Here is a 57671-nt window from a genome sequence, read left to right as displayed (position 1 = left end):
CGCCTTCTCACCATACTGAATAGGAGCATCTTCATAAAATGCATTTATATAAGTTCCTCTTATGGTCTTATAATTTTCAGGATACTTTTCTTCAAAGTTACCTCTAACACCTAAGTAACCATTTGATACATTGAAAAGACTCTCATTCTTCAAAAGATCCTTTTCTTCTAAACTATTATCACTTATAATCCATTCATTCTCCATGTTTAATACTCTCTTTCTGTTTTAGTTGTTTTATTTATAAATGTACACTTATGCATCAAGTTTATTTCAAAGCATATATTTCGACCTATATAGAAATTTGAAAACAATATTAATATACAAATTGTACACTATTAACTGCATGTGTTATTTTACAGCACCAGCCATAACTCCCTTAATGATGTGTTTTTGAGATACCAAATAAAATATAACTACTGGTATTACTGTAAGAACAAGTCCCGCCATAGCTAAATTCCATTGAATTGTAAATTCTCCAAAGAAATAGAAGGTTGATAATGGAATTGTTCTAAGTTCTGGATCTCTTAATACTAATGATGGTAGCAAATAATCATTCCACAAACTAATTACATTCAAAATGGCCACGGTTACCGTAATTGGTTTTAAAGTTGGAAATACAATTCTCCAGAATAATTGAAACTTATTGCAGCCATCTATCATAGCAGCTTCTTCTAACGCAAGTGGAACACCTTTTATAAAACCATGATATAGAAAAACAGCTAAACTTGTTCCGAATCCAATATTCATAAAGATTAAACCATAAAAGGTATTTATCATTGAAAATTGAATTGAAGGAATTTCCCACTTACTCATGTATTGCATTAATGGAATCATAACTGATTGAAATGGTATAAGCATTGTAACTACAAAAACTAAAAGTATAATATTTGCAATCTTTGACTTGCTACGAACTAAAACCCATGCTGTCATAGATGATAAAGCTATTATTAATACCGTACTGATTACGGTTACTAGTAAAGAATTGAATAATGCATGTAGAAAATTCATTTTATCAATTGCTTGTAGATAATATGAAAAATCAAAAGTTTTAGGTAATCCAAGTGTATCAGTAAATATTTGATCTCTTCCTTTGAAGGAATTGACTATCATAATATATATAGGAAATAAAGTCATGATTGTTATAATAATTCCAAGTACAAGTATGATCTTAGATGCTCTAGATTTTGACTTCATCACATTTCAACCTCTTTCTTTTTAGTAATAGAAATCTGTATAACAGTAATCACCATTATAACTAAGAAAAACATTATAGATTTAGCTTGTGCTTGAGCATACTTGTTGTAGCCAAAAGCTGTGGAAAATATATTCATACTGATAAGTTCAGTAGTTCCATAAGGTCCACCATTTGTTAAAGATAAATTTGTATCGTATTGCTTAAAGGAATTTGCTAAGGTAACAAATAAACTTATTGTGAAGGCTGGAGCTATTAAAGGAAGAACTACTTTCCTAAATTTATGCCATGGGCCTGCACCATCAATATCTGCTGCTTCTAAGACTTCATCAGATATGCTCTCAATTGACGCAATATATATTATCATCACATATCCAGCCATTTGCCATACTCCTACAACTACTAGAGCCCAAAAGGCTGCTGTAGGATTATCAAGCCAGTTGAAAAAAACTTTAGAGGTATGGGTCATTTGTCCTATACTTTCAAATAATTTTGTAAATACAAACTTCCATATGAAACCTAATATTAACCCTCCGATTAAGTTAGGCATAAAATATACAGCTCTAAAGAAATTTTTAAATTTAACCTTCGAGGTTACTAACATTGCTAATGCAAGTCCTACTATATTAACGAGGATAGTCATAGCAATAACATATTTAGTTGTTAGCCAAAATGATGCAGCGAATTTACCATCATCAAATGCTGCAACATAGTTTTTTATCCCTACAAAACTAGCACCAGTAAAAGCAAATCCATCCCAGTTAGTAAATGAATATATTATACCCATTATAAAAGGGATAACAACAACATTGGCAAATATGAATAATGACGGTAGAACAAATAATGCTGTGGTTATTTTGCCCTTAAACTTTCTATTCATTGTTTTCGCTCCATTTCGTATTATTATTTTATATAAAACCCTTTAATGAATTTATTTTCTTCTTTAAGTTTCCTCTCAAAATCCACAAGAGGAATAAAAACAAATTTTAATCAAATGTATATAACTCTCTTCACTATCAAATTATACATGCCCGAAAATCTTTAGCTTCCACGACTTTCGAGCAAGTACAATTTATCATATTGATTATATCTAAAAGCCTTTATACGATACTTTTAGGTTTATTTATATTATTTCTTTGCAGCATTTGTCCAAACTTTTTGTATTTCATCTAATAATTGATCAGAGTTTATTTGACCAGCATAGAATTTTTCCATTGCACTTGTACAATCTTTATCAACACCTGCAGGGAAAAGATTGAATGTCCATGGTATAGTTTTTCCTGCATCAGAGTATTTTGAAACTTCTTTAGATAGAACACTTAAATTACTTGTGTCAAAGCCAGTATAAGCAGGTATTACCTTAAACTTGTCTGTAACAATCTTTTGTCCATCTTTAGTAGTAAATAACCAATCTAGGAACTTAATTGCTCCATCTTGTTGTTCTTTTGTAGCTGCATTATTTACATGGAAGAAGTTTGTATTTCCTACAGCTAAAGAAGCATTTCCGTTAGCTGGCATTGGCATCATTCCATAATCGAAACTAACTTTGTATTGATCTATTATTGATTGAGACCAGTTACCTTGGTGTATAATTGCATATTTACCTTGTGAAAAACCAGCAACTTGATCATCATAACTATCTTTAGCAAGATTTGTGTATGGTTTTAATTTTTCTAAATCTTGTGCATATTTCTTAACTTCTGGAATATCCTTAAGGTTTAATTGTCCAGCTGATACCTTTGTTATAGAATCTTTGTAATTATTCATTGTTGCAAAAGGCCAGTTAAATGGATGCATAAATTGGAAATAAGTTTCCTTAGCAAATGCAAGTGGCTTTACAACACCCTTAACTTTTGAAATTTTTTCACAAGCAGCAGTTAAATCATCCATAGTCTTTATGCTTGCAGCATCAACGCCTGCATCTTTAAATATTTGCTTATTATATACTAGTCCAATACCTTCAACTGCTAATGGAAGTCCATATAACTTACCATCTTTTGTTGTATCATCAGCCTGTCCTTTAGCTATAATCTTTGCTGATGCAGCTGAATCCATTGGTGCCATATACTTGAAGAACTTTTCAAACTCGCTTCCACTTCCACAAGTAAATATTGTAGGTGCTTTTGCAGGGCTTGATGCAAACTGTGATTGTAAAGTAGTAACTAAATTATCTCCAGCAGATCCTAAAATCTTAACTTCAACATCCTTTTGAGATTCATTAAATTGTTTTGCTGCAGCTTCAAGTTCTGTTTGAATTTCAACCTTGTTTTGAATTAAAGTAACTTCTGCCTTGCCTGATTTTGAACCATTAGTTGCGGAATTAGATCCACATCCAACCATTGTTGATAAAGCAACCGCCATAACACAAATAACACTTAATAATTTTTTTGTTTTCATACTTTTTCCCCCTATTTTCTAATTAATTTCTATTGGTTAGAAGTTTAAAATTAGACATATTAATTAATAGTTGTTCATTAGATTTGTTTATAAACGTTTACAGTAAGTGCCATACAAAATAATATTCTTTAGACACAAAAGTCTACTTAAAATATTTTTATAAATTTACTGTGCAAATTTATACATATGACTACAAATATTATATGTTTGATAATCAAGGAATCCTTTACATGGTCAGCGCTGTCTCTTCCTTAATTTGTTAATTGCTATATTGACATTATATACAAGAAAAACTATAATTTTTTATACAATATTAATAAAATTTACACTTTATTAAGATTACTTTTGAGGTGATACAAAAAATGCAGAGCATATATAAAAAAATCGAATATACAATGGCAAAGAATAGATACGCCTCGTATATCCATCCACCTTATGAACTTGAATCAAAACTCGTACATAGTATTCAACAACTGGATACTGATACTGCAACTACTATCTTAAAGAAAATTAATTCCCTTGAAAGGGCTGAATTATCTAAACAACCACTTACTTCTCTTAAATACTCTATTATAGGATCCTGTACAATCTTCACCAGAGCTGTAATAGAAGCAGGATTGGATACTGAAACAGCCTTCATACTAAGTGATCATTATATTAATCTAATTGATGCTGCTTCTAATATTAATGCTTTACAGGAATTAGAATATATAATGTTAAATGATTTTATTAATGTTTCAAAAAGGTACAAGCAGTACTTTTACAATCCTCTTATAAATCGTGTGATTGAATACATTAAGAAGAATATTGAAAATCCCTTAACGCTTCAAGAAATTTCTTCTCTAGTAGATGTACATCCAAATTATCTTTCAGCAGCTTTTAAAAAAGAAGTTGGTAAAACCTTATCTGAATATATTAGTGAAGTTAAGATTTCAGCTATACAGCTTTACTTAAACAATACTAATCTAAGCATAACTGAAATAAGTCATATATTTAATTTTAGCCATATAACATATTTTTCTCGTTTCTTTAAAAAACATATGGGAGTAACGCCTAAAGATTATAGAAAACAAATATTGATTTCTAAGGTTAGCTTATAAATTTTAAACCTCATCCCCATATACTTATAAAAAAGTAAGGCTGCAGATATCTTGAATCTTCAGCCTTACTTTATTTGGGCCTTATTTAAAGTCTCTAATTGGTAAATATTGATGGTTGCTGTAATAACTTTAACTCTTTAAGCTTAATTATAGAGTTTTATTACGAAAACTTAGTTGAAGTCGAAACTCTAATATAGAGTACTTAAGGGGATGGTTATTATAAAAAGATTTGCTTGTCTGCTTTTAGTTGTGATGTCTAGTACAGTAGTACTTCTTGGTTGCAACAATAAAACTGAAACATCAAAGAAAGTTGACTTTAATAACACAAAACAACTTCAAACTAATAAATCCAATAGTTCTAATAATATATCTACAAATTCTAGTGTACAAGCATTATCAGAAAAAGAAGTTCAAGAATTAGCTGACAATAACAAAGTTCAACAAATGCTTAATCCTATTATTGCTGGCTTCATTCAAACTTTATATAACTGTACACCTACTACATTGGAACAATCTTTTGATAAATTGAGTACATATTCCGGTTTTGAAAATGGAACTGCCTTTGGAGATAGAACTGATAATTTTAAGAATTCCATGAAGCCTTATATAGAAAAACTTATAAGCTATCATATTGATAAATCTGAAATATGAATCTTCGTTACCCCAAAAGATAGTTCTAAAACTTATTATGGTAGTAATCAAACTATAATTGTAAACTATACTGAAAATGATATTAATAAAATTGATAAAGTAAAATTAACTCTTGCACATAATGTTAATGGTGATAAAACTTTTAAGATTACAGATATAGATATACAAACGCAATCAATTCAAAAGTAAAAAGGACTATGTGGTAAAATTAAGCGGTTAGTCATCATATGCTTTATGTATGATATAATCACACTAATACCAAACAACATAAATTCATGAAAACGCTAAAATTACATATCTAAATAAGCTATCTCATCCAATAATGATTGAGATAGCTTATTTTATTCCTCCTTTTAGTGATGCATATAATGCAGACTACAATAATAATATTGTAACTTTGACAAGTAACTTCTTTAGTGCATGTACTGATGGTATTATTACCTTAAAGCTTCATTTCCAAAGTGGAGAGGTACTTCAATATAACATTACTAAGAGCGGAACTACAGTGAAATCTAATTAATTTACAAGGGATTTGTAGATGCTAATAAAACTGCATCTGCAAATCCCTTTTTGACTTTAATATATACTTTAGTTAATACTATAAATGTAATGGAGATTTAAATCTTAATTACATCTGTAATGTTCGATATACTCACTTATTTTTATCTATGCCAAAATCCATCTATCTACAAAAGCTCTTTCAACAAACTCTTTTTTCTCTATATATTCCCTTAAGGTTTCTCTTAAATATCCATGATTATACTTTTCATTTCTATTATTGCTTAACGAGCTATAGCCTGTACCTCTTTGAAGATAATCACATGAAGCAACGGTATATAGCTTATCATCATCAAGTTTTTCTCCATTAATAAATATATTAATTATATTTCTACAGTTGTGTTCTATAATAGCATTAGATACATGCAGTCTTCCTACATATTTCCCCCTAAAACCTGGCCCCATACCATTTGCATAACAATAGTCCGTATCTAAAGAGTTTTGTAAAGCTTCCCGCAGATACTTTCCTTCTATCTCAAAATACGTTGGATTTAATGGTGACGGACATATTTCTAGAAGTTTCTTAAGTGTGACCTTTCCTTTTCTTATCCCTCCATTTATTACTCCACTGTTTATGAGACCTATGTCACACTTTAGTACATCCACTAAAGCATCAGCTAGTAAATTAGTAATTGGGTTTTCCTCAACTACATCATGCCAAAGGTCACGATCAAGTTCATAAAGAGGCTCACTTAATTTGTCTATTGCCTTTTCCTTATTTATCTTTAGAACTTTAATAATATCATCACATTCTTTGCAATCACTAATATTGATATTTCTACCTTCAATCATATCGACTTTAGTATTATTTACTTCTAGTTTTAATACACCTAAGTTTTCCCCATAACATCCGGACGTAAATATAATGGTACCATTCACAACTTCAGGTCTCTCCATCAATATGTGAAAATGGCCTCCTATTATAACATCAACCATATCAACTTTTTCTGCAATTTCTTTATCTTTCTTCATTCCTAGGTGTGAAAGCACTACACATAAATCATACTTACCATCATTAATAGCTATTTCTTCTTTTATTACTTCAACATGATTTTTAAGTTTATATCCACCTAATTCATTAAATGGCCCTATATCTGGAGATGTTCCAATTAATAATATTCTAAGTCCATTTTTATTTAATATGAAACTTCTTCTTACACCTTGTATAGAATTTAATTCTAGATCAAATAGATTGCTGCTTAAAAAAGGAATTTTAGAGTTAGAAGCCATATTTATTAGAGTTTCCACACCGTTAAAGGTTTCATTATTCCCTACAGCTATTGCATCATAACCTGCACTTTCTAATAGCTCTAAAGCAGCAAGTCCGTTTGTTCCTTGCAATTCCATTCGCTTAAAATCAGCGAAATCTCCAGCATCAAGTACTATTGTATTTTCATCTTTAAGTTCTTTAATCTTTGTTGATATCTTTGAAAAGTTCTCAAAATTGCTATGAATATCATTAGTATGTAATATATTTAATCTCATAAAACACTCCTCAATGCTGAATTTTTAATCATTACTCGCTATTTCATTATATTCATCATAATCATTCTCTAAACTTTTTTTATCTGCCTTTTTTTCTATAAATTTGAGCAGGTACATTGATATCGCACCGAATAGCATTAAAGCTGATACAATAATCCAAGCATACTGAAAATCAACAAAAGTAATTACACTTCCCATTACCAGCGGTCCTGTGGCAAAACCAGCGCCCATGAAAAGAAAAAACAATGAGTTTACTCTACCAAGATACTGTTTTGGTGTACGCTGTGCTATATAATTATTAGAATTTATGGTGATTAAAATCTCCCCAACAGTCATTATAATTATGGCTGCAACGAAAATCCCTATAAATCTATTAATAGCAAACATTCCAAATGCTATAAAGTACAAGACACCACCCACAAACATGCTTTTCAATGGATAGGTCTTTGTTGTTACAGATGTTAAAATTGGTGTAAGAACTATTACTGTAATTGCATTAATACTAAACAATGAAGAAAAAACACCTACTCCAGCTTTACCAAATACTTCTACAGTTTGTAAAGGGAGCAAGAAATTCCATTGAACATAGCAAAAATAATATACTACCATAATTAATGAAAATATAACTATTACTGGGTTCTTGCGAATGAATGAAAAGATAGAACCATTACTATCACATTTTGTATCTATAGTTTCATTTTTAGACAATGCTACATTAAGCTCAGTCTTTCCTCTAACAAAGAAGAAAACCATCATTGTAGATACTATTGTAGTAGCTGCATCTAATATAAACAGGAGGTTCAAGTAGTTATTACTAAACAGGATACCTCCTATCATAGGGCCTATAGCCAAACCTAAATTTGAACCTAGGTACATCAATGAATAAGCATTTTTCATTAATGCTTTTGGGGTAATGGATGGTACCATAGCATTAAATGCTGGTGTTGCCAGTGCATACAGGTTCGAAGCTATTACTATAAGCACAGCAACTGCAACTGTGGGTTTCATAAATCCACAAGTTAAGTAAAGTAACGACCCTAAAGATTGAAATATTACGATTATTCTCTTGCTACCAAATCTATCAACTAAACTACCGCCAACTACTAAAAATGGAGCTTGCGATAATATTGCTATTGTTGTAAAAAGTCCAGCTTCATACTTTGAGAATCCTATCTTTTGAGTTAAAATCAAGGTCATTAGTGGCACTATGAAGCTCCCCATTTTATTTATTACCGTTGAAATGAAAAGTACATATATATCCTTAGGTAGTCCTTTGTATACTGACATATGTCTCTTTATATCCAAGAAAAATGTCCTCCTTTTGTTGATCAAAATGTAATTTAATTATACACCATACTCAGCGTTTTTACACTTTTTGTTATTTTATAATAAAAAGTCATCCAGAGTATAAAATTAAAGCTAACTTGTAAGTATCTAGAAATTATATAAAATCTGTTCAATTTGAATACTACATCTGTGTAGAATAAAAATAGACTCATCTCTTCAAAGACAATCCTCAGCTTTGAAACTCTTGGATTACTATGAATAGGTGAGCCCTAATTAGCGTTTCTTTAAAGAAATCACTTATTAATTATTATTTAGTTGTTCTTTGCTGAATTGCGTTCTTTACTTCTTCTGGTGTCAATCCACTTGCATTAATAACTGGAACACTTGTTGAAGTATCACTAAATCCCATCATATCTGTGTTATAGTCTGATGTAACAATTGCATCGTAGCTATCACACTTAGAAACATTGCTCTTAAAATCTCCGCCTAAAACTTCTACTGAAAATCCTTGACCACTTAGATAGTCAGCAATCATAGATAAACCTTGTTCTACACCAATCTTTTTCATATAATCTCACCTCTTTTTTATTTTTCTTACTCATTTTCCCCTCTAAAAGATGTGAGTATACATATTTATTTTGGTAAAGTCTTCTTATTTCTCAATATTTGCTAATGCCTTTTTAATATACTCATAAAGTTCACCGCTCATTCCATTTCCTTTTGCTGCTTGTGGATTATCCATATAATAGCGCTCTGCTGAGTGTATGATTTCGGTGTCTCCTCCAGTGAAAAACTTAATTCCCTCTTGCCACTGCTTTGCAAGTTTAATTACCTTTAAATCATCAATTGGTGTACCATTCTTCATTTCAACTTGAAATGAAGATATAATATTAGTCCAATTATTTAAAAGCTCGTTAGTATTATTATTATTTAGCTTATCATATTGCTTCCTAAGCTTAAGCTGTTGTTCTTTAGTAAAATACTTCTTTTGGTTTCTAATTAATTGTATTGAATTTATAAATTGTTCTAATGAAGGTATCTTCCAAGAGTTAAATACCCCTAATAATTCATTAAGTTCATTTCTTAGTTTTTTTTAAGACTTATCTCTTCATCTAATTTTTTAAGTTGCATCTCTATGACATCAATTGGATTATACTTTGGATTTTCAATAAATTCTTTAATTTCGTCCAAAGAAAACTCTAATTGTTTAAGGGACATAATCTGCTGAAGCTTAATTATATCTCCTTCTGAATAAAGACGATGTCCTGCATCAGTACGAAAGCTAGGGCAAAGCAGTCCAATTTCATCATAATGATGAAGAGTTCTAATAGTAAGGCCAGTAAGTTTAGATAGTTCCCCTACCTTCCAATTTTTATCCTGCACCGTTATCACTTCTCTTTCTTTTGCACTTTAAATTGTGAACCTTAAAATATAGATTTACCAGTTCCATATAAAATCTAAATCTATAATTAAATTGTCATCAATTATTAACAGAAATATCAGCTAGTTTTATAAAATAGAACTGGAATATCTATTCCGCTTTATCAGATAAACTACTTCAATCCTTACACTCAAAATAAAGATTCGATGAATCTACGAATCTTTATTTTGATAGATTTAAATATGAAGTAGTTAATCTATATTAAATCAGAGTCTTTAACTCATCAGAGTTAAAACTATGTTTCTTCCCACAAACATTGCATACTATCTCCATACACTTATTTTGGTTAACTGCATCTATAATTTCTTTTTTATCTAACGAATGTAGCATTGGATAAAACATTTCCTTACAGCATCCACAAAAGAACTTAACTTCGTTAGTTTCCATAACTTCAACATCATCAAATATCAAAGAAGGAATTTTATTAAAGTTCTCATTTTTCTCTAATATAATAGATTGATTTTTCTTTATAATTTCTTTTATGTCATCAATAATTCCTTCTGAAGCCCCAGGAAGAAGCTGTACCATTATGCCTCTAGATAAAATAATTTCGTCATTTTCATTATATAATAAATTTACTGAGAAAAATGTATCAGTTTGCTCACTTTGATTAAAATAGTAGGAAAAATCATCAACAATATTTCCATAAGGCATATCAGTTATACCAGTAAATATGCTATTCATTCCTAAATCCTTAAGTACTTGAATACATCCTTTATCTCCTATCAATTCTTCAATAGGCATGTCTTCAATATTATGTAAATTTGCGTTTAATAATTGATCATTAATAAAGCCACGAACATTTCCAAAAGAATCACAATCAGCAAAAATTTTATAGTTTCTATTACTTGCATTAACTTTTATACTTATTCTCTGATTGCCTTTTAAAATTCCTGATATTAAAGCTGTAATTGTCAAAGTCTTTCCAAGTACAGTTTTTAACAGCTTACTAGTAATTCTATCGTTACAGACTTCTTTTATCATATTAGTATTGTCCATAAATAAAATTCTAACCTGTTTGTTATATGCTAATGTCTTTACGATATGTTCTGTCATCTCTAAATAAATCCTTTCTCAACTTATTCAGCCATTTCAATAGTTTTAAAACTCTCACTATTTTTTACCCTTACGTAAGGTTATAATAGCTGTTAAACAAACTATACAACCTAACGTAGGGTGAGGTGCAAGATTTTTTTGCAAAAAAATTTCTCTCAGCTAAATAACCGAGAGAATATAAAAATCTATATATTAATTTAAGTACTACGAATCCACTCATATTTTATGTCATTTAGATTTTCTTCATTGTCATTTCCTTTTTCTATTATTTTGAATCCATTATTTTCATAGAACTTTTGTGCTTTCTTATTGACTTCAAAGGTGAACAAAGTTAATCTGCCTTTGGATTTGTTTTTCGCAATATCAACAAACTTTTTACCTAGTCCTTTTCCTTGATAACCAATATGGATATATAATTGATTTATTTCATTTTCGTTAAAGGCTAATATGCCTATCACTCTGTTTGTATTAATATCAATTGCTATATATACATCATTATCTATATTCAATATATTGTTTAAGAAATTCAAATGATTTTCGAATGAATGTATTTCTTTTTGACCTATTGCTCTTTCTTTACTCTTCCTCCATATGTTAACTGTGTCTTCTGCGTATATTTCGCTGTATTCTATTATCTCAATATTTGCATTGTTCAATATTACTCCTCCATTTTAATTCCCACTATTTCTCTATCATGTGATAACAAAATCTCATATATATTGAAGTAGTTTATATGAAACAATATCTGGTTGTTACTTACCTAAAGTTCCACCCTTTTAGTCCACCTTTTACAGTATACTATACTTTCACTAATATAGCTAAAGATTGTAATCTCCAAGATAATCTACTTTGAATTCATCAATTGAATCATATATAACCACCTGCATGCCTAATTTGTCATACTCATGTCTATAAATTTCCATAGCTTCAGAGAATGTATTTGAGAATTCCTCTAAATTTTCAGCCTGAAAATCTTTCATCAGATTAATTAAGGCTGTTCCTCTACTAATATGCATTTCATTATAAAAATTATGACAGCTAACACCAGAGGAGAATGCCAAAAATATATCATTATGCTTTAATGCATATTGTATTTTGTTCCTCCAGTTTGACCAAATCTCTTCATATGTTCCTTTAAGACTATCTTTTGTAGGCACTGTCATATCAATGGTTTCTGCTTCTATGTCATCATATAACTCCCTAACTGCCTTAATAAGTATTTCTGTAGCTTGTTTAATTTCTTCTACTGATTTTGCAAATATTACATTATTGAAATATTTTTCAAAATCCCTAGGTACCCTTTCCATTGCTATTAGCTCTTCTAGCTGATGCTTAACACCAAGTTTAAAATAATTATGATTGAGATAGCACACAGTATTAGTCAAATTATTTATTACATCTCCAGATAACTTTCTCACAATGCCAATTTCATCTTCTAGCATCATTTGCCCATATGAAAGTATTGCGTTATCTAGATGTTTCTTTGTTTTTTTTAGCAAATCTGAATTCATTGGACCGTTTATAATATTTAATGCCTTTTCCCTTAATCTCATAAATCTTTCTACACATTCATTATTCCTCGAATAAACTATATCAACATCTATAGCGTGAGATACAAAGGTATTATCAAACTTTGCCATATCCTCGAGTTTTGCCCATGTGGATCCATAGAAATCATATCCTATATCATCTAATATGAAACACTTCGAAAATCCCCAGCCCCTATCATTATTTAGAACCACTAAAAGATCCAAATCTGATTTTTCATGAAAATCACCAGTAAAAAAGGATCCACAGATACCAATCAAATCAATATCATTTTCATATTCATTGCGAACCTTTTGTATTACTATATCTATCAACTCTTTATTCTTCTGTTTTAGTTTATTAATTGTTACTTCATTCATTCTTACACCTCTCATCAGCTTCATTTAATATTTCAACTTTAAATTCTAACCTCCAAATACTTATAACTATGTATAAATTTTAATATTTCTTCCAATGAGAATAAAAGAGAATAGTTTTTTCTATATCATTCTTTATAAAAAACTTACAAAACCTTTGAGATCCCTATGTTTAGATCATTCTATTTAATATACAGTAAAAAAGCTACTCCCCATTATGTGAGTAGTAGCTTAAAACTATCGTTCTTTTTTATATATAATTTTTTTAATACTGCTATCAGAAAGATAAAACTCTTCCGCCAAACTACTTATAGTCTGACCAGCCATATACCTTCTGCATATGTCAGCATTTCTGTTTTTTAAATAATTTCTATTATTAGATTTCTCCCCCCACTTTTTTCTGCTTTCAGGGCAGGATGGGATGTATATATATTCACCTTGGATATATTTTTGAATCTCCTTAATTAAATCCTCTGGCAAAACACTATCAACTCTTACATATTTCATATCGCTCAGCTCCTTAAATTTAGTTTTAAATTAAGGAAACAAAGCCTGTATATGCATGATTTTATTTTATAAAAGCGACTTCAATTTATCTCTGTGCAAAATGTCGCTAAAAGTCATACTAACAGACTTTGCACAGAGAATTTTGAGTAATTCTTTGTTCATTATATTATAATTCATGATAACACCTCACATTAAAATTAATTTGCTTTATTGAATAAGTAACAGATCATTTACTTCATCAAATAAGCGTCTTAATATTTACAATTATAACATATTTATTCAAATATATTCTAGTTTCTTTGATTTCTTAAGTTATCTTTTTATTTGAATTCTAATAAGATGTATCACTTATCCAAATGCTATCTCTTCACAACTGGGATATATATTTCAGTTATATACTCGTCAGGGTTATCTGTATCCCCAATTCCTTTTATATATTTTTGATATGGTTGCATTATGATTTCGTACCCTTTATTCTCTTTCCATACATATAGAGCCTTAATAGCATTGACTAACTCCTTATAGTTGCCTACATATCTTGTGTAAATACATAGACTTCCTTCCAATATTCTAGTATATTTGTTATCTCCATTCCATACTGGCACTCCAATTTCCATATCTACTACTCGGCTTTCATCATACTCTTTATCATGATATATAGTTATTGGACTTCCATAAACCTTAAGTTTGAATTGGTCTATAATTGGAATTAAATCATTAAATAATTGTCCTGTTTCAGATTCCTTTATGGCTCTTCTTACACTCACAATCCTCATTGACTCTGTATCAACTAACTTTATGTCAATGTCTTCGTTTATCGAAATAAGTTTTCCTCCATTTCTAATTACTTCAATATCATTGTTCATTTGCTTCAATAAACACTTTTGCCGTTCTATCTGAAACTCAATCTCTTTTTGTTTTTGACTTATACATTCCATCAGATATTCATCATTATTCTTTTTAAGAATATTTAAAATTTCAACCAAAGGAAATTGATATTCCTTAAGCTTGTTTATTAGTAATACTTGGTCCAATTGTTCTATAGTATAGTACCTATAATCATTATCTTTATTTAAAAATGCAGGTTTAAGCAAATCAATGCTATCATAATATCTAAGAGCTTTTGGAGAAACCTTGCATAGTTTAGAAAACTCTCCTATTGTCAACATTTCTTCAACAATCCTTTCACATATATAGTTTTGTTATTGTATTTTCTATACAAATTTAATCTATATATTCTTACAATTAAATAAACAAAAATCAGACTAGTTCTAAATTAACTATTTAAAGTATATTCCATACTTTAAATGGTTTTATAATACTCAGCTAAAGCTTTGAAAGACGCTTTAGGCTCCCATGGCATGCCTTCGTAGAACTTTTCCATTTGATCAATATAACTTTTAACGATTCCATAAGCAGCCATATCTAAATCATACAATGGATTTTCATTATAAGGATAGCTCTGGTTAATAAAAGTAAATACAAAAGCTCCATCTATTTTCTCATCAGTAAATATATCTAGAGACTCAGTAATATACCTTACTTGAACATTTTCATCTCTAATAAATTCACCTTTTAACTGTTTTGGTGTTTTTGTAGTATCTACAATTGCCCAACCATAACTTCCTTTATCTTCTGCTCCTCTATATGTACAGCAACCAAATTCAGTTATTATAACAGGCTTATTGTGCTTAAAGTACTTTTTCAAATTTTCTCTGTATCTGTTCTTATTCATGGCATCCCTGTAATAATCAATTCCTATATTATCAAATATACTCCAGTTTACATCTTCCCAAGGTCCTGAAGCATAGGTAATTTCTCCATGAAAATTATCTCTTATAGTTTTTACAGCTATATGTAAAAAATTGTTCAATCTTTTATTGAAAGGACCCTTTAATATTGTACTTTTTAGTAAAGTCCATGGCTTCATGAAAGTGTTTATGCGATCAAACGCAGTTTCTCCAAGAACAAGTCCCTTCATAAAGAAGGTAAGCTCACAACCAGTCACAAAGACTATATTATTATATTCATTCCTTAATTTTTCTGCTGCTTTAGCACATTCAATAAAATAGTCAATAGTCTCATTTTCATCTGCATCAACATTAGCTGGAGAAAACCACACTTCTAAACCTTCCATTAAGGCATATTCTGAAGCTAAAGTAAGTCTTTCAATATCCATCCCTGAAATTCTTATTGAATTACAATGCAAATCATTCTTTATAATTCTCATTTCTTTCTTAACCTGAGCCGGATTAAATATATCTCTAGATGACGGACCACTCTTGCCCCTAGTAAAAGTACCTACATCATAATTAATTCCTTTATACCTAAGACTTTTATGTGAAGAAATTATTTCGTTGCTTTTTTCTTGTTCAATTTCTGTATTATTCATATACAAACCTCACTTTAGGAATACTATCATTTTCAAGTAATATGTTTTAAATAATGATTACCAGCCATTCTAATTACCAGTAAGACTTTTTGATTTTTTAGAAATATTTGTGGCTAGACTTTAATATTTTCATAAACATAACCTAGAAATGTAGAACATTCTCTACTTATTATTTTTTTAACTCATGTATTTTAGTCATAAATATAAGTAGATAATAAACCTTCCAGTAAGGGGAGAGTCAAATAATTTATAATAAATTATAGTCACGGGTAAAGCACCTTTTTAAAATCAAGTGATTAACCATCCTTAATATCAACAATGCTCTTAAACATAGCCAGATTATAAGGTATTAACATTGTAAACACCTACAATAATAGTATAATATGTAATTAAGAAATTGTATTTTATTATGATATGGATGTACCACTTCGTAATAAAGCTTATTATTTTTAAATTCTGTCACCAGAAACCGTGAGAGTTTTAAAAATAGATTTTGGTTCAAAGTGGTACATCTATAATGCAGAGGAGTTTAAAGATGAGTATTAGAAGTACTGCTAAAGCAATCATTGTTAATAAAGACAAAGTGTTATTGAACAAATGTTTTGATGAGTATAATGGTGAATATTACTCCTTACCTGGTGGTGGGCAACATACTTATGAGACACTACATGAAGCAGTAATAAGAGAATGTCTTGAGGAGACTGGCTATTCTGTTATCCCAAAAAGATTTACAGCATTATGTGAAGAGATCTGTGAGAATCCTTTAACAAGAGAATTATATCCAGAATATATTCATAAGATGTATCACATCTTTCTATGTGAATTAGCTAATGATATTGTAAAAACTCCAACAGAAGTCGATGATATGCAGATATGCAGTGAATGGATTGAAATAGACCATTTATGTAAAATTCGTCTGTTACCTACTGTATTGAATAATAATATTGATATAATGATTAAAAATGAAACACCTCTGTTTTTAGGTGCAGAACGTATACAATATAATCATGGTTAATAACATCTACAAATTCAATTACAAAATGGTATTTAATAAGCAGGTAGCTCAATTTTGAACTACCTGCTTCATTATTTTCTATCCATATGGATGTACCACTTCGTAATAAAACATATTAATAAGCTATTTAACTATTAATGGTATTTTACTTGATAAATACATTTCATTTGGAACTGGTATATCTATAAATAAATCTAAAAATTCATAATTAATTATGATATTTTAAAGAAACTTAAGTACTATAAGTTTAATTCTAACCACGAATCATTTTCCTTAAAGCCAAATCTTTTGTACACTGGTCTACCTAACTTTGAAGCACCTAACCACAATTTCGCCACTCCAGCCATTTTAGCCTCTTCTACTAATTTATTTAGTAAAGTAGTTGCGATTCCTCCTCCTCGATAATTATCTTTAGTATATACATTTGTAACATAGCCTTTTTTACCGCTCTTGTTTGTATATGTAGGTGGAAAATCATAAAATACTACTGCCGCAGTAGCAATGATTTCATTATTATCTTCCACTACCCATTGAATTAAAGAACCATCATTAAATTTATTATGGAAAAAAATGCTTAATTCTTCATCAATATCTATAGTAGGTTCTATTCCTTCGTCCACTAATTGCTTCTTTCTCAACTCACTTAGTTGCTTTATTTCACTGATATTTGCTCTACGATATATCATTTTATCCTCCATGTATCATCTTAATTCAAAGCTATCTTCAAAATGCCACTGGCTTCTGAGCGTCAGATTTGAAAATATAAATTATCTAATTTAAGTAATCATCCATACTTATCATAAATTTTATAAGATATCAATAACTTCATTTAATGATTTTATAATATAGTCAGGCTGTATGCTGTAGTCCCATTTTAAATCATCTCTATTAATCCAGCAGCTTTTAATACCTACTCTATTTGCCCCAATAATGTCTGAGGACGAGTCCCCTATATGAAGAACTCTACTTGGGTCAACTGAGTAATGTTTAAGTACTTCTTTAAAAATTTTACTATTGGGTTCATTTTTATAGGACATTACTTTTTCAGATATGAATACTTCATCAAACTTATATTTTTCTAATATAGGCATTACCATCTCATAATCTGCATCTGTAACTAAACATATAGGTATAGAATCTGCTATTAAGGAAAAAAACCTTTCAACATCATCATAAGGTTCAGAATTGGTATGCTCATCCATAAATATTTTCACTGCCTCTTCTTCATCAAAGCAAATGTTCATTTCTTCAAATACAGATCTAAAGAAGGGCTTAAACATATTTTTTAAATTTACAAACTCACCATTAATTGATGCACTTTTATGAAATCCAGTAATGACATTTTTACTCACTGATTTTGCACATTCAAGTGCCAATTCTTCATTGAACTGTTCTTTTAAGATTCTTCTCCAAATAAAAAACTTTCGTGCTTGTATGTTCACCAATGTTTGAAACATATCGATTGATATTAAGTCAAATTTCATATATCATGTACTTGCAAGCTATGTGATGAGTTTAAAAATCTCACAAAGCTCACACCTTTCTTTTCTTAAAATATTTCTAGTAAACTTTTCATTGTTTAAAACTTAAGCCATAATAGTATAAATTCCTGATTTTCAAACAACATAATTCCACATTTTCGCAAAGACTCTTTTATATTACAGCTTTAAAGGCTTTTGTTCCACAGTCCATGGATATATATTTTCATGTCTATTGGTTATTTCTTTATCATCAGCTGTCAGTCCAATAATATCAAATCGTGAACCTTGAAATTTGTCCATATTAATAAACCATATTCTATAGCTGTTTGCATCAATAATTTTTGCTTCTGCTTCGATATTTCTTTGCTTTTCAATGATTTTAACTTTTTTTATCTCTGGATTTCCTATTATTCCAAAACACATTGGAGATATTAGTTTATTTATGCTAGGAAAATATGAATCAGTCAAACCAACTTTATCTGTCGTACGCTTGATATCTCCTTGAGCATTCCAATAAACAACTTTATATCCGAAGATATTCTTTTTTACAACAGAAGTAATTAATCCTTTTCCATCCTTTGTAATACAGAAGACTATACTTCCTTTACTAACTTTTTGTTCGTAAATTATGTTTACCGGTACTGATCCTGGTCTATTTACCGCTTGATTTATATCTCTTGAAGTGCCACGAAAGTTTACTATACAAAAAGCTACTATAAGAATAAATATAGTTATAAAGGATATTAAAATCACCTTTCTTTTCATTAAATCCTTCTCCATTTCTAACTTACTATGGTTCAAAAATGTGATTATTGTTTATGTAATAATATATTCTATGATTATATTCAGTTCAATTTTTTTACTATTTATCAATAAGTTTTACTGGATTTGTTGTAGAGCAAGGTAGGTTAACTAAGCACTTACCACAAACATCAGAAAGTTCAATTTCAGAATGAACTTCAGCATTGCTTAAACACATTTCATAGCACTTGTGCCTATTAAATGATTCAACCTTTAAAGCAGCATTCACACATCTAGCCACACATTTCTTACATACATTATTACGTTTATATAAACAATTTTCTCCTTCTTTTATATTAGACGGCTCTAACTCTAAATCAGTTACAAAACTCCCTACTCTTCCGCAACAACCTTTTTCAGTAATCAGCATATTGTTTAAGCCAAAAGTTCCAAGACCAGATATATAAGCTACATGCCTATGTGACCAATCACTTATTAACTTTGTGGTATCAAAATTGTGAGTTGCTGGTATTATATTTGATTTGTAACCCAGTTTTTCTAGTTCATTTTTAATGTATGAGTTTAAATCAAAAATTAATTTATTTGTCTCTATATATGCTCTTGCCCAAATCTTAGAACTAATTCTTCCTTCTATATTACTCTCAACAATGAAATCTTCAAAAGGAATGAAATACGATACTACAGTTTTTGCTCCTGGTAAAAAGTCTTGTGGCATAGCATGGCTTGGACTTACTATTTCCTTAAGCTTATAAAACCTTTTATCTGATGCGTCTGCATAGGAAATTAGTGGTTCTTTCCATCCACTTTCAATATCATTATCCTCTTGATACTTTTTTATAAACTCTCTTATAAGTTTTTCTAATTGATTTTTCATTTTACCTCCAAAGTATAATTTACTTTCTTATCTACATTAATTAAAAAAGCTATTTTAATATAATCTTTGGATATTTATAATTTACCTCTTCCAAAGATTGGTTGTATGCTTCTATGAACATAAAGCAATCTTCTAGGCAACTTAAGACTTTCTCTTTTCCCAAGGTTTGATCAATAAGCTTGACCATAGTAAATCCTGCTGTATATCCCTTTAAGCCATCATTAAATAGCTGTCCTATATCATTCAACTTTGCTATTTGTCCATCCAGAATTTTCTCAACATAATTGCTTACCTCAAATAAGATATTATCAATATTTCTTATATTATTATTCCAATTTGTACTTAGAATTCCGTCCTTATTATATGGACTTGGTAAATAGTAATAAGCTACTCCTTCAGACATTAATTCTCCAATAAAATCAAACAGAATTTGTTTTTTTACGTTGTTCTCCTTTTCCTTTCTTTTGTTTAGAAGCTTGTTTACTTCTATATGATGGAGTTCGTGGGCTATCAAGTTAATTAATCTTTCAACATTAATATAACCATCTCTGCTTAAATACTCATCACAAATATCTATAGCCATTTCATTTCCTAAGGTTATTCCAGTTCCTCTAACTCCGTATAAAAGATAAATTGTACAATCTTCACTTATCTTTTTTGGTAAATACATACTAGCTAAATTGATAGCTTTTTCTATAGCCTCATTAAAATCTATGTTACTAATATTCTTTGAAACAATATCTACATACTTCAATCCAAATTTCATACTTTTCAAGAATATATTGTTTTCAGGTATTATCTCTTTATTTAAGTTGATTTCTTTTAAAAGATGTGAAAGCAATTCTTCAGTAAATTCTAAGCCACCATAGTTTCTAAGGTGTTTTTTTAGAAAAATAATTCCAGGAGTTTCATAATATTCTTTAATCAATTCGGTTGAAGCGGTTTTATTTCTATTTATTTGTTTAAATATATTAAATGATTTCTCAACAGCTAGTTCATCAATTTTAATCATCACTATAACTCCATATTATAAATATAATTTTCTCGAACTTAAGTCTTGGTTAATTAAGCTACCTAAAACTAAATTACATACTTCAATTCGCTAAACCTTTATCTTTCTTTGCTTTAAAAGCCAGTTGAAAAGTTCTGGATTTTCATATGCTGTTGTACAAACTTCATGTCCTAACCCTTTATAAACTTTAAATACAACGTTAGAATTATGCTTTTTTAGATATTCTACAATCCTTCTTGATTCCTCAAAATCTACTATATTATCGTTATCTCCATGTGCAACCCATATAGGAATATTCTTTAACCTAAGTGCCTTTTGTGGGGATATTGCACCTCCGCTTATAGGTACTATAGCAGCAAACTTTTCTGGATTAAGAATTGTAAAATTCCATGTGCCATAACCACCTAAACTATACCCAGTCAAATATATTCTTTCTTTATCAATGTTATAGTCTTTTTCTACATCAACTAATATATCTTTCAAAGCATTAAACTGCATTTCCCATATTTCTCCACTTGGACATTGTGGAGATACCACTATAAATGGTAAATCATTGTTTTCTCTTAGTATCTTGTGTATCCCCCACTTTTTTACCTTATCTAAGTTATCTCCTCGTTCACCTGATCCATGTAAGGATAGAATTAATGGCCACTTTTTATTTTTATCATAGCTTTGTGGCAAATAGACAAGATACTTTAGCTTTATTGTAACATCTTTTTTAAATTCAAAACTTTCATACCCCATCTTATTTCCTCCACTTTAGATAAAGTAAAGTCTGAGTTTCTATTAGTTCTCTACTTCATCTATTTTTCTATTTGATTTCGCAAATACAATGCCCAATCCAATAATGAACATAAATATAGAAATGAACTGAGAGGTAGATAAACTTCCAACACTCCCACGCACTAAATCTCCCCTATAGAATTCAAGAATAAACCTTCCCGCACTATAAAAAACCAAATAACATCCTGCCACTACACCGTCCGCCTTTTTGTATTTAGCAATAAAAATTAGTACAACAAAATTTAGAAAGTCTAATCCACTTGAGATTAGTTGCGTAGGAATTAACCTAACATTGTTTGGAGCAAAATTAGAGTGCTTGAATATTACATTAATATTGCTTGTAGTTTCTTCACCATAGCAACATCCAGCTAAAAAGCAACCAATTCTTCCAAAGCCTTGAGCTAATGCTACAGATGGTATAATTAAATCGAAATATTTCAAGAAATTTATCTTAGCTTTTCTGCAGTATATAAATGCTGATAAGATTCCTCCAATTATACCTCCATAAACTACAAATCCATCAGTTATATTAAGAAGGAGCTTCGGGTTAGATATAATTTGACTTATTATTGTGATGTAATACAAGAGTTTTGCTCCAAGTATTCCTCCTATCACACCCCAAATAGCTATATTAAATATCGGTTCTCTATCTATATTATTTTTCTTAGCTCTAAAATCAGTTACAATGTAAGCAGCTAAAATTCCAATTCCAATCATCAACCCATATCCATAAATTGTGATTGGTCCAAATTTTATTAACTCGTTGTACATAACTTTTCTCCTCCCACATTTTCCTATTTATTAGCATGTTGCAAGATTTATATAATATCATTTATGGAAAACTCCAAAATTGATTTTTTACTTCGTAGCCATGAGTTAGGTGAAACAATATAAAAACTAGCAAAAGTAACTTACTCATAATATTATACCATAAATTTCTATTATGTACTTTATTAGTAAACTCAATACTTTTCTTACTTTCTATCTAAATAAAAAAAATATCCCAGCTTCATTTCTGAATGCTGAGACATTTAAATTTGATTTTTCTCTTTCATAATTATAAAGAAAGTAATAATTTGTCCATTTTATTAGATAACTCATCAGTAATGTAGTATTTTTCTCTAGCTGTCTTTTCAGAACAATCATCAATACTGAATTCTTTACAATAATCTATAAATAAGCTTTCATTGTACTTTCTAAATAAATAAAAGTCTGTTAATATTACTAAAGCTTCAGAAAAAGCATGAGTTTTGTCTTTCATTGAAATATCATCTCCAATAAGTCTATCAGTAATCATATGGGATAAAGTTAAGCATTGATAATCTTTCAAACCTGTTTAAATATTTATCAGTTAGATCATATAATTCTTCTTCTAAGTAATGTTCCTTGTTCATCCTAAACTTAAGATATTTAATATGTTCAATATACTCTTTATCAAATAGATTGGATGCATTGTCTATTAGATTCATGTGCGCAAACAAATGATAAATTAAATCTGCATGAAAACTTTTTTCAAATTCCATCTTAAACAACTCACTTTGCATAATTAATATTCTAGAAATATTCTTAAGGTAAACTGCAATCCATACTATAGTTTAGTCCTATTCTGGTCAGTATATTTAATAAAAAACATACCCTAAATCAGCTAATACACTAAGAGGTAATTCCATTCTCATAGTTTTATTTGGATTAACCATCTGACAAACCACTAGATTGCCGCAAAGACTTAAAAGTACACCGGCATCATAGGAGTTCATACCTGCTTCGTTTACTAAAAACCTCAACATCATTTCAGTCGCTTCCTCGGCAGCCTCATCTAAGGTTTTACAAGAAGCAATTGTAATCCACTTTCCATCAACATGTACTGATGGTGCTATACTTTTTTTATCAGAGAGCACACTAACTCTAACAATTACTGTTCCTTCGATTTCAAGACCGCATCCTCCAATTTCACCATCTCCCATAAGTGCATGCAGATCTCCTATTGCAAGAAGAGCTCCTTCTGCAAATACAGGTAAATATAAAACAGCACCTTTTTTAATTTGTCTACAATCCATATTACCGCCATGAACTCCAGGTATGATTGTTGATATTTCTTCTCCTGATGGTGCAACTCCAATCACTCCTATCATCGGATCAATAGGCATAGATAAACTGTCATTAAACTTTGCTATGTCATTTTCAACAGGAATTCTCCTAGTTTCATATTTAGTAAGCTTATGTTTTAAACCTTCACTAAAAGGCCCAATTACATTTACTCCTAAAGCTCCAACTAAAATATCTATAATTTCAACCTTCAAAGTATCTCCTGGCATTGCCCCATTTATATATAGTGGACCCGTTGCTGGATTACCCAAAGATTTGTTGTCTTCGCCATATTTTGCTTCTTCAGGTAGTAGTTCATTATTAAAACAATCCAGTGTTTGAAACTCAACCATATCCCCTGATTCACAATAAGCTACTGGCTCACTTTTATCTGACATTTTATATACTACATTTTCACTTTTAATAGTAAGCATAATATTCTCCTCTTAAAATCATTTTCTATCTATTATTTCTTCCATTATCAATCAGTCTAATACCTGAATACATAAGCTTTATTGTAAGTTCAACTATACCAACAATACAGTCCCTTCTACTATTTTCTGCTAAGAAAATTTCTGGAATGATATTATTGGCAATATACTTTTTACTATTTTCTATTATTGAATCAGTAAGATCCTTCCTAAAGTCTTCTCCTCCTATAACTACTATATCTGGGTTTATAACACAGTTTATAGTTGCAATTAATCGAGAAATGGCATCTACATATTTAATTTCTTCTGGGTTACTTTCAATTAATGATTGTAGATATTGTCCATCATTACCTATAGGAATAAATCCTAATTCACCAGCAAAATTATTACCACCATACACAAGTTCACCATTTACAATAATCCCAGATCCTACCCCTGCATTTGTAAAATGTATATATATCATATTTAAGATGTCTAAATCATCTACATGAAGTTTGTCGATAAGCTGAACTCCGTACCCGTATGCAATTGCATTCAAGTCATTTTCAAGTACTACAGGAATATTATATTTATCCTCAATATATTCTCCAATATTACTTTCTTCCCAGCCTGATAGCTTCTTCCCATAAAAATACTTTCGCTTATCTATATCTACTACTCCAGGCACAGCAATTCCAATTGCCTTAATAGCCATACCACTTTTTATAATATTATCAATAATTTTTTCAATTTCAAAAAGGTAATCAGTACTTTCTATATCTATGCATTCATCTTTAATAATCTCACGAGAGGTATTTGATACAACGTAATCAATATGTTTATCTCTTATATAAAAGGATAATACTAAACTTTCATTCAAGTTTAAGGCGTATCTTTCAGCTCTTCTTCCTCCACTGGATTTATCTAATCCAAGCCTAATTACTTCATTACTATCCAGCAATTCCTCTAATAATGATCTCACCGTAGTTTGACTTATTCCAGTGTTTTCTGATAACTCGGCTCTTGTTGCTACTCCTATTTTTTTAAGAGCTTTCTTAATTAGCCCTATATTAATTTCTTTCATTGTAGTTGGTTTCCCTGAAATACTTCCCATAAAATCATCTCCATCACACTTATATCAGATACTTATAAAAGTATCTGATATAAGTGTAAACCTTTTTCTACTCTATTTCAATTAGCTTTAATAAATATGCACCACTTCGATCTGAAATCTATTTTTAAAACTCTCACGGCTTCTAGTGAGTGACTTTAAAAATAATAAGTTTTATTACGAAGTGGTGCATCAATAATATGATTTTTTAGTTATTAATTTATTTCCAAATACTAAGTTATTCTCTTGACTGTTCAATTTAAAAATGATTGAAGTAACATTTAAATAATACACTTTATATACTATAGATATAATCTTTGTTTAAGGAGTATAAAAATGTATCATACCCATTTTTACTCAGGAATGACATCTATCAATGACGGCCATAGCCATGATTATAAGGGAGAAACTTCACCAGCTCCAACTGGAGCACCTCATATACATCATATAGCTGGATACACGGCTTATGAAGATGGACATAGGCACTACTACGTCATTGAAACAAGCCCAGCTTATCAAGTTCACGGAGGACATATTCATTATATTTCTGGAATAACGTATATCTCTGAAGAACATTATCATTCCATCAGTGACACAACAAGTAAATATCCATACTAAAAAGTTTGAACACCTTAAATATTACTGTTTTTATAATCAAATTGCCTATATCAGAAAAATAACACAAAGAATTTCAATTTCCTAATTACTTATAATATCTAGTAATTTATATGAAAGTCAAAAGCTCCAGGAATGACAATATAAAACAAGACACCGCAAAATTCAAATTTGAAAAGTGCGGTGTTTTAAATATTTAATTGCTTCTATTGTTATTCCACTGTATGACAAAACCATTCAATAGTTTCTTCTAAATATTAATTCAGAACAAATTAACTTAAAGCTTCTTTCCAGTAAAAAATACAAATATAATTCCAAAGAAAATGAGAGAGATTTACAAGTACAATCTATACATATATTTAAAGTAACGCATGGAAGTTTAAGTACACGCTTAATCTACCACAATCCCCATATATATTAAATCATACATGATTCCATTACACTTCATTTCTCCTTTTAAAATACCTTCTTCCATAAAGCCTAATGTTTTATATAAATGTATTGCACTTTTATTATCGGCTCTTACCCTTAAGCTTATTTTATAAATAGTTTCATTTTCTCTTGCCCAATTTATCAAATATTTAACAAGTTCTTTCCCAATTCCTAAGTTCCAATAATCTTTTAAAACTTGTACACCAAATTCACCAACATGCTGAAACTTCTTAGAAGAACCTGCTCTAAAAGATAAGTTTCCTACAATTTTATCATCTAAAGTTGCTACCAGTAAAATTGCATTATCTGCTTGATTATACATATTTATCGTATGTTCTTGTTGTTCGTCAGTAATATGAAACTCGTCGACTTCATAACCAAAATGATCAGTTTCTAAAATTATGTGTCTATAAAATCCATTTAATTCTACTGCATCTTCAGTACGTGCTCTTCTAATCACAAGGTTCTTATTTTCTTTTAAAAACTTTGACAATATTACCCCTCCAATACATACCATGTTCTTTTCTATTATCACACGGTTATCAACTCTCTATGTTCACTACTTACAATTATACCATTATATTCCAATACCTTCTATAAAATCAACGCTTTACTACTTATTTTTATATAATTACTTGCTCTATTGTTGAGTTTTCAAAAAACATTCACAGTACAGTTAATTTGAAGAGTACATCTATAATAATTACTTCGTTAATCCTCCATTTGTATTTTAAAGTAAAAAAATATCGTAAAATTCATTTCTGAATAATACGATATCTGAACTTTCTATCACCATACATATACGCTAACTACTTCCATGTAAATCATGAGTTGCACAAATTAAACCTACATCATTCATTCCTAGATATCCTCTCATTCATTTACAGTTTTGATTAATCTTCCACCTTAATAAAACTCGAACTAATTACATAGCCAAAAATCACTTGAAAAACTGAAAAAAAGTCAATGTTATTCTGCAAAAAGAATTGGATTGGATAGGATAAAACTTGTGGAATAGCAGGCGAATAGTATATGAGTATTCCTAAAGAAAAATAAAGAGATGGGATTCCTAAAAATATAAGTTTAGGTAAATTAATTTTCCACCTTCCGTATTTTTTACTTTCTAATATAAGCTTTTCTAGTCCAAGTAATAGCCCTAAAAGGATAAAAATAAACATTGACCACAAAATTAATGGCATGACTTGAAACGTCATCTGCTTTTCTTTATCAACAGATATTAATAACTTATTGCTTAGTACAATGTAACAAAAAAATACTACTGCATACACAAAATATGCTCCCCAATTATTCTTTTTCATTGTTAGCCCCACTTTCATTTATAATTAATATTTTGATGGAAATACCTGGAGTATTTGCTGTATTCCAATGATAAACTCTTCAAGTAAATCTAAATTTGTTTTAAACTCAAACTTAACCTTTACCTTATTTGTATTAACTTTATATTCAATTAGTTCTCCTGATACCAAAATGCTTTTATCAATTAATAAATCATTAGATAAAAAGAAACTGAATTCAGGCTCTGTAAATGAGGAAAAAACATCGCTGATTTCAAACTTTTTAAATCTAGTAAGTTCATTTAATAGATAAGTTAAAACTCTACCTTCAATTATTGGTTTATCAATCTCAGCAGTAACTCCATTGATGACTAATAAAATATAGTTCATATACCAGTCGCCATCCCATTTATTTGTAGCTTCAGGATATTGATATCCGTAAGTATAGATTACTATTTTTGCAGATCCATCACTTGCTTTTAACTCAGCACAGGTCGAATTCCTGTATTTTTCTTCTAGTTTAACCATACTAATCACAGCTCCATTTATACCCTACCAAGGGTTCTTTCCATTAATCCAGCCTTTTTTTATCCAATATTCTTTATCAGTAGCATTCCAATCATTTGACTTCTGGTTCATTTTCATTATTTTAAACATAACTTTTGTCTTTATTCCTGGCTTTACATTGCAAACTTCACGTGATATCTTTTCAGCTAACTTTGTGACCTCACTTTCTATTTGCTTCTTTTTCTCAGGTTTTACAGTTTCCCAATTCAAAGCACCAACATGCTTACCATAACAATAAGTTTTAGGTACTCCCCAGTAGAACAGATTGTTTTTTAAGTCTTTTGTAACCTTTCTTGTTCCTGCACCGGCTGCTGTTGAAATAACTAACCCAATTTTACTAAACATTCTTTCATGTGGACGGTGTGGCATCCATCGATATCCCATATGGTCTAAGAAGGTTTTAAGCTGACCGCTCATTCCAAATACATAGCAGGGTGATTCTAAAATCAATAAATCTGCTTTCTCCATCTCCTTAACAATAGGTTGTACAGTATCAGCATGAGGGCATGCATCTTCACCTTTGGTAAAACAATTAAAACATCCTACGCAGAAGCCTGGTGTATGTTTTGGCATAAAAAATTCTGTTATCTCAGGGTTCTTATCCGAAAGTTTATCTAAAAAAAGTTTTGTAATGTTATAAGTGCTGCCCTTATGCATCTGCCCATGCAAAACTACAATTTTTATAATACCATCCCCTACTTTTTAATTTGTTTCGTATGTATTTCTATATATGAAATCACACCTTATTAAAAAACGGCATACCTCTACGATTAATATATAAGAATTATATCATACCAGTTATTGGAATAACCACCGTATTGTTGTAATAGTTATGAATTTATAATTGAACAATTTAAAATACCCAACATGGATATATAATTAGTCATTTCATCATAAATTTGTGGTTACCATTAGTATTAATATTTTAGTTAAGATTGAAATATATTTTCGTTTTCATTTGCATAACAATCTGTAAACCAGCATTTTTCCTATAAATTTTTATATTTTTATAATTATTTAATTATAAAAAGTTTTAATTATAAATAGATTTAATAACAGGCTATGTTTAGGTATATTATTTAAATTAAGTGATTTATCTATATTGTGAAAGGTAGTAGGGATGAGGAAGATAACAGTTAATCAGAATTCGAACTTTATCATGAAATCATTAGTACTTAAAATTATAGCCATAGTAACTTTAGAATTGGTACTATCTTTAATGAGAATTCTGGACTTAAATATACTAAACGATAGTTTATTAGGAAATGTGCTTTTAGAAGCTACAATTGAACAATCTTTCATCTGTTACTCGCTCTTAACCTAAGGCATAAAAATGTGTGTACTTGCAATTTCATTCCTTAGTAAAATATAATAGTAGAATATTAAATAATATATTAACTGTAAATGAATAGTTAAATAGGAGTGTGGATTAATGACAAAGTTATTTTCAGAGTTTAGTATTAAAAACGTAAAACTAAAGAATCGTATTGCTGTTCCTCCAATGGTTATTGGACTAGCAGAGGATGGATATGTAACCTCAGGAAATGTAGAACGCTATAGAGAATTAGCTAAAGGTGGCGCAGGACTAATAATTCAAGAAGCTACTTGTGTTAACATAGATGGTAGACTAATGGAAAGGCAACTTGGAATTTGGAAAGATGAACAAATTGAAGGACTAAAAGAAATTGTTAATGCAGTTCATGAAGAAGGAAGTAAGATATTTATTCAAATTCATCATGCAGGCGTAACTTCAATATCAGAAACCCCAGTATGTCCAAGTGCTTACGAATATAAAGGTCCTTTTAGAACTGTTATCGGTCGTGAGATGACTATAGAAGATATAAAATCTATTCAAAAGGATTTTATTGAAGCCGCAGCAAGAGCTTATAAAGCTGGATACGATGGTATTGAACTTCACGGATGTCATGGCTACTTAATAAGCCAGTTCCTAAATAAAAATGTAAATAAGAGAACTGATGAATATGGTATCACTCCTGAAAAGTTTGTAATAGAAATTATCAATGGAATTAGAAATGTTACTCCAAAAGAATTTGTTGTTGGTATTCGTTTAGCAGGTTTCGAACCAGCCCTAGAAGATGGACTACACTACGCTAAAATTTTAGATGCTAACGGAATAGACTTCCTTGATGTTTCTTTTGGATTTATGGGCGAACAGACTGTAAATATAGCTGAAGGATACAAATATGCTCATACTGTATATGCTGCAGAAAAAATAAAAGAAGTGGTTTCAGTTCCAGTATTTGCAGTTAACAGCATTAAGTCTCCTGCCCTAGCAGAAGAAATATTAAATGAAACTAATGTAGACATAATAGATATCGGTAGAGGTGTCCTTATAAACCCTAACTGGGCAAATGACGCAAAAGAAGGAAAAGATACTGGAGCATGTTTAAGCTGTGCAAAATGTAAGTATTTTGGCCAATCTCAAGTTTGTCCTGGAAAAGTTTTATTTGATAGAAATAAAGAACAAAAATAATCAAAAGAACCCGGTAATATCTGAAAAAATCCACCTGTCTTCGCATTTGCTTAACAGGTGGCTTTTAATATATAAATTTATTTTTAAGGGCTTTGGTTTATTAACTATATAGTATATTACAATTTAGCTTCCGTTATATATATATTAATTTCATCTTAGCTTTTAACTACCAAAGATGTACAAAATATATTAACAATCAAGCATTGTCTTTCCTTCACCGCATAAACCTTCAAAGTCTTTTGTAAATGCAGCTACTGCAGCTGTCACAGAATCCAATTTTACTAAACCTTCTATTACATCTGGTGCAACTGTTGCTGCTCCAACTCCGTATCTTGCAAGATCTAAAACTTGTTGTGAATTTTTAAAGCTTGCTGCAAGAACTTCTGTCTTTAGGCCATTTTTCTTAAATATATCATGAATATCTTTTGCAACCTTTACTCCATCAGCACCTAAATTATCAATTCTATTTACATAAGGAGCCGCGTAGTGAGCGCCTGCTTTTCCAGCAAGATAAGCCTGCATCTGTGTGTATATAGCTGTTGCTGTTATATTAGCACCTTCTGCAGAAAGAGCTTTTATTGCTTTTAAACCTTCTCTTGATACTGGTATCTTTACATAAGTGTTTTTACCTAATTCTTTTTGAATTCTATGTGCTTCCTCAATCATTCCTTCTGCTTCTAAAGAAACTACTTGAACATGAAGCTCTGCCTCTGCTCCTATAAATTCTCTTATAGCCTTTAATACTTCGTAAGGATTTTTGCCTTCCTTCGCTAATATTGAAGGATTAGTTGTAACCCCTTCTAATGGATAATATTCGTACATTTCCTTAATTTGATCTAAATTTGCAAAGTCTATTATAAATTTCATATTCTTATTCCTCCGTTAAATTTATTTGATGCTACTTAAATATTTAATTATCATATATGTGTTATTAAACTCTTATTAAGAGTAACTTGAAATTCCATTTTAGTTTTGTAATTTTACTAGATTTAATTACTCCCTAAAGTTTAGGTATCTTACCATAATACACTATACCTTTAAGTACCATATGCATAAGCACATTAATTTCAAAATGTATTAAAACTTTTGCTCTGTCCTACTAATTATATCATCTTGAGTAGTTGGATCCAAGGTTATAAATTGTGCACAGTATCCAGCAACCCTTACTATTATATCTCTATATTCTTCTGGGTTTTCCTTTGCTTTCTTTAAAGTTTCAACAGAGATTATATTAAACTGTATATGCCAGCCTTTTATAGCAATAAAGCTCTTTATTAGCATAACAAACTTTTGGAAGCCTACTTCGTTATTTATTAGATCTGGTGAGAATTTTACATTTAATAATTGTCCCCCAGTCATTAATATATTTGGAAGCTTTGAAACAGTCTTTAGTACTGCAGTTGGTCCCTTAAAATCTGTGCCTTGAACTGGCGAACATCCTTCTGCTGCTGGAGTCCATGCTTTTCTTCCATCTGGAGTTGCTCCTGTAACACATCCCATTGGAACATTTGATGAAATACCTGAGGTTGATAATCCGTAGTTACCGCCTATTGGGCCTTTACCAAATCTAGTATTCTTGTACTTACTAATTTCCTTAATATAAGTGTTATAAACCTCTACAGCTATATTATCGGTATAATCTTCATCATTTCCATACTTAGCTATATTCTCTAGTAATCTTCTAATTCTTTCTCCTTCTTCACCTTGAAAGTCATTATCTAACACTTCTATAATTTGCTCTATTGTAAGAAGCTTATCTTCATAAACTGCTTTTTTCAAAGCTGCAAAACTGTTAGCTGCATTTGCAAGTCCAACTTGAAGTCCAGCTACTATATCATAAACAGCTCCACCTTCTTTTGCGGTTTTGCACCTCTCAATACAATCATCAATTAAAGATGAACAAAGCATATCAGGGAATTCTAGAAGATTAGTATCTGCAACTTTATCTGAAACAATAGATAACTTTGTATAATACTCAATATTTTTCTCCCATGCTTTCCACAAATCCTCATAAGTCTTAAAATCTTTTAGTGATCCATTCCCAGAAAGCATAGTATGTCCTGTTCTCTTATCAAATCCATCATTTAAAGTAAGCTCAAAAGCTTTAATTAAATTTAAGAAGGTCATCCCAGTACATCTATAGCCCCATTTTCCTGGCACAGCTACTTCCACGCACCCAACCATTGTATAGTTAAAGGCATCCTTGAACTCTACACCTTTTGCAAGAAGTGCTGGAATTATTATTTCATCATTATGAAGAGCTGGCATTCCAAAGCCAGTAGCAACAACTTCTGCACATTGTCTTATAAATTTTTCAGAAGTATTAGTGTGGACCCTTGCTGAAAGGTTTGGCTGAGTAAGCTTTGCCTCCCCAACACTTTCAAGAATTAAAAAGCTTAAATCATTAACTGCATCTGAATAATCAGCATTTGAACCACCTATAGTAACGTTTTGGTAGGTTGGATAACCAGCACCATAACCTGAGTGTGATGTTGATCTTATTTTTAATATAGAATAAAGCTTTATCCATAAACATTGCAATAATTCTTTAGCAAAATCTCTAGTTATTGTTCCATTATCTATATCTTTCTTATAGAAGGAGTATAAGTATTGATCTGATCTTCCTAAGGAAGCAGAGTGACCATTACTTTCTATTTGAATAGCCAAGTGAATAAACCATATCATTTGAACAGCTTCATAGAAATTTGTTGGAGGCTCAGCAGGTACTCTTTCACATACTTCAGCAATTTTTAAAAGCTCTGCCTTTCTGCTTTCATCTTCCTCTGATAGGCTTAACTTTTTGGCAAGTTCAGCATATCTTTTTCCAAAGGCTATTACACTTTTATTTGTTATAACTATAGATTCAAGAAATGCTTTTTCTCTTAGAGCATCATTTTCACTTATATCTATTCTCTTTAGTCTATCTTCGGCTTCTTTTATAATTCCATTAAGCCCAAGCTTAATTGCTTTTTCAAAGTCTGGAACAATGTGCCCGTCACCTGAAGTCATGTTTCCTTCTCCATGTATAACCTTAACCTCAAAGCCTGTCTTAACCTCTTCAGGTACTACTGCCATACATTTATCTTTTAAAGTCTTGCCCTTCCAGTACTTTGTTATTTCTAAAAGTTCGTCTTTATGCTTTTCTGGAAGATAAAAGTTGTCCCCATCTCTTTTATTAAAATTACCTTTTTCTAAAAGCTCCTTTTCTATCCAATCAACTGCATACTCTGGAAATACTGGAGCAGTTCTTTCTTCACATGCTTGATTTCCTACTATAAGCTCACCAGCCTTAATATAAATACTCATATTTTCTAAAATCTTTTCTACTGCTTTAGCTCTCTTTATATAAACAGGCTGTGCCTCGTTTTCCTTATATGCTTCAGTTATATACCTTGCTCTTTCTATACATACACTTGGTGTTTGAGAAAGTACTGACTCTCTAAGTTTCTTAATTCTTTCACTTTGAAGTACAAAATTTTTCATAAATGTTATCCCCCTATAATACATTTTATTGATGAATTTTCTACAAGCTTTTTTAAGGTTTCAAGATACTCTGGTTCATGCTTTTTTATAGCAGTTAATTTATAGTCTTTTTTAAGTCTTCTATATTTATCTAATCCTAAGGTGTGATATGGAAGAATATGAATTTCCCTAATGCCGTTAGCCTTAGCTATTTCTACAGTATTTTTAATATTCTCCTCATCATCATTAATACCCGGGATTAAAGGTATTCTTATTATGATTTCTTTTCCAAGCTTTGATAACTTGTTTAAGTTTTCCTGTATCAAAGTATTTCCAACTCCAGTAAGCTCTTTATGAACTTTATCATTGGAATGTTTTATATCAAAAAGAACAAGATCAGTGTACTCACTTAATTCCTTAAGCTTTTCAAAGCTTCCATAACCGGTAGTTTCTATAGCAGTATGAATACATTCATCTTTGCAGAGTTTAAATAGATTAATTGCAAAGTCAGCATTCATGAGAACTTCTCCACCAGACACTGTTACACCTCCGCCAGATTGTCTATAAAACAGAACATCCTTTGATACTTCCTTAAACACTTCTTCTACTTCCATGTTTTTACCCACATGTCTAAGAGAATTTGTAGGACACACATCTGCACACTTGCCGCAAGCTATGCATTTATTCCTATCTATTACTATGGCTTGATCATTAGAAGTTAAAGCATCATATTCGCAGGCATGTATACATTTTTTACACAAAACACAAGTTGAATTATTATAATAAAGTTCATTTTCTCTTCTTTGAGTTTCAGGATTGCTGCACCATAAGCATTTCAGTGGACATCCTTTTAAAAACACAACAGTTCTAATTCCTGGACCATCATGAACTGCATAATGTTCTATTTCACACACGGTTGTTTTTATCATAGTAGTAAGTCCCCCTCTCACTGGTCTTTTGGTAAAAACATAGCAAAGTAAATTGTATTTAAAATAGTTATTATCTTTATCGTTTATTATTATTTGTTATTGTTTAACTTCATTTTATATCATTGTAACACAATAGTCAATAATGACTTTGCAAGAAACTCTTACTTAATGCTAAGTATTAATCGCTTTCCTTGCGCATATAGCTTTGTATAGTTTTTTTATCTATTATCACTTGTTATTACTTATTACTGCTTATTTTAATATAATAATTTTTATTTAGAAAAGACCAGCAAATTAATAAAAAAAATAAACCATCATAATTTTTTTAAATTATAATGGTTTATTAAAAACTTCATTCTAGAAATCCTAAATAAACTAACGTTCTATTCTACTTATCCCTTTGTCCATTAATCCTTCTATATCTATCCTTGAGACCAGATTGGCATCACCATGTATGCTATGTTTCAAAACTGATGCACAAGTAGCAAATTCTGCAGTATACTCTGGTGCCTTATTATTTAATATGCCGTAAAGCATACCAGCAGTTAATGCATCTCCGCCACCAACTCTATCTACTATATCATCAATGGTATACACTTTTGATGAATAAAGCATTTTATTATCATAATAATTACATTGCAGCGTATTAACTGACACCGACTTCATTTCTCTAACTGAAGAGAAGATATGTTTTATATTTGGATATCTCTCAGTGATTTCATCATAGTAATACTTTAACTTTTCATACTTATCTTTGTATTCACAGTTCATCTTCAAAATATTTTCCGCATCTAATATTCCAGCAGACAATATATTTACATAAGGTAAGACCTCAAAGGTTGCTTTACTAGCTTCTTCTAAACTCCAAAGCTTAGCCCTATAATTAGAATCATAGCTTACTAATATATTATTTTCCTTGCAGTGGTTTAATATTTCCAAGGTTAACTTTCTTATTTCCTCTGAAAGAGCCAAGGTTATACCTGAAAAATGAAATACATCCACATCTTTTAAGGCTGCTTTTATATCTATTTCTCCAAACTTTAAGTTACTAAACGCCGAATTACTACGATCATATATTACCTTTGAGCTTCTATTTCCACTTCCTACTTCTAAAAAATATATACCTGTTCTATCTTTCCCCTTAGAAACAAAACTTGTTTCAACTCTATGGCTATTTAAATAATTTATGATTGCATCACCTATAGAATCATCTGAGACTTTAGATATATATCTTGAATCAATACCAAACTTAGTCAATGAAATAAGTACATTTGCTTCTCCTCCACCGTAATGGGCATTAAAGGAATTAGAATTTGTAATCATCATACCCTTATTTGTAGATAATCTCAGCATTATCTCTCCAAAGCCAGCTACTCTCATAAGACTACCCTCTCACCTCATTAAACTTATCCACATACCTACTGCAAAGCTCTGTTATTTCATCGAATTTACCGTCTTCACCAAGCTTATTTAACTCTCCACCGATACCAACTAAATCAACGCCGGCTTTCTTCCATACATCTATGTTTTCTAAATTCACGCCACCAGTTACCATGATGTTTGCATATGGAAGCGGTCCTTTTATAGCTCCGATATATGATGGTCCAAAAGCATTACCAGGGAATACTTTTACTACATCCACACCTATTTCATGAGCTTTAACTATTTCATTTATTGTCATAACTCCTGGTATATATGGTACCTTATATCTGTTGCAAAGTCTTGCTGTTTCTTCACTAAAGGATGGAGAAACAATATATTTTGCTCCTGATAAAATTGCAAGTCTAGCTGTTTCTGGATCTAAAACCGTTCCAGCACCTACTACTACTTCATCATCATTTTCATATTTATCAGATAGTTCTTTTATGATATCATTAGCAAATTTATTGGTATACGTTACTTCTATAGCTTTAACATTTCCTTTTATACAAGCTTCTGAAATACTTACTCCAACTTCTTTAGTATTGCCACGAACAACTGCAACAACTCCACACTTTTCTAATGCTTTTAATACTTTAATCTTAATCATATCTTCAACCCCATCTTATATATAGTATCTTTACTGTATATGGATGTACAACTTCGTAATAAAACTTATTATTTTTAAATTCTCTCACCAGGATCCGTGAGAGTTTTAAAAATAGGTTCCGGTTCGAAGTGGTACATCTTTACTTCATATATCCACCCTTCATTGGTGAAACTGCATTATCTGAAAATACTTTTAGTATCCCAGACTCATATTTTGATTTTCTAGGAGTCCAGTTCTTTCTACGTTCTTCAAGTATTTTTTCAACTTCTTCTTCGCTACATCTTGTACCTTTAATACCAACAATTTGCAGAAGTCTCTTAGGAATGCTTATTTCTATTAAATCATCCTCTTCAACTAAGGCAATAGGTCCACCTACTGCTGCTTCTGGAGAAACATGTCCTATAGCAGGTCCTTTGGATGCACCTGAGAATCTACCATCAGTAATTAAAGCTACACTTGCAGATAACTCTTCATCTGAGGAAATAGCCTCTGTTGTATAGAACATCTCTGGCATTCCACTTCCCTTTGGTCCTTCATATCTTATGAAAACCGCATCTCCCGGGCGAATTACTTTCTTTAAAATCGCATCTATAGCTTCTTCTTCACTATCAAAAGGTTTTGCCTTTAATACAGCTTCATGCATTACCTTTGGAACTGCAGAATGTTTTACTACCGCACCTTCAGGAGCTATGTTTCCTTTTAATATTGATACTGAACCATTAGTGCCAAATGGATTATTAAATGGTCTTATGACATCTTCCTTTTTAACTCCAACCTTTTCAAGATATGCATTGCATTTTTCATAATAACCATTAGTTTTTAATTCTTCTAAGTTTTCACCTAAAGTTTTACCTGTAACCGTCATTACATCTAAATGAAGCAAGTGCTTTAATTCTTCCATTATTGCAGGCACTCCACCAGCATAGTAGAAGTATTGAGCTGGCCACTTTCCAGCTGGACGTATATTTAATAGATAATGTGCATTTTTGTGGATTCTATCAAAAGTTTCTTCATCTATATATATCCCAAATTCATGAGCTATTGCAGGTAAGTGTAACAATGAGTTTGTTGAACCTGATATAGCTGCATGTACTAGTATTGCATTTTCAAAGGACTTAATTGTCACCATATCTTTTGGTTTAAGATTAAGTTTTGCTAATTCAACAGCTTGTCTTCCTGCTTTTAAGGCAACATCCTTCAAATCCTCACAGGTAGCTGGCATTAATGAACTTCCTGGAAGCATTAATCCTAAAGCCTCTGCCATAACTTGCATTGTTGCTGCTGTTCCCATGAATGAACAAGCTCCACAGGATGGACATGCATGTTCCTTGTAGTAAGTTAGTTTTTCTTCAGTTATCTCTCCACGCTTACACATTGCACTGTAAGCACCTATTTGTTCTAAAGTCAATAAGTCTGGACCAGCTTCCATTACACCACCTGTGACAATAATAGACGGAATGTTTATTCTTCCGATTGACATAAGATGTGCAGGAACTGCTTTATCACAACTTGATATAAAAACTCCAGCATCAAATGGAGTTGCATTTGCATGAATTTCTATAAGTGCTGTAAGTGTATCTCTAGAAGCTAATGAATAATTTATACCATCATGACCTTGAGCCATACCATCACAGATATCTGTTGCGAAGTATCTAGCTGGCTTACCACCAAGCTCAGACACACCTTGTGCAGCTTTAGTTACAAAATCCAAAAGATGCACACTACCAGGATGACTATCCCCAAAGGTACTTTCTATTATAATTTGAGGTTTTTCTAAATCTTCTGTTGTCCAGCCCATTCCTCTACGAAGTGGATCCATCTCTGGAGCAATTTTTCTAATATCTTGACTAATCATACTATGTCTCTCCTTAATCTTTTTTTTGAAACCGTATAAATACATCTGATGTATTTATAGTAACACATCTAATAAATTTGTCAATATCGCATTATAAAACTTGTTTATGATGGTTTTTTATCTTTAACTGCACACATTCATCTGATGTCTTCTGAAAATAAAATATAAAAAGACATCTGATCTTATTAAAAATCATATGTCTTTTCTATCATTTAAATTATTCATTTTTCTGTTTTTCAATAATATTTCTGATATTTCTGCGATTATATACCAAATGTAATAGCATAGCATCATGTGCGTCATTAGAATTGTGAGCTTTAATTGCGTTTAAAACCTCTCTATGAGTTTCAATAGTTTCATTTCTCAGCTTTTGATTGGTGACATCAATAGACATCATAATTGATCTATTTATGATAGGAATAAGGTTTCCTATCACTTGATTCTTACTACTTTTAGCTATTGCAGTATGGAACTCTACATCTAAATCTAAATATGGTTCATTTTTCATTATAAGCTTTTCTATTTCGTCGCACAAAAAAGACATGCGTTCTATTTCTTCATCCGTAGCCTTTACTGCTGCAATTGATGCTATGGATGGTTCTATCATAAATCTCACTTCCAATAAATCTAAAGATAACTTTATTTTATCTTTTACAAAAGTTAACCCAAGTGGATCGTCAGCTATGCCACTCTTTTGAGAGATAAAGGTGCCAGCTCCTCTTCGAATCTCTAATACATTCCTTGAAACTAATGCTTTTATAGCTTCTCTAATTGTACTTCTTCCTACACTGAGCATATCGGCAAGCTCATATTCATTGGGTAGTTTATCTCCAATTTGCCAATCATTATTTATAATTAATTCAACAATTCTTTCGGATATTTGTTCTCCTAAAGACTTTGATGATGTATTTGCACTATTATTCAAATCTTTGCTATCTGCCATACTTCCTCCTAGATGTTTATGTTAACAACTATTATTTTTTATTTATCAACCATGATTATATCATTAAATAATGGTGCTGTTAAAGCACGTGTTGAAATTAAATAGTTATGCAGCAGATGCTATTTAGATTAACAACTCTATAACTAGACTAATATCTTTAGTCTTAGAGTTATTCATTTTTAAGAAGTTTACGTAAAAAATTAATATGCTTTTTCTATTGAAAATCTAGAGCATTTATTATATAGAGTTAATCGATTTTTATGAGATTTATTATTTAGATTAATAGCTATACTATAAATGAAAGGAGGTGATATCATGAAAAAAGCATCACTATGCATCTTCATATTATCAGTTTTGACAACTTTAGAACCATCAAGTGTTGTAATTTCTAAAAATTTAAATGCACCGTTAACATGCGAAGACAAATTGAGGACGATGGAACCTATTATTCCAAAAACTATATATGACTATCAATTGCTTCGTGATAGAGATATGAACAACTTTAAAAGAAACCTTGAACCTATTTCATCAGTATTGAAGGATGGTATTGATATACCTTTCGTATCAATATATAAAGATTTGGATTTTCAAAGACCTGCATATGCTCAGCAATGGCATAGTTCATATTGGAGATGGAGTTATATGCCAGTAAACCTAGCTAATCAACAACATAAACTTTTTCTCTATTCTGGAGGATTATCTGTGTGGTATGATCTATCAAATGAATTAGTTTTACCAGGAGATTTAAGTAATTCTTCACCAATCAATAAAAAAGCTTTTAGCACTGCATATCCTTATGTTGTTAGAATTATTGTTTTTGATTTCAATATTACCTCTATAAAATACTATAAGAATCAAATTTGCGTAATCGGAGAACCATTGAGAAAAGGACTTACAGTAGTAGATATAGATATAAAGAACATTCCGACTTCTCAAAAATTAATACAGCTAGTAACACCAGACGGGTATGAATTGGATTACTCAATCATGTAATAACTTTAAATTACACACCTTAAATTTATAATAATTAATTGCTATTACAAATAAAAGATAGTAGTCCTAAGTTGTTTGAAAACTACTATCTCTTTACTAATGACCTCTTCGTTCTTTAATTGGATTTAGTATCTCATGAAGATTGCCTAGAATCCTATTTAACACATTTATTATATCTATCTCTTCTACTAAATTTCTATTGTATGCCAACCTATTATATAACTATTTTGTCGAATATAATGGTAGTATTCTATGTTAAAATGTTCATTTATAAACATTACCTTTAGCTTTAGATACATCCTTATTATCCGCCTATGCAACAGTATACCATGTTTACTTTTATTATTTAAATTATATATTTCTATGTAAATCTACAGAAACTGTTCACTTCATATATATAATCTCTATAATTTGAACTATTCTTAATTAATTAGTATCTGACGTATATCAAAAAAGTTCACAAAAATTATATGTAAAAATTTGCATTTAATTGTTGAAACACTTTATATCAATTCAGCATATATTACATATATAAATATAAACTCAGCAAGTAGGAGGTGAAAAGCCATGCTTGCACCATTTTTAATATGCTTAAGAGAAGGTATTGAAATCTTCTTGGTTATTATCCCTCTAGCAATCTACTTTAACAAAAACAAGATGCATGAAATGAGTAAGAGTGTATATCAAGGGGGAGCCGTTGGAGCTATTCTAGCAACTATACTCGGCTCAATAATATTCTCACAAGCTGCCTTATTAGAAGGGTCTGCAGGAGAATTATTCGACGGTATACTAGGTGTAATATTAGCGATATTAGTATTATACAGTGTGGTGCTTTTAAGAAAAAACAAATCATTAACTACTACTCCTGATCAACGATTTATTTCTTTAAGTAAGAAAGGCGTTTTCATTGTTGCAGCTATAACATTTTTCAGAGAATTCTTAGAATCTGTATTGTTTATTCTAACTAGTTCAACGAATTCTCCTTTACTAGTCGCTGTATCGGCTTTGTCAGGTTTAGTTTGTGCAGCTCTAATCGTTTATGTAGTAGCTAAAGGTTTCTCTAAACTAAATATAAACGTAGTATTTTATATACTAAATTTATTTTTAGTGGGACTTGGTGCCTACTACTTCGGCGATGGACTAGAAGTATTATTTAGCAATTATGTGCCTCAGATCTTCATGATAGGTATATTGTTATATGCAATACCTAGTTATTTCTTGATGCTAAAGAATGATTTGAAAAAATATTTGAATTCTAATAAAATCAAATAAACTTTATCCCGTACATAAACTTTTAACCAAAGTTAAAAAGTTATACGTACGGGATTTTTTAATGTACACTTTATAAGTACATATTAATAAAAATTAAATAAATGTTTTAATATACTTATTTTATATCTTTTGTCATGTTTAACTTTAAACTCTCCCAGTCAGTATTAATGAACTGTACTATTTGAGGACATTTCTCTATTAAAAGCGAGTTGTTTTTATAATAACCATTTACTATTAGGTTAGATGAATCAGCACAAATATAGCAAGTGCTTCTATTGGTAAATTCTAAAATTAAAACTGTTGGTGTATAACCTCCAAACCCGCCAATCATTCTTTTATCAGTCTTCTTCATATTGTTACTACTTTCATTTAGCCATTTAAGAATATTTGTGACAGTTTTTTTTTGGTCATCTTTAGTTAAATCAAAATAAAAAAAACTATACTCACTTGGCCCTACATGTCTTTCTAATATCTTTGCTACTCTAACATCTTTAATACTTGGAAACATATCCGATGACTTGCTGATTAACGTATTGTTACTATTATAAGTTACTAAATTAAATAATAATATAATCGTCAGTAGAAGAACCCCCGTCAATAGAAGCAATTTTACATTTTTTCTTTTCATAAACATGCCCCTTTCCTCTTTATTCTCTACTTAGTAGACGTACAAAATTATTAGAAAGTTCACCATTTATAATATAAACATTAATTTTTTATAATTAATACACTTAATTCTTGTTGCTTATCTATTTATTAAAATTCTATCTTCTCAGGTGGTTTTCCTGAAAAATCTGAGATCGTTGCAATTCCATGTTCTATATAAAACACTTTGAATATAGGATTATCTGCAGATTTATAACCAAGTTTTACAGGTTCGTGTACATTAAGAACTTTATCTTTGATTATTAAGTCATCACAGAAACTTATCTCTCCACTTATTCTAATAGCTACCATATTCTTTGTTGTAACTGAGTACTCAATATATGGTACTTCCATTAATTGTTTATAAACTTCTTTCAAACTATTTGTGCAAAAATATAACTTTCCTTCCTCCTCCATTATAAAACCGAAAGGTCTAACTCTAGGCTTTCCGTTATCTACTGTAGCAATAACTCCATTGGGATTTTCTTTTAAAAGCTTCAATAATTCTTCCATTTCTATTACCTCGTTGATTTGATTATTTATTATAAGTATAATAATAAGGTGCTATTAAGCATCATACAAGTACGCACTTTAATATTACATAGTCATGTTTATGTGACTATTGTGAAAGGATAGGATTTTTATGGATAATTCTTCGCATCTTTGTCCTGTAAATGTTACTCAAAATGTACTGATGGGAAAATGGAAATTATCAATTTTGTGGATTCTTCATAATAAAACTCGTAGATTCAATGAACTTCAAAGACTAATGCCATCAATTTCACGGGGAGTTCTCACTCAACAGTTAAGAGAACTAGAACATGATGGACTTGTAAATAGAAAAGTATATAGAGAGGTACCTCCAAAGGTTGAGTATTCCTTGACTGAAATTGGAGTAAGTTTTATTCCCGTTATGTCTCAAATAATGGAATGGGGTGTCGGATACATCAAAAAAACCTCTTCCTGTGACATTGATGTATGCCTTAAAAATGATTTCCCTTGCAACAAATGCCACGAAATGCTTAAAACAGATTAATTATACCAAATCTTACATATAAGTTTATAGAATTTCTTAAATTTACTACAATAGATAAATGCTTAGAACCAATCAATTCTAAGCATCTATTATTTTAACTATGTTTAATCTAATTGTACTACTTAATTATTTGCCTCTATTATTTCTTTCAAAGTAATATTTTCATTTTTAAATCTAGTTCTACTCTTTTCATTTTTAACTCTTATTGCATTTTTAGGACAGTTCTGTGTGCAAGCTAAACAACTCTGACAGTTGTCCATAAAAGTTGGTTTTTTATCTACCTTTATGTTATTCACAGGGCATACCTTCTCACAGGTCTTACAGCCATTGCAATTATTTTCAACAATAAAATTATCTTGAAACTTATCATGAGAAATAAACTTCTTGCTTAATACTCTAATGCCACTAGAAATAATGGAATGCTTCTTTACATATCTTTTACTTTCTTTAATATCCTTTACTATTGAAATTAGATTTTCTTCTATTTTCTTCTTAGGTAATTTTTCTAACTGTTTATCCATATCAAAGCCTGGAAGAAAATTATCTACCATAACTATTTCATTAACGTAAGAAAATTCAATTCCATTTCTTTTACCTATTTCTATAAGATGCCTCGTTGTAGCTCCTGCATACATTCCATAAGTTACTATACCAAATATATATTTGCTTTTAAGTTTCACTTTATTTAAAAATTCTTCTACTAACTTCGGAACTCCATTATTATAGCTTGGAAATACTATCCCTATCTTTTCATCTTCAAAATCAAACTTACCTTCTTTCATTAGTTTAGGTATAGAGTAAGTTTCTCCTCCAAAACTCTTTGCAATATATAAGCTATTTCCTGTTGCTGTAAAATATAATACTTTCATAATATCCCCCTTTATTTAGATGTTTCATTTGTAACATCTCAATGAATAAAGTATAATGTATGTAAAATATCATTTCAATAGAATAGCAGCTAGACGTTACAAAAGAGAGGATAATGTTTATGGCGAATAAATATAATGATTCACAAAATCAACTTACAAAAGAAAGTATTTTTACTGCACTTATGGTTTTAATGGAGCAAAAAAACTTTAAAGATATTTCAATCACCGAGATAACCTCAAAAGCCGGTGTATCAAGGATGGCGTTTTATAGAAATTATAATTTCAAAGAGGATATAATTACTACTTACATTGATGAACTTCTGATGAATTACTCTAATGAAATATTAAATAGAGGAAAAGAAGATCTTTATGAAAATATGCGTCTGTATTTTTCTTACTTCAGAGAACATGAAAAATTAATCTCTAATCTTATCCGATCCGATTTGATTAACATGCTCCTTGAAAAGTGTATTGATTTCCTTCATGCCTTATCCAAATCTGTTGATTGCAATAAGGACTATCCAGAAGAGAAGCAGAAGTTTTGGATTGAATATATGGCAGGTGGGCTATTTAATGTGTTAATTAGATGGACCAAAGATGGAATGAAGCAAAGTGATGAGGATATGGCTAAGATTGTGACTGAGTTTATAAATGATTGAGTTTCAAAAATAAATATAAAAAGAGTTTAATTGTAATTTCAGTAGAATAAAAATAGTCTGTAATAAGATTAATATCTTTCTACAGACTATTTTTATAATATCCTAGTTATTTAATTCGATCTATAACCATCTCTAATTTTCACTATATAACTTTGATGTTCTCTTATAACCAAATTTATATAACAGCGCCACTCCCATTATGAATAGCACTAAATCATAAATTAAAACATTATATACTTTTGCACCGTTACCGATTACCAAATTAAATTGATATATTATATTAAAATTGACTACAGTATTTAGTGATAATGCTGAAAAAAACACACCTGTTAGTATTACATAAAAAATAGGTACTATATATGCTATTAATCTACTTTCAGTAGCAGTGGTAATCCCAAAGATGAAAGTAGAAAATGCCGCTGAGGATAAGGATACTATTAGTAGTATTATAATAATATAGATTATCTTTGAATGATCATAAATACTTGGAAATGCCGAGATATTAACTCTATCTGCTGATGGCGCCTTTACTCCATGCATCATAATAAGCCACACTATCATAAATCCGTGACATACTGCAAATACAATAAAGGTTACTATACTATTCACTGTTAGTTTGACCTTATAATATGTTTTTAGATCTATAATTTCCATAAGCTTACTTATAAAACCTTTATCTTTATCTTTGATTATTGAAGTTGAATAAATTAACGCCGTTACTACAGGTCCTATATAACCTATATATGAGAAGTGTGATATCCTTATATAATAATCAACTCCATCTAAACCTGGATAAGGAAATCTTAGTTCTTCTAAAAACGGTATAGCTAATGATGCTAAAACTATTATTATCGAAATCATAGTCCTCCACGAAAATATGGTTTTTTTTAGTTCAAGCTTTAAGTATGTTTTCACCGATATCCCCCCTTTAATATTTATCTGCAACGGCCCCTAAAGTAGCCGCTTTTATATAATTTTGATTTTTCAACTTCTTTAAGGAATCTGTGTCTCCACTTACAACTACACCTATTATCTTTAGATTTTCTTTTTTAACCTCACCTTTACCTTCGCTCAATTTGTTAAATATATTTTTATATATAAAAGCGACATTTTTATCTTTACTTCCTCTACTAATTGCACCAATGAACATTTCTTCAGGTTTATCAATCTTATTTCCTAGTAAGTCTAGGGCCTTCATACCATACACATAATTTTCTTCAAACACTACACTCTCTTTAATGCTCTTTTCATTTTTATCAGATATCTCTGCCATACTTAGTTCCTTTTCATTATAAGTATCTACCCAATACCAATTTAAAGTAACCTCTTTAGGAAGCATTGCTCTTACTTCATCTACTGTATATGCTTTATCAAAAGATAACGACATCTCCGCTAGCTTATTCGCACCAATCTTATCGACAACATCTAAATTATTTATATAATTATCATATTTTACAGAAGGGTGATAAAACTTCATAATTCGCTTTCCAGCTATATTATAATTTGTAATTTCATTCAAATTACCACTACCAGCAAACAATTGATATCCTAAATCACCGTATATTCCATTAATTAATAGAAATCCATATCCTTCCTTATAGCTTCCATCTGCTATAGGTTTGTTACCTAAGAATCTATATCTTACATAATCTATTTCCCCCGTAAAAAGCCTATCATCATACTGCATATTCCCTATATAAGCATTTGGCATACTTATATCATACCATGTTCTTAAATCCATCTGTTTTTGTTGTGCCATATTGTTTAAAATTTTTGCGTTAGATATTAGTACTACAAAGCTTAAAATAATTACTATCATTAAACTCAATAGCACTGTTTTTAATATAGAAAAGACTTTAGCCTTCCTTATTGTTTTAGCAAAATTGGTTGTTTCTTTAGTATTAAACAACTCTTTTAATTTTTCATCATCACTTTTCAAATCTATCCCTCCAAACCTTTTTAAACTGCTCTCTGGCTCTAAACAAATAAGTCTTCACAGTGTTCTCATTTATGTCCAAAAGCTCTGCGATTTCTCTATAAGATAATCCCATTTCATACTTAAATACCAATAGATTTTTGTGAATATCACTAATAGAATTTAAAGCTTTAAGAATTTCTTCCTTTTGTTCTAAATCTAATATAAAGTCCTCAACTAGTTTGCTGTCATGTAAGGTTTCTTTAAAAATATCTTCGTCTATGCTCATATGAATATGCCTATTGTTCTTCCTACACAAATCATAATATTTATTAATTGCAACCTTAAAAAGCCATGAAGACATCTTATCAGCTTGTATTCCATCAATGTACTTTAGTGCTTTATAGAAGGTATCTTGTACTATATCTTCAGCATTGTCTTGGCTGCAGCCCAGCTTTATCAAATACTTATGAATGAGCTTCATTTTTTGCTCAAACATCTCGTTAATTAATCCATAGCTCATTCTTTCCTCCCTCTATAAAGTAAATATTTTCGGTAAAGTTTAAAATTATCACCCTGTCTAAATATAGCCATAATTTTATTTCCTTTAATTTGAAGCGCTTCATTAAGTAAACCTTATACCCAAATACAAACAATAATCTTATAAAAAGTTATATTTTTACAGGTCACCCTTATGGTTTTAATTTAGGTATCTATTACTAAGACGTTCTATATTCAAATATGTATACAAATATTTTACATAAAAAAAGGATAATAAAGAAATAAAATTTATATTTCCTCATTATCCTTCTAATTTAATTGACTTGCGCTTACTATTTCCTGGAAAATATATCCATACTATAAGAATTATGTACACTTTTCCTAAAACAGCAGCCTTTGATTTCTTAATAATCTTACATATAAGCCAAGTTTATATCAATTCCTTCAATTCCTTCGCAGCTAAAGTAATATCATCTTTACCTAAAATATCTGATATTACTGCCACACCTTCTATGTTTGCAGGTTTTAGAAGTGCTACATTCTTAGATGAAATACCACCAATAGCTACCACTGGAATAGTTACACTTTCTTTTATTGCTTTAAGTAATTCTATAGATACTGACTTTGCATCATCCTTTGAGATTGTTGGAAATACGGCTCCTACACCTATGTAATCAGCTCCATCTTTTTCTGCCTTTTTAGCTTCTTCAATAGTGGAAGTAGACACACCTACGATCTTATCCTTTCCAACTATTTTTCTTACTATTTCACAAGGCATATCACTTTGTCCTACATGAATTCCTTCAGCATCAACTGCTAGTGCAATATCGATTCTATCATTTATTATGAGAGGTACCCCGTAGCTGCTTGTAACTTCTTTAACCTTTAAGGCAACCTTATAAAAATCAGAAGTAGTTATATCTTTTTCTCTAAGCTGAACTAGAGTTGCACCACCCTTTATTGCAGCTTCTACAGCAACAGTTATATCTCTTCCTTTTAATATTCCTCTATCTGTCACAAGATAAAGCTTGTAGTCTATATTATTCTTCATTTATTCTGCCTCTTTCAATTATTACATTTTCATTTAAATTGTATATACCATCTATTATTCTTGACTTTAATGTACCTGTACCTTCGTTATTCTTATCTAGATTTTCGTAAGCAACTTCTCCAGCAATACTCATAGAAGTAATACCTGCAAGTGCTGCTATAAGTGCACTGTCTGCTGCTCCTAAGTAGGAACCAATTAATGATGTACACATACAACCTGTACCTGTAATTTTAGCCATAATTTTATGTCCATTATGAGCTGTATATAATGTTTCTCCATCTGTTATTATGTCCACCGCTCCAGTTATAGCAACAACTGTGTTTAACTTTTTAGCAAAGTTTTTTGCCACTTCTTTTGCAATTGTAAACTCATCAGCATTTTCATCTATAGTTTCACCTGAGTCTACTCCTTTAGTTTGAGTTTCTATTCCGTATAGAGTCTTTATTTCAGAAAGGTTACCTCTTACAACTGACAACTTAACTTCATCTAGTATTCTCTTTGCAACTTCTGTTCTGTATGCTGTTGCACCAGCGCCAACTGGATCTAAAACTACAGGAATGTTTAATTCATTAGCTCTTTTTCCGCCTTGAAGCATTGCTTCAACAGTTCTGCTATTTAAAGTTCCAATGTTTATAACAAAAGCTGAAGCTAGTGAAACCATATCACATACTTCGTTGATATCATCAGCCATAACTGGTGATCCACCTATTGCTAAGGTTATATTGGCACAATCATTTACAGTTACGTAGTTTGTTATATGATGTACTAAAGGAGTTTTCTTCCTTACGCTGTTTAATGCTTCTGAAACCTTTTTATTTATTTCCATTTGTTAATCTACCTCCAGGTTATTCATTTTAAACCCAATATTGGTCTCTTTTAGTATTAGATATAGTTTTTTATAGTCTTCATTTGCTGAAAATAAAAATAGCTAATACACATTTCATAAGTGATTTTTAACACATCTTCATTTTCCAAATTTATATTAGGAAACTTTAGCAGACGAATAAGTTTTATTTTTTACTGTATGGCATAAAAAGCTGTTAAATCAATTGAAGTTACTAGATTTAGCTAACATAAAAACTATATCAATTTCTATACAGCAAAAAAGCACAAATCCATAGGATTTGTGCTTAAGTTAACATTTCAAATAAACAACTTCCTACGCTGGCATTACCCAGTTCAGGTTTTAGGGTCAAAGAATTGCAGTTCTTAATCTCAGTTGGCAAAATCCAACACCCCTGTGTTAAGGATGTACTGCTTCAATCCGAAAATCATTTTCAAAGCATGTATATTCATATCATACGCTTTAAAAAATTAAATTCACATGAAAATAGTATATCTCTAAGTACATATTTAGTTTTATAAAATCATCATAACATATCAATATATTTCCTTCAAGTAAATGATGAAAACATTAGGATTATTGTTACTAATTAACGTTTCTTTGCTTCAGCAGCTTCTGCATTAGCCTTAGTCACATGAACAGTGCCATGTGGATGTTGAGGTGGTGCATAAATAGAATATAGTTTAAGAGGTACATTCCCTGTATTAATTACATTATGCCATGTACCAGCTGGAACCATGATTGCAAATTCATCTGCCACATTTGCTTGAAAATCCATTTTCTCTTTAGTCTTTCCCATTCTAACAATCCCCTGTCCTTGTTCAATTCTTAAAAACTGATCAACATTAGGGTGAATTTCAAGTCCAATACTATCGCCAATATTGATGCTCATTAATGTAACTTGAAGATGTCTACCTGTCCATAAAGCAGTACGGAAAGTATTGTTTTGCTTTGTAGCTTCATTGATATTAACAACATAAGGTTGTGGACCATAATCTTTTAGGGTAACTGGACTTCCACCACCAACAGCTGTTGGTTGTGGTGTATCAGATCTAAATCCGTATACCTCTTCATCATTGAAAGGAACATAATATGACTCAAAATCTCTATATTGCTGATTATGGTATGGATTATGGTACTGATTTTGGTATTGATTATAATGTTGGTGATGATACATTGGTGTGTTATAGGGATAATTATTAGGATAAGCGTAATAACCATAGTACATATTATATGGATTATACATTGCCATGTTATTGAAATATGGATTTGGGTAAGCCCAATAGTTATTATACATGTTATTCCTTCTTTTTATAATTTCACAGAATTATATTATGTTATAATTCTCTAAATGTGCTTGTATACATTAGAATTTTCAAGGTCTTACCAACTTTTATATTATAAACGATCGTTCTAATATATTATTAGAACTTTATTGCAGACAAATAAAAATAAAAAGAATCCCCAAAACCTGAGAATTCTTTTTATACCCAAAATATTCTTAGCACCCTTTTTTTAACACTCTACCTAAAACTAAAATTCATAATTATCTTCAAACAAATCGTTAAGTCCATCAATTTCTTCTTTACTTTCTTCACTATCTGTATCTAAATCAATTATAACACTTCTTTTTCTGTTTCTTGAAAGTTTCCTTTTATTCTTGTCTTCTAAAGCCATCTTAATTAACTTTATTGATTCTGTTGGAGTTTCACAACCTCCAAGCACTACTATATTATTCTTATTATTATACGTTATATAAGTGCTTCTATAAACTTCAAATAATTTAGATACTTCATATGGATCATATCCATCAATTTTTAGATTGATTCCTAGATAGTCGCACTCATATGTATCTGGTTGAACAAATACGCTATTTTGTATAGCTAAATCAACAGCAGTTTTAGCATCCTTTAAACCATCATATAGTTTTAATACTAAACCTGATCCCTCTGCAGTATTTATTCTAAAGGAATCTTTGTTATCTATGCTTCCATCAGCATGAATCCCTATTATGTTGTATGCTAAATCTAAACTTTCAATAACTTCATTATTAATTTCTTTATATGTATTTCTCTTATTGTTGTCTACAAATTTGACGTCATTTATTAAATCCATAATATTATTTATATCATTCCAGCATTCTATGGTATTCTTAAATGCTAATTCATCTTCCTTTAAGCTAGGTAAGATTGCTACTACATTTACTTTTGCATTTGGCAATACCTTTTTCGCTATTTGTATAAAGGTTTTTATTGCACCAGAGCCTGTTCCCCCAGCCATTGTTGTAAATACTACAACTACTTCTGTTAGAGGATACTTACTTAGTAGTGTACCTATTGGATTAATATTATCCTTTATCATTTCTTTGGATTTATTTCTATCTCTTCCTGAACCATCTGTTCCTGGATATACATATACATTCTTTGACATATCAGCGTTTTTTAATGGCTTAACATCAAACAAACTACTATTTAAAAACAGTCCATTATACCTAGAATTTCTACTCAATAATCCATCTACTATATTCCCGGCACCTTGTCCTAATGACACTAATAACATTTTTCCTTTTTCCATAATAACTCTCCCTTGCCTTGTTCTATACCTATATTATCGGATAAAATCTTTCCAACATTACATATTTAATTATTTTTTTAAAATAATTATACTTTTTACTTAAGATTACCTGTAATACACTCGAAAAGTATATGGGGGGATTGATTATGGATAATAAAGATAAATATATAGATTCTCAAAAAGTTGATTATAGAATTCAAAATAAAAAAAGAGGCAACATATTATACTATTCTATTGATCAGGTTGCTGATTTACTAAAGGAAGACATTGGCAACATTAAATATTATACAAATATATTTGATGATCTTCTTAAAATAGAAATAGTTCATAAAGAATTACGCTATACAAACAATGATGTTGATAAATTAGAACTTCTCATAAAACTTAAAAATAGAGGTATGACTCTTAAAGAAATTGAAGACTACTACAATAAATTACCATTAGATGATACTGAAGTTGAGTATTTAGAAAGCAATCTCTTATCAGTGGAAGATCTTATTGAATCAATTAAGCAAGAACAACAAATTCAACTTGATAACTTCAAAGCTGAATTTATTAAAGATATACAAAATGCCAACTTACTAATTGTTCAAAATATTACTTCATCAATCATTGAGACTCAAAGTAAAAGTCTTAATGAATTTAAACAAACCCTCCAAACGGAGATTGAACAATATCTTGACTCAAAATTCGAGAACCTTAAGGAAATTAACAGAGAGCTACAAGAAAATCTTTTGACAAATACTTCAGATGTCATTTCTGAAAAGATTCACCTTAAGAATAACGAATTAAAACTTCATTTACAAAGTAATTTTGATAAATTTTCTAAGTCTTCTTTGGATGGTAATGAGAGTTTAATAAAAGAAATAAAAGATTTCAAAAGAGTAATGCAAGATGCCTACTATACTCAATATGAAATTGAAATGAGTTCTAAAAATGAAACCGGTTTTTTTAGTAAATTACTTCAATCAATAAAAGCTAAATGAAATTTTAAGAAATAATTTAATAATCGTGTTTTTTAAAACTATGCTTTTTAAAATTAGAATTAGCACCTACTATAACTTTAGTAGGTGCTAATTTCATAAGTTAACCAAAACCCTGTACTTCTAACTTGCCACTTTCTTATTCTTTACTAGTCATTGCTAAAATGGTTTCTTTTTCATAATCATTAACGCCTTTACTTTAGCTGACTACTCAACACTTATTTAAATTGAGATATTTGTTTGTTAATATTTAATTGCCAATTGCTTGTCTAAACTTACATAATATTGGGAATTAATAATAAAGTAGTGCTATAATTAATTTGTAGTTGTACTTTAATAAAGATGAAACTACTTTGTTTCGGACAGGAGTGATTATATTGGAAAATAAAATAAAAGTTCATTTTATGGGTATATGCGGAAGCGGAGCTGCACCTATTGCAATTATCGCAAAAAATAATGGTTTTGATGTTTCTGGATGCGACCTAAATGTATCAGGATATTATAAAGATGCTCTTTTAGAAAATAATATAGAAATTTTAAAAGGTCATGCTTTAAGTCATATAGAGAATATCGATATCTTAGCTATCTCCCCTGCAATTTTAGATATTTCTCCTAACAATCCAGAAATACTGGAAGCTGAAAAAAGAGGAATTTTAATGACCTGGCAGGAGTTTTCAGCTAAATATATACAAAAAGAAAAGTTTGTTATTTCTATTGCAGGTACACATGGTAAATCTACTACTACAGTTTTAATGGGGCTTGTTTTAGAAAATGGTGGTCTCGATCCAATTGTTGAGGCTGGAACAACCTTTAAACGTTGGGGTGGAGGCTACAGGCTAGGAAAATCAAAATACTTTGTATGCGAAGCAGATGAATTCAATAATAACTTCTTGAACTACAGCCCTTCAATCGCTGTAATCAATAATATTGAAATGGATCATCCAGAATTTTTTAAGGATATAACTGATGTTAAGAATTCTTTTAAAAACTTTATAAAAAAGCTTACAGGTCCAAAAATTTTAATTATTAACGAAGACAGTGCAGCTATAAGTGAAGTAATATGTGAATTAAAAGACTGGTTGAAGGAAAAAGGAGTAAAAGTTATTGGCTATTATATAGATAATAAGCTTGAATTCCCTTTTGACATAGAGTATAAAGCCGAATTAGTTTCAACTACACCTGATAGTTCAACCTTTAAATTAATATATGGTGATAAAGAAAATATCTTCAATCTTGGATTGATAGGTAAGCATAATGTTATGAACTCTTTAGGAGTATTAATTACTTCCTTAGAACTAGGTGTTGATATAGACTTAATAAAGAATTCCTTTGAAAACTTCAAGGGTATAGGAAGAAGATTAGAATTAATAGCAGACATTGATGATATTAAGATTTTTGATGATTTTGCTCATCATCCTACAGCAGTTGCAACTACTTTAGATTCAATTAACCTTAGTTATCCTGGTAAAAAGGTTTTTGCCATTTTCGAGCCTCATCAACTTTCTAGAACAAAATTATTTTTTAACGAGTTTGCGGTAGCATTAAGGAAAGCTGATAGAGTTATTATTACCAAACCTTTTTTGGGTCGAGAGGCAAATAAAAACATTGAACCAATTGATTTAAATATGTTATGTAAGGAAATAGATATAAATAAAGCTGACTATATAGAAAATTCAGATGAAATATGTAGTACAATCCTTAATGAAGCAAAAAGTGGAGATTTAATAATAGTTTTTGGAGCTGGTGACTCATACAAACTATCTAGAAAAGTTATTAGTATATTAAGAAAAAATTCTACGATAATATAATTTTATAAAAATGATAGAGGCTTTTTAAAAGCCTCTATCATTTTTATAACTTATAAGGATCTTCATTCATCAGATAAGCTAATAACATAGATTTATTTTCACTTTCATCTATCCATTTTTTTGTTTGTTTTAATCTTTCATAATCCTCAACACCAAACTTATTTGTATAATGCTTTTCTAAGAATTCTCTACTTTCATCTTCTCTAATCTTTTTTTGCCATGCTTCAGTAAAAAAGTTTTGAATCTTATGATGTAAATCAATGCTCTTAATCGACTCCCATTCGTTCTTATCAAACCAGATTCCATTACAGGTACCACAATGCTCTAGCATAAAACCAAGTTTACTCGATACTTTATATGGAGTAAGTATAGTTTCACAGTCAGGGCAAAACTTAGGATTTGTCGAATCGTTAACAGATATATATTTATCATCTATTACAGTTTCACTCTGATTTTTATTGCTATTGTGCCAAGTAAAATAGTCTCCAAAGCGCATCCATTTTCCTTCACAATCCTTACAAGTATAAACCCTTAACCCATTTTCTAAATACTGCTCTTCTAATTCGTTTGTTTTACATACTAAGCATCTCATATTTTTCTCCCCTTACAAAATATATTAATTCATAACTAAAGTTGAAATACCTCGAACCGAAATCTATTTTTAAAACTCTCACGGTTTCTGGTGAGAGAATTTAAAAATAATAAATTTTATTACGAAGTGGTACATCTATAAAGCTTAATATAAGTATAATTTAATCGCCATATTTTGTATATAAACATTAATACTTGAAAATTTTTTTATCTTAATATTATGCTTTGTTCGTTTTATATTAATATACATAAACAATTCAGCTATAATAATTTGCTTTAAATTTTTTGTATCGTAATCACTTTAAGCTGATATTAAATTATTCTCTATAAACTAATTAAATTATTCTTAGAACTGTTACTTAAATTTAATAATAATCTTAAACCGAGACCAAAATAAAAACAGACAAGTATATACCTGTCTGCCTTACTATTTACCCTTTTAGCCCATTAGCTTGTCGTTCCATATTTTCTATAACAACATCATGTATATCACCTAAGGAAGCACAATACTCAAGAACTTTCCATGGAGTATTTGTGTGGAAATGTATTTTTATTAGTTCATCATCTCCAACTGCAAGTAAGCAATCACCTTCAATGTTTTTAGTTATATACTCATTTATTTCATCTTCTGAAAGATTTTCTCCCTCGATTAATAACTGTGTGTCAAATTTGTATTCAATCATAATTACGCTCCTTTTATACTTTACAAATTCCTGTTTGTATTATTACCTTAACACCCAACAAGTAGTGTTTTTCTCATTATAATCCATGATTTTTGTAAAAGCAACAGAAGCATATTTTCTTATTACATTGCTAATTATAATTTTTATTTATATTTAAGGACAGCTATTCCCTGGTAATTCTCAATATTTTCTTTGTTCAATTCCAGCTCTGCATAGTTTTGAGCCTTAAGACCTGAAGCATCAATAAACTTATCAACTTTAGCAAAAGCTAATCCCATTGGTCCTAATGCTTTAGTTCTATAGTGCATAGGTACAATCACTGTAGGTTTCAACTGTTTTACTACTTCTACAGCATCTGTAGCGTCAATTGTGTACCCTCCTCCTACAGGTATAAGAAGCACGTCTACATTTCCTATTTCCTCTACCTGTTTTGCATCAAGTATATGTCCTAGATCACCACAGTGACAAACATTTATATCATCCACTTTAAAGTTAAATATGGTGTTTTTTCCCTTCTTAGCTCCTGATACTTTATCATGAAAGGTATCAACACCCTTTATCTCAATCCCATATTCTGAAAATATACCAGGTTTATTTATGTGTACAAAGTCATTTTTCACTGCATTTATATTATTATGATCACTGTGTTCATGACTGGTAGCCACTATATCAGCTTCAAGTTCTGGAAGTTTATATCCTAACATGCTTATATAAGGATCTAATATTATTTTTGTGCCATTCTCAGAAGTTATCATAAAACATGAATGTCCATACCATTTAATTTTCATTATAATTCTCCAATCTTTCCTAATATTTATTTCACTATGTGCCAAGGTATATACCTTAGTTTTTATTATAAAAATTTGCACCAAAATGGTACATCTTAATAGAGTTCCTAGTTCAACTATTAATTTATACATGCTAAAAGTTATAGTCGTGTGATTTTCTAACATGTATAAATTAAGTTTCTATTTAAAAACTCTTAAATACTGTATCTGATGATATTACATCCTATCAAGTTTTCTATAAACTTTAAAATATACCCACATAGCATTAAGCATCAATAATCCGCTTGTAATGAAAAACACATAACTTATACCAAACTTCCCAGCTATTTGTCCAC

At 30.2% G+C, this 57671-nt stretch carries 63 protein-coding genes and 1 riboswitch (2 of these 64 cut by a window edge); of the genes, 12 read left to right on the top strand and 51 right to left on the bottom strand.

What is annotated here, in order from left to right; genetic code table 11:
- From OCU55_RS21720 to OCU55_RS21705, 4 genes are all read right to left on the bottom strand, one after another.
- A protein-coding gene (locus OCU55_RS21720; RefSeq protein ID WP_261854381.1) for a glycoside hydrolase family 65 protein crosses the window boundary here: on the bottom strand, positions 1 to 204 show its 5' end (the start). 2076 nt of this gene lie to the left of the window's left edge; the window shows 204 of its 2280 coding nt (coding positions 1–204); it begins with the start codon at positions 202 to 204; the stop codon falls past the left edge of the window.
- Between the two features lie 144 nt (positions 205 to 348).
- Positions 349 to 1194 carry a carbohydrate ABC transporter permease gene (locus OCU55_RS21715; protein WP_261854396.1) on the bottom strand — a complete coding sequence of 282 codons (846 nt, stop codon included), beginning with the start codon at positions 1192 to 1194 and terminating at the stop codon, positions 349 to 351.
- Positions 1194 to 2072 (bottom strand): carbohydrate ABC transporter permease, encoded by an 879-nt coding sequence (locus OCU55_RS21710; protein WP_183277122.1) that lies wholly within the window; start codon positions 2070 to 2072, stop codon positions 1194 to 1196. The genes OCU55_RS21715 and OCU55_RS21710 overlap by 1 nt, the downstream gene beginning before the upstream one ends.
- A 248-nt stretch (positions 2073 to 2320) precedes the next feature.
- Entirely contained in the window at positions 2321 to 3589 is a 1269-nt protein-coding gene (locus tag OCU55_RS21705) for an ABC transporter substrate-binding protein (RefSeq protein WP_261854380.1), read from the bottom strand.
- 362 nt (positions 3590 to 3951) lie between these two features.
- On the opposite strand from OCU55_RS21705, the gene OCU55_RS21700 reads away from it, so the two are divergent.
- The 3 genes from OCU55_RS21700 (at position 3952) to OCU55_RS21690 (ending at position 5860) form a co-directional block, all read left to right on the top strand.
- A complete protein-coding gene (locus OCU55_RS21700) occupies positions 3952 to 4689 on the top strand; it encodes an AraC family transcriptional regulator (protein ID WP_261854379.1) in 738 nt (245 codons plus the stop codon).
- Between the two features lie 210 nt (positions 4690 to 4899).
- Positions 4900 to 5340, top strand: coding sequence for a hypothetical protein (locus OCU55_RS21695; RefSeq protein ID WP_261854378.1), 441 nt, complete (start codon positions 4900 to 4902; stop codon positions 5338 to 5340).
- A gap of 322 nt (positions 5341 to 5662) precedes the next feature.
- Positions 5663 to 5860 carry a hypothetical protein gene (locus OCU55_RS21690; RefSeq protein WP_261854377.1) on the top strand — a complete coding sequence of 66 codons (198 nt, stop codon included), beginning with the start codon at positions 5663 to 5665 and terminating at the stop codon, positions 5858 to 5860.
- 146 nt (positions 5861 to 6006) lie between these two features.
- On the opposite strand, the gene OCU55_RS21685 is transcribed toward OCU55_RS21690, so the two are convergent.
- The 11 genes from OCU55_RS21685 to OCU55_RS21630 form a co-directional block, all read right to left on the bottom strand.
- Positions 6007 to 7383 (bottom strand): bifunctional metallophosphatase/5'-nucleotidase, encoded by a 1377-nt coding sequence (locus tag OCU55_RS21685; RefSeq protein WP_261854376.1) that lies wholly within the window; start codon positions 7381 to 7383, stop codon positions 6007 to 6009.
- A 24-nt stretch (positions 7384 to 7407) separates the two neighbouring features.
- On the bottom strand, positions 7408 to 8688 hold the full coding sequence (locus tag OCU55_RS21680) for an MFS transporter (protein ID WP_261854375.1): 1281 nt from the start codon (positions 8686 to 8688) through the stop codon (positions 7408 to 7410).
- Between the two features lie 289 nt (positions 8689 to 8977).
- Entirely contained in the window at positions 8978 to 9238 is a 261-nt protein-coding gene (locus OCU55_RS21675; RefSeq protein ID WP_261854374.1) for a YkuS family protein, read from the bottom strand.
- Between the two features lie 84 nt (positions 9239 to 9322).
- The gene (locus OCU55_RS21670) at positions 9323 to 9670 is read right to left on the bottom strand and encodes a TipAS antibiotic-recognition domain-containing protein (protein WP_261854395.1); all 348 of its coding nucleotides are present in this window, start codon (positions 9668 to 9670) and stop codon (positions 9323 to 9325) included.
- Between the two features lie 83 nt (positions 9671 to 9753).
- The gene (locus OCU55_RS21665) at positions 9754 to 10053 is read right to left on the bottom strand and encodes a MerR family transcriptional regulator (protein ID WP_261854373.1); all 300 of its coding nucleotides are present in this window, start codon (positions 10051 to 10053) and stop codon (positions 9754 to 9756) included.
- A 259-nt stretch (positions 10054 to 10312) separates the two neighbouring features.
- Entirely contained in the window at positions 10313 to 11167 is an 855-nt protein-coding gene (locus OCU55_RS21660) for an Hsp33 family molecular chaperone HslO (protein ID WP_261854372.1), read from the bottom strand.
- Between the two features lie 197 nt (positions 11168 to 11364).
- Complete coding sequence (locus OCU55_RS21655) at positions 11365 to 11823, bottom strand: GNAT family N-acetyltransferase (RefSeq protein ID WP_261854371.1); 459 nt, start codon at positions 11821 to 11823, stop codon at positions 11365 to 11367.
- A 162-nt stretch (positions 11824 to 11985) separates the two neighbouring features.
- Positions 11986 to 13074, bottom strand: coding sequence for a nucleotidyltransferase domain-containing protein (locus tag OCU55_RS21650; RefSeq protein ID WP_261854370.1), 1089 nt, complete (start codon positions 13072 to 13074; stop codon positions 11986 to 11988).
- 234 nt (positions 13075 to 13308) lie between these two features.
- Positions 13309 to 13578: a CD3324 family protein gene (locus tag OCU55_RS21645; RefSeq protein ID WP_261854369.1), complete on the bottom strand. Its 270-nt coding sequence runs from the start codon at positions 13576 to 13578 to the stop codon at positions 13309 to 13311.
- A gap of 359 nt (positions 13579 to 13937) precedes the next feature.
- Positions 13938 to 14747, bottom strand: coding sequence for a MerR family transcriptional regulator (locus OCU55_RS23945; protein WP_280923813.1), 810 nt, complete (start codon positions 14745 to 14747; stop codon positions 13938 to 13940).
- A 134-nt stretch (positions 14748 to 14881) separates the two neighbouring features.
- The gene (locus OCU55_RS21630) at positions 14882 to 15970 is read right to left on the bottom strand and encodes a glycoside hydrolase family 113 protein (RefSeq protein WP_261854368.1); all 1089 of its coding nucleotides are present in this window, start codon (positions 15968 to 15970) and stop codon (positions 14882 to 14884) included.
- Positions 15971 to 16505: 535 nt separating this feature from the next.
- Here OCU55_RS21630 and OCU55_RS21625 point away from each other — a divergent pair.
- Positions 16506 to 16985 carry an NUDIX domain-containing protein gene (locus OCU55_RS21625; RefSeq protein ID WP_261854367.1) on the top strand — a complete coding sequence of 160 codons (480 nt, stop codon included), beginning with the start codon at positions 16506 to 16508 and terminating at the stop codon, positions 16983 to 16985.
- A gap of 239 nt (positions 16986 to 17224) precedes the next feature.
- Here OCU55_RS21625 and OCU55_RS21620 read toward each other — a convergent pair whose 3' ends face one another.
- From OCU55_RS21620 to OCU55_RS21570, 11 genes are all read right to left on the bottom strand, one after another.
- Positions 17225 to 17671, bottom strand: a complete 447-nt coding sequence (locus OCU55_RS21620; RefSeq protein ID WP_261854366.1) for a GNAT family N-acetyltransferase — start codon at positions 17669 to 17671, stop codon at positions 17225 to 17227.
- Between the two features lie 120 nt (positions 17672 to 17791).
- Positions 17792 to 18469 carry an HAD family hydrolase gene (locus tag OCU55_RS21615; protein WP_261854365.1) on the bottom strand — a complete coding sequence of 226 codons (678 nt, stop codon included), beginning with the start codon at positions 18467 to 18469 and terminating at the stop codon, positions 17792 to 17794.
- A 174-nt stretch (positions 18470 to 18643) separates the two neighbouring features.
- Positions 18644 to 19231 (bottom strand): hypothetical protein, encoded by a 588-nt coding sequence (locus tag OCU55_RS21610; RefSeq protein WP_261854364.1) that lies wholly within the window; start codon positions 19229 to 19231, stop codon positions 18644 to 18646.
- A gap of 97 nt (positions 19232 to 19328) precedes the next feature.
- Positions 19329 to 20102, bottom strand: a complete 774-nt coding sequence (locus tag OCU55_RS21605) for an epoxyqueuosine reductase (RefSeq protein WP_261854363.1) — start codon at positions 20100 to 20102, stop codon at positions 19329 to 19331.
- A 49-nt stretch (positions 20103 to 20151) separates the two neighbouring features.
- Positions 20152 to 21114 (bottom strand): DUF5700 domain-containing putative Zn-dependent protease, encoded by a 963-nt coding sequence (locus OCU55_RS21600; RefSeq protein WP_261854362.1) that lies wholly within the window; start codon positions 21112 to 21114, stop codon positions 20152 to 20154.
- A 90-nt stretch (positions 21115 to 21204) separates the two neighbouring features.
- Positions 21205 to 21858, bottom strand: coding sequence for a carboxylesterase family protein (locus OCU55_RS21595; RefSeq protein WP_261854361.1), 654 nt, complete (start codon positions 21856 to 21858; stop codon positions 21205 to 21207).
- A 42-nt stretch (positions 21859 to 21900) separates the two neighbouring features.
- A complete protein-coding gene (locus OCU55_RS21590; RefSeq protein WP_261854360.1) occupies positions 21901 to 22668 on the bottom strand; it encodes a prolipoprotein diacylglyceryl transferase in 768 nt (255 codons plus the stop codon).
- Between the two features lie 286 nt (positions 22669 to 22954).
- A complete protein-coding gene (locus OCU55_RS21585; protein WP_261854359.1) occupies positions 22955 to 23158 on the bottom strand; it encodes a hypothetical protein in 204 nt (67 codons plus the stop codon).
- 25 nt (positions 23159 to 23183) lie between these two features.
- Positions 23184 to 23420 carry a hypothetical protein gene (locus OCU55_RS21580; protein WP_261854358.1) on the bottom strand — a complete coding sequence of 79 codons (237 nt, stop codon included), beginning with the start codon at positions 23418 to 23420 and terminating at the stop codon, positions 23184 to 23186.
- 96 nt (positions 23421 to 23516) lie between these two features.
- The gene (locus OCU55_RS21575; protein WP_261854357.1) at positions 23517 to 24416 is read right to left on the bottom strand and encodes an acetamidase/formamidase family protein; all 900 of its coding nucleotides are present in this window, start codon (positions 24414 to 24416) and stop codon (positions 23517 to 23519) included.
- Positions 24417 to 24441: 25 nt separating this feature from the next.
- A complete protein-coding gene (locus OCU55_RS21570) occupies positions 24442 to 25506 on the bottom strand; it encodes an ROK family protein (RefSeq protein WP_261854356.1) in 1065 nt (354 codons plus the stop codon).
- A gap of 333 nt (positions 25507 to 25839) precedes the next feature.
- Here OCU55_RS21570 and OCU55_RS21565 point away from each other — a divergent pair, with 333 nt between their 5' ends.
- Positions 25840 to 26121, top strand: coding sequence for a YmaF family protein (locus OCU55_RS21565; RefSeq protein WP_261854355.1), 282 nt, complete (start codon positions 25840 to 25842; stop codon positions 26119 to 26121).
- A gap of 388 nt (positions 26122 to 26509) precedes the next feature.
- Here the strand turns inward: OCU55_RS21565 and OCU55_RS21560 are convergent, their stop codons facing one another.
- The 4 genes from OCU55_RS21560 to OCU55_RS21545 all read right to left on the bottom strand — a co-directional run bounded on the left by OCU55_RS21560 (position 26510) and on the right by OCU55_RS21545 (position 29090).
- On the bottom strand, positions 26510 to 27043 hold the full coding sequence (locus tag OCU55_RS21560) for a GNAT family N-acetyltransferase (RefSeq protein ID WP_261854354.1): 534 nt from the start codon (positions 27041 to 27043) through the stop codon (positions 26510 to 26512).
- Between the two features lie 400 nt (positions 27044 to 27443).
- Complete coding sequence (locus OCU55_RS21555; protein WP_261854353.1) at positions 27444 to 27869, bottom strand: hypothetical protein; 426 nt, start codon at positions 27867 to 27869, stop codon at positions 27444 to 27446.
- Between the two features lie 24 nt (positions 27870 to 27893).
- Positions 27894 to 28373 (bottom strand): WapI family immunity protein, encoded by a 480-nt coding sequence (locus OCU55_RS21550; protein ID WP_261854352.1) that lies wholly within the window; start codon positions 28371 to 28373, stop codon positions 27894 to 27896.
- A 24-nt stretch (positions 28374 to 28397) separates the two neighbouring features.
- Positions 28398 to 29090, bottom strand: a complete 693-nt coding sequence (locus tag OCU55_RS21545; RefSeq protein ID WP_261854393.1) for a flavodoxin family protein — start codon at positions 29088 to 29090, stop codon at positions 28398 to 28400.
- A 754-nt stretch (positions 29091 to 29844) separates the two neighbouring features.
- Here OCU55_RS21545 and OCU55_RS21540 point away from each other — a divergent pair.
- Entirely contained in the window at positions 29845 to 30906 is a 1062-nt protein-coding gene (locus OCU55_RS21540) for an oxidoreductase (RefSeq protein ID WP_261854351.1), read from the top strand.
- A gap of 189 nt (positions 30907 to 31095) precedes the next feature.
- Here the strand turns inward: OCU55_RS21540 and OCU55_RS21535 are convergent, their stop codons facing one another.
- From OCU55_RS21535 to OCU55_RS21505, 7 genes are all read right to left on the bottom strand, one after another.
- The gene (locus OCU55_RS21535; RefSeq protein WP_261854350.1) at positions 31096 to 31773 is read right to left on the bottom strand and encodes a fructose-6-phosphate aldolase; all 678 of its coding nucleotides are present in this window, start codon (positions 31771 to 31773) and stop codon (positions 31096 to 31098) included.
- 210 nt (positions 31774 to 31983) lie between these two features.
- Positions 31984 to 34389 (bottom strand): glycyl radical protein, encoded by a 2406-nt coding sequence (locus OCU55_RS21530; RefSeq protein WP_261854349.1) that lies wholly within the window; start codon positions 34387 to 34389, stop codon positions 31984 to 31986.
- A gap of 5 nt (positions 34390 to 34394) precedes the next feature.
- Positions 34395 to 35297 (bottom strand): glycyl-radical enzyme activating protein, encoded by a 903-nt coding sequence (locus OCU55_RS21525; protein WP_261854348.1) that lies wholly within the window; start codon positions 35295 to 35297, stop codon positions 34395 to 34397.
- A gap of 375 nt (positions 35298 to 35672) precedes the next feature.
- A complete protein-coding gene (locus OCU55_RS21520) occupies positions 35673 to 36677 on the bottom strand; it encodes a sugar kinase (RefSeq protein WP_261854347.1) in 1005 nt (334 codons plus the stop codon).
- Between the two features lie 4 nt (positions 36678 to 36681).
- Complete coding sequence (locus OCU55_RS21515) at positions 36682 to 37326, bottom strand: bifunctional 4-hydroxy-2-oxoglutarate aldolase/2-dehydro-3-deoxy-phosphogluconate aldolase (RefSeq protein WP_261854346.1); 645 nt, start codon at positions 37324 to 37326, stop codon at positions 36682 to 36684.
- Between the two features lie 139 nt (positions 37327 to 37465).
- A complete protein-coding gene (ilvD, locus tag OCU55_RS21510) occupies positions 37466 to 39181 on the bottom strand; it encodes a dihydroxy-acid dehydratase (RefSeq protein ID WP_261854345.1) in 1716 nt (571 codons plus the stop codon).
- Positions 39182 to 39398: 217 nt separating this feature from the next.
- The gene (locus OCU55_RS21505) at positions 39399 to 40124 is read right to left on the bottom strand and encodes a FadR/GntR family transcriptional regulator (RefSeq protein WP_261854344.1); all 726 of its coding nucleotides are present in this window, start codon (positions 40122 to 40124) and stop codon (positions 39399 to 39401) included.
- A gap of 315 nt (positions 40125 to 40439) precedes the next feature.
- Between OCU55_RS21505 and OCU55_RS21500 the strand changes: the two genes are divergently transcribed.
- Positions 40440 to 41117: a hypothetical protein gene (locus tag OCU55_RS21500; RefSeq protein WP_261854343.1), complete on the top strand. Its 678-nt coding sequence runs from the start codon at positions 40440 to 40442 to the stop codon at positions 41115 to 41117.
- Positions 41118 to 41684: 567 nt separating this feature from the next.
- Positions 41685 to 42389 (top strand): FTR1 family protein, encoded by a 705-nt coding sequence (locus tag OCU55_RS21495; protein ID WP_261854342.1) that lies wholly within the window; start codon positions 41685 to 41687, stop codon positions 42387 to 42389.
- Positions 42390 to 42504: 115 nt separating this feature from the next.
- Here OCU55_RS21495 and OCU55_RS21490 read toward each other — a convergent pair whose 3' ends face one another.
- Together OCU55_RS21490 and OCU55_RS21485 are read right to left on the bottom strand one after the other, a co-directional pair.
- Positions 42505 to 43017: a hypothetical protein gene (locus tag OCU55_RS21490; RefSeq protein ID WP_261854341.1), complete on the bottom strand. Its 513-nt coding sequence runs from the start codon at positions 43015 to 43017 to the stop codon at positions 42505 to 42507.
- A gap of 128 nt (positions 43018 to 43145) precedes the next feature.
- On the bottom strand, positions 43146 to 43547 hold the full coding sequence (locus OCU55_RS21485) for a pyridoxamine 5'-phosphate oxidase family protein (protein WP_261854340.1): 402 nt from the start codon (positions 43545 to 43547) through the stop codon (positions 43146 to 43148).
- Positions 43548 to 43677: 130 nt separating this feature from the next.
- On the opposite strand from OCU55_RS21485, the gene OCU55_RS21480 reads away from it, so the two are divergent.
- A complete protein-coding gene (locus OCU55_RS21480) occupies positions 43678 to 44070 on the top strand; it encodes a winged helix-turn-helix transcriptional regulator (RefSeq protein WP_261854339.1) in 393 nt (130 codons plus the stop codon).
- A gap of 122 nt (positions 44071 to 44192) precedes the next feature.
- Here OCU55_RS21480 and OCU55_RS21475 read toward each other — a convergent pair whose 3' ends face one another.
- Positions 44193 to 44939 (bottom strand): EFR1 family ferrodoxin, encoded by a 747-nt coding sequence (locus OCU55_RS21475; RefSeq protein ID WP_261854338.1) that lies wholly within the window; start codon positions 44937 to 44939, stop codon positions 44193 to 44195.
- Between the two features lie 119 nt (positions 44940 to 45058).
- Between OCU55_RS21475 and OCU55_RS21470 the strand changes: the two genes are divergently transcribed.
- Entirely contained in the window at positions 45059 to 45598 is a 540-nt protein-coding gene (locus OCU55_RS21470) for a TetR/AcrR family transcriptional regulator (RefSeq protein WP_261854337.1), read from the top strand.
- A 132-nt stretch (positions 45599 to 45730) separates the two neighbouring features.
- Here the strand turns inward: OCU55_RS21470 and OCU55_RS21465 are convergent, their stop codons facing one another.
- The 7 genes from OCU55_RS21465 to OCU55_RS21435 all read right to left on the bottom strand — a co-directional run bounded on the left by OCU55_RS21465 (position 45731) and on the right by OCU55_RS21435 (position 52483).
- On the bottom strand, positions 45731 to 46513 hold the full coding sequence (locus OCU55_RS21465; protein WP_261854336.1) for a hypothetical protein: 783 nt from the start codon (positions 46511 to 46513) through the stop codon (positions 45731 to 45733).
- A 13-nt stretch (positions 46514 to 46526) separates the two neighbouring features.
- Positions 46527 to 47537 (bottom strand): anti-sigma factor, encoded by a 1011-nt coding sequence (locus OCU55_RS21460; protein ID WP_261854335.1) that lies wholly within the window; start codon positions 47535 to 47537, stop codon positions 46527 to 46529.
- Positions 47527 to 48036: an RNA polymerase sigma factor gene (locus OCU55_RS21455; protein ID WP_261854334.1), complete on the bottom strand. Its 510-nt coding sequence runs from the start codon at positions 48034 to 48036 to the stop codon at positions 47527 to 47529. The genes OCU55_RS21460 and OCU55_RS21455 overlap by 11 nt, the downstream gene beginning before the upstream one ends.
- Positions 48037 to 48444: 408 nt before the next feature.
- On the bottom strand, positions 48445 to 49065 hold the full coding sequence (gene thiE, locus OCU55_RS21450) for a thiamine phosphate synthase (protein WP_261854333.1): 621 nt from the start codon (positions 49063 to 49065) through the stop codon (positions 48445 to 48447).
- Complete coding sequence (thiM, locus tag OCU55_RS21445; protein WP_261854332.1) at positions 49055 to 49891, bottom strand: hydroxyethylthiazole kinase; 837 nt, start codon at positions 49889 to 49891, stop codon at positions 49055 to 49057. Before thiM ends, thiE begins: the two co-directional genes overlap by 11 nt.
- A gap of 312 nt (positions 49892 to 50203) precedes the next feature.
- Positions 50204 to 50315: riboswitch (TPP riboswitch) on the bottom strand.
- Between the two features lie 183 nt (positions 50316 to 50498).
- Positions 50499 to 51206, bottom strand: coding sequence for a cupin domain-containing protein (locus tag OCU55_RS21440; protein ID WP_261854331.1), 708 nt, complete (start codon positions 51204 to 51206; stop codon positions 50499 to 50501).
- Positions 51207 to 51442: 236 nt separating this feature from the next.
- A complete protein-coding gene (locus tag OCU55_RS21435) occupies positions 51443 to 52483 on the bottom strand; it encodes an FtsZ/tubulin family protein (RefSeq protein ID WP_261854330.1) in 1041 nt (346 codons plus the stop codon).
- A gap of 146 nt (positions 52484 to 52629) precedes the next feature.
- Between OCU55_RS21435 and OCU55_RS21430 the strand changes: the two genes are divergently transcribed.
- Together OCU55_RS21430 and murC are read left to right on the top strand one after the other, a co-directional pair.
- Positions 52630 to 53469, top strand: a complete 840-nt coding sequence (locus OCU55_RS21430) for a helix-turn-helix domain-containing protein (RefSeq protein ID WP_261854329.1) — start codon at positions 52630 to 52632, stop codon at positions 53467 to 53469.
- Between the two features lie 374 nt (positions 53470 to 53843).
- The gene (gene murC / locus OCU55_RS21425) at positions 53844 to 55274 is read left to right on the top strand and encodes a UDP-N-acetylmuramate--L-alanine ligase (protein WP_261854328.1); all 1431 of its coding nucleotides are present in this window, start codon (positions 53844 to 53846) and stop codon (positions 55272 to 55274) included.
- Positions 55275 to 55317: 43 nt separating this feature from the next.
- Here murC and OCU55_RS21420 read toward each other — a convergent pair whose 3' ends face one another.
- The 4 genes from OCU55_RS21420 to OCU55_RS21405 form a co-directional block, all read right to left on the bottom strand.
- Positions 55318 to 55866, bottom strand: coding sequence for a TFIIB-type zinc ribbon-containing protein (locus tag OCU55_RS21420; protein WP_261854327.1), 549 nt, complete (start codon positions 55864 to 55866; stop codon positions 55318 to 55320).
- A 430-nt stretch (positions 55867 to 56296) separates the two neighbouring features.
- The gene (locus OCU55_RS21415; RefSeq protein ID WP_261854326.1) at positions 56297 to 56548 is read right to left on the bottom strand and encodes a kinase to dihydroxyacetone kinase; all 252 of its coding nucleotides are present in this window, start codon (positions 56546 to 56548) and stop codon (positions 56297 to 56299) included.
- A 143-nt stretch (positions 56549 to 56691) separates the two neighbouring features.
- On the bottom strand, positions 56692 to 57336 hold the full coding sequence (locus OCU55_RS21410; RefSeq protein WP_261854325.1) for an MBL fold metallo-hydrolase: 645 nt from the start codon (positions 57334 to 57336) through the stop codon (positions 56692 to 56694).
- Positions 57337 to 57552: 216 nt separating this feature from the next.
- Positions 57553 to 57671, bottom strand: partial view of a multidrug efflux MFS transporter gene (locus OCU55_RS21405; protein WP_261854324.1) — the end only. It continues 1072 nt past the right edge of the window; only the last 119 of its 1191 coding nucleotides appear in the window; its start codon lies off the right edge, out of view — the gene reads right to left on this strand; its stop codon occupies positions 57553 to 57555.

The sequence above is a fragment of the Clostridium folliculivorans genome, assembly GCF_024341905.1.
In the GTDB taxonomy this organism is placed as follows: Bacteria; Bacillota; Clostridia; order Clostridiales; family Clostridiaceae; genus Clostridium_AR; species Clostridium_AR folliculivorans.
This window is presented reverse-complemented; position numbering and strand designations above follow the sequence as displayed.

Excerpts from the sequence above, each read along its gene's own strand:
- OCU55_RS21615 (WP_261854365.1), bottom strand. The coding sequence starts at position 18,469 with ATGAAATTTGACTTAATATCAATCGATATGTTTCAAACATTGGTGAAC.
- OCU55_RS21700 (WP_261854379.1), top strand. The coding sequence starts at position 3,952 with ATGCAGAGCATATATAAAAAAATCGAATATACAATGGCAAAGAATAGA.
- OCU55_RS21495 (WP_261854342.1), top strand. The coding sequence starts at position 41,685 with ATGCTTGCACCATTTTTAATATGCTTAAGAGAAGGTATTGAAATCTTC.
- OCU55_RS21590 (WP_261854360.1), bottom strand. The coding sequence starts at position 22,668 with ATGTACAACGAGTTAATAAAATTTGGACCAATCACAATTTATGGATAT.
- thiM (WP_261854332.1), bottom strand. The coding sequence starts at position 49,891 with ATGGAAATAAATAAAAAGGTTTCAGAAGCATTAAACAGCGTAAGGAAG.
- OCU55_RS21440 (WP_261854331.1), bottom strand. The coding sequence starts at position 51,206 with ATGTATAATAACTATTGGGCTTACCCAAATCCATATTTCAATAACATG.
- OCU55_RS21585 (WP_261854359.1), bottom strand. The coding sequence starts at position 23,158 with ATGAAAGACAAAACTCATGCTTTTTCTGAAGCTTTAGTAATATTAACA.
- OCU55_RS21705 (WP_261854380.1), bottom strand. The coding sequence starts at position 3,589 with ATGAAAACAAAAAAATTATTAAGTGTTATTTGTGTTATGGCGGTTGCT.
- OCU55_RS21430 (WP_261854329.1), top strand. The coding sequence starts at position 52,630 with ATGGATAATAAAGATAAATATATAGATTCTCAAAAAGTTGATTATAGA.
- OCU55_RS21630 (WP_261854368.1), bottom strand. The coding sequence starts at position 15,970 with ATGAATAATACAGAAATTGAACAAGAAAAAAGCAACGAAATAATTTCT.
- ilvD (WP_261854345.1), bottom strand. The coding sequence starts at position 39,181 with ATGATTAGTCAAGATATTAGAAAAATTGCTCCAGAGATGGATCCACTT.
- OCU55_RS21625 (WP_261854367.1), top strand. The coding sequence starts at position 16,506 with ATGAGTATTAGAAGTACTGCTAAAGCAATCATTGTTAATAAAGACAAA.
- OCU55_RS21530 (WP_261854349.1), bottom strand. The coding sequence starts at position 34,389 with ATGAAAAATTTTGTACTTCAAAGTGAAAGAATTAAGAAACTTAGAGAG.
- OCU55_RS21435 (WP_261854330.1), bottom strand. The coding sequence starts at position 52,483 with ATGGAAAAAGGAAAAATGTTATTAGTGTCATTAGGACAAGGTGCCGGG.
- OCU55_RS21715 (WP_261854396.1), bottom strand. The coding sequence starts at position 1,194 with ATGAAGTCAAAATCTAGAGCATCTAAGATCATACTTGTACTTGGAATT.
- OCU55_RS21455 (WP_261854334.1), bottom strand. The coding sequence starts at position 48,036 with ATGAGCTATGGATTAATTAACGAGATGTTTGAGCAAAAAATGAAGCTC.
- OCU55_RS21525 (WP_261854348.1), bottom strand. The coding sequence starts at position 35,297 with ATGATAAAAACAACCGTGTGTGAAATAGAACATTATGCAGTTCATGAT.
- OCU55_RS21470 (WP_261854337.1), top strand. The coding sequence starts at position 45,059 with ATGGCGAATAAATATAATGATTCACAAAATCAACTTACAAAAGAAAGT.
- OCU55_RS21505 (WP_261854344.1), bottom strand. The coding sequence starts at position 40,124 with ATGGCAGATAGCAAAGATTTGAATAATAGTGCAAATACATCATCAAAG.
- OCU55_RS21500 (WP_261854343.1), top strand. The coding sequence starts at position 40,440 with ATGAAAAAAGCATCACTATGCATCTTCATATTATCAGTTTTGACAACT.
- OCU55_RS21595 (WP_261854361.1), bottom strand. The coding sequence starts at position 21,858 with ATGGGGTATGAAAGTTTTGAATTTAAAAAAGATGTTACAATAAAGCTA.
- thiE (WP_261854333.1), bottom strand. The coding sequence starts at position 49,065 with ATGAAGAATAATATAGACTACAAGCTTTATCTTGTGACAGATAGAGGA.
- OCU55_RS21710 (WP_183277122.1), bottom strand. The coding sequence starts at position 2,072 with ATGAATAGAAAGTTTAAGGGCAAAATAACCACAGCATTATTTGTTCTA.
- OCU55_RS21695 (WP_261854378.1), top strand. The coding sequence starts at position 4,900 with ATGGTTATTATAAAAAGATTTGCTTGTCTGCTTTTAGTTGTGATGTCT.
- OCU55_RS21535 (WP_261854350.1), bottom strand. The coding sequence starts at position 31,773 with ATGAAATTTATAATAGACTTTGCAAATTTAGATCAAATTAAGGAAATG.
- OCU55_RS21420 (WP_261854327.1), bottom strand. The coding sequence starts at position 55,866 with ATGAGATGCTTAGTATGTAAAACAAACGAATTAGAAGAGCAGTATTTA.
- OCU55_RS21600 (WP_261854362.1), bottom strand. The coding sequence starts at position 21,114 with ATGATTAAAATTGATGAACTAGCTGTTGAGAAATCATTTAATATATTT.
- OCU55_RS21550 (WP_261854352.1), bottom strand. The coding sequence starts at position 28,373 with ATGGTTAAACTAGAAGAAAAATACAGGAATTCGACCTGTGCTGAGTTA.
- OCU55_RS21685 (WP_261854376.1), bottom strand. The coding sequence starts at position 7,383 with ATGAGATTAAATATATTACATACTAATGATATTCATAGCAATTTTGAG.
- OCU55_RS21605 (WP_261854363.1), bottom strand. The coding sequence starts at position 20,102 with ATGAAAAATCAATTAGAAAAACTTATAAGAGAGTTTATAAAAAAGTAT.
- OCU55_RS21490 (WP_261854341.1), bottom strand. The coding sequence starts at position 43,017 with ATGAAAAGAAAAAATGTAAAATTGCTTCTATTGACGGGGGTTCTTCTA.
- OCU55_RS21580 (WP_261854358.1), bottom strand. The coding sequence starts at position 23,420 with ATGGAATTTGAAAAAAGTTTTCATGCAGATTTAATTTATCATTTGTTT.
- OCU55_RS21610 (WP_261854364.1), bottom strand. The coding sequence starts at position 19,231 with ATGAAAAGAAAGGTGATTTTAATATCCTTTATAACTATATTTATTCTT.
- OCU55_RS21650 (WP_261854370.1), bottom strand. The coding sequence starts at position 13,074 with ATGAATGAAGTAACAATTAATAAACTAAAACAGAAGAATAAAGAGTTG.
- OCU55_RS21565 (WP_261854355.1), top strand. The coding sequence starts at position 25,840 with ATGTATCATACCCATTTTTACTCAGGAATGACATCTATCAATGACGGC.
- OCU55_RS21415 (WP_261854326.1), bottom strand. The coding sequence starts at position 56,548 with ATGATTGAATACAAATTTGACACACAGTTATTAATCGAGGGAGAAAAT.
- OCU55_RS21485 (WP_261854340.1), bottom strand. The coding sequence starts at position 43,547 with ATGGAAGAATTATTGAAGCTTTTAAAAGAAAATCCCAATGGAGTTATT.
- OCU55_RS21570 (WP_261854356.1), bottom strand. The coding sequence starts at position 25,506 with ATGGGAAGTATTTCAGGGAAACCAACTACAATGAAAGAAATTAATATA.
- OCU55_RS21515 (WP_261854346.1), bottom strand. The coding sequence starts at position 37,326 with ATGATTAAGATTAAAGTATTAAAAGCATTAGAAAAGTGTGGAGTTGTT.
- OCU55_RS21620 (WP_261854366.1), bottom strand. The coding sequence starts at position 17,671 with ATGATATATCGTAGAGCAAATATCAGTGAAATAAAGCAACTAAGTGAG.
- OCU55_RS21660 (WP_261854372.1), bottom strand. The coding sequence starts at position 11,167 with ATGACAGAACATATCGTAAAGACATTAGCATATAACAAACAGGTTAGA.
- OCU55_RS21480 (WP_261854339.1), top strand. The coding sequence starts at position 43,678 with ATGGATAATTCTTCGCATCTTTGTCCTGTAAATGTTACTCAAAATGTA.
- OCU55_RS21475 (WP_261854338.1), bottom strand. The coding sequence starts at position 44,939 with ATGAAAGTATTATATTTTACAGCAACAGGAAATAGCTTATATATTGCA.
- OCU55_RS21575 (WP_261854357.1), bottom strand. The coding sequence starts at position 24,416 with ATGCTTACTATTAAAAGTGAAAATGTAGTATATAAAATGTCAGATAAA.
- OCU55_RS21520 (WP_261854347.1), bottom strand. The coding sequence starts at position 36,677 with ATGAGAGTAGCTGGCTTTGGAGAGATAATGCTGAGATTATCTACAAAT.
- OCU55_RS21410 (WP_261854325.1), bottom strand. The coding sequence starts at position 57,336 with ATGAAAATTAAATGGTATGGACATTCATGTTTTATGATAACTTCTGAG.
- OCU55_RS23945 (WP_280923813.1), bottom strand. The coding sequence starts at position 14,747 with ATGTTGACAATAGGAGAGTTTTCTAAACTATGCAAGGTTTCTCCAAAA.
- OCU55_RS21555 (WP_261854353.1), bottom strand. The coding sequence starts at position 27,869 with ATGAAAAAGAATAATTGGGGAGCATATTTTGTGTATGCAGTAGTATTT.
- OCU55_RS21675 (WP_261854374.1), bottom strand. The coding sequence starts at position 9,238 with ATGAAAAAGATTGGTGTAGAACAAGGTTTATCTATGATTGCTGACTAT.
- OCU55_RS21690 (WP_261854377.1), top strand. The coding sequence starts at position 5,663 with ATGATTGAGATAGCTTATTTTATTCCTCCTTTTAGTGATGCATATAAT.
- OCU55_RS21645 (WP_261854369.1), bottom strand. The coding sequence starts at position 13,578 with ATGAAATATGTAAGAGTTGATAGTGTTTTGCCAGAGGATTTAATTAAG.
- OCU55_RS21540 (WP_261854351.1), top strand. The coding sequence starts at position 29,845 with ATGACAAAGTTATTTTCAGAGTTTAGTATTAAAAACGTAAAACTAAAG.